This window comes from Slackia faecicanis, assembly GCF_003725295.1.
Lineage (GTDB): Bacteria > Actinomycetota > Coriobacteriia > Coriobacteriales > Eggerthellaceae > Slackia > Slackia faecicanis.
Map to the genome: position 1 here is coordinate 1 of NZ_QICB01000004.1, position 57671 is coordinate 57671.

Annotated in this window: 42 protein-coding genes (1 of these 42 running past the window's edge); 15 read left to right on the forward strand and 27 right to left on the reverse strand. The window is 61.9% G+C overall.

Going from position 1 to position 57671, the window contains the following annotated elements; translation table 11 throughout:
• Positions 1-348: 348 nt before the first annotated feature.
• Complete coding sequence (locus tag DMP07_RS06170; RefSeq protein WP_123198282.1) at positions 349-2061, reverse strand: FAD-binding protein; 1713 nt, start codon at positions 2059-2061, stop codon at positions 349-351.
• A 528-nt stretch (positions 2062-2589) separates the two neighbouring features.
• Between DMP07_RS06170 and DMP07_RS06175 the strand changes: the two genes are divergently transcribed.
• On the forward strand, positions 2590-4002 hold the full coding sequence (locus tag DMP07_RS06175) for a response regulator transcription factor (protein ID WP_244594897.1): 1413 nt from the start codon (positions 2590-2592) through the stop codon (positions 4000-4002).
• A 239-nt stretch (positions 4003-4241) separates the two neighbouring features.
• On the opposite strand, the gene DMP07_RS06180 is transcribed toward DMP07_RS06175, so the two are convergent.
• From DMP07_RS06180 to DMP07_RS06205, 6 genes are all read right to left on the reverse strand, one after another.
• Positions 4242-5291 (reverse strand): hypothetical protein, encoded by a 1050-nt coding sequence (locus tag DMP07_RS06180; protein WP_123198284.1) that lies wholly within the window; start codon positions 5289-5291, stop codon positions 4242-4244.
• Positions 5269-6273, reverse strand: coding sequence for a class C sortase (locus DMP07_RS06185; RefSeq protein ID WP_123198285.1), 1005 nt, complete (start codon positions 6271-6273; stop codon positions 5269-5271). Before DMP07_RS06185 ends, DMP07_RS06180 begins: the two co-directional genes overlap by 23 nt.
• A gap of 13 nt (positions 6274-6286) precedes the next feature.
• Complete coding sequence (locus tag DMP07_RS06190; RefSeq protein WP_211324529.1) at positions 6287-7822, reverse strand: SpaH/EbpB family LPXTG-anchored major pilin; 1536 nt, start codon at positions 7820-7822, stop codon at positions 6287-6289.
• Between the two features lie 143 nt (positions 7823-7965).
• On the reverse strand, positions 7966-15837 hold the full coding sequence (locus tag DMP07_RS06195) for a Cna B-type domain-containing protein (RefSeq protein WP_123198287.1): 7872 nt from the start codon (positions 15835-15837) through the stop codon (positions 7966-7968).
• Positions 15838-16039: 202 nt separating this feature from the next.
• Complete coding sequence (locus DMP07_RS06200; protein WP_211324530.1) at positions 16040-16783, reverse strand: tyrosine-protein phosphatase; 744 nt, start codon at positions 16781-16783, stop codon at positions 16040-16042.
• Between the two features lie 96 nt (positions 16784-16879).
• Positions 16880-18523, reverse strand: coding sequence for a response regulator transcription factor (locus tag DMP07_RS06205; RefSeq protein WP_148039649.1), 1644 nt, complete (start codon positions 18521-18523; stop codon positions 16880-16882).
• A 481-nt stretch (positions 18524-19004) separates the two neighbouring features.
• Between DMP07_RS06205 and DMP07_RS06210 the strand changes: the two genes are divergently transcribed.
• The 4 genes from DMP07_RS06210 to DMP07_RS06225 all read left to right on the forward strand — a co-directional run bounded on the left by DMP07_RS06210 (position 19005) and on the right by DMP07_RS06225 (position 23528).
• Entirely contained in the window at positions 19005-20798 is a 1794-nt protein-coding gene (locus DMP07_RS06210; protein ID WP_123198290.1) for a molybdopterin-dependent oxidoreductase, read from the forward strand.
• Between the two features lie 11 nt (positions 20799-20809).
• Entirely contained in the window at positions 20810-21868 is a 1059-nt protein-coding gene (locus DMP07_RS06215; protein ID WP_123198291.1) for a molybdopterin-dependent oxidoreductase, read from the forward strand.
• Positions 21869-22488: 620 nt separating this feature from the next.
• Positions 22489-22872, forward strand: a complete 384-nt coding sequence (locus DMP07_RS06220; RefSeq protein WP_161957046.1) for a helix-turn-helix domain-containing protein — start codon at positions 22489-22491, stop codon at positions 22870-22872.
• Entirely contained in the window at positions 22872-23528 is a 657-nt protein-coding gene (locus DMP07_RS06225) for an ATPase (protein ID WP_123198293.1), read from the forward strand. Before DMP07_RS06220 ends, DMP07_RS06225 begins: the two co-directional genes overlap by 1 nt.
• Positions 23529-23668: 140 nt before the next feature.
• On the opposite strand, the gene nrfD (DMP07_RS06230) is transcribed toward DMP07_RS06225, so the two are convergent.
• Genes nrfD (DMP07_RS06230) through DMP07_RS06245 form a run of 4 tightly spaced genes read right to left on the reverse strand, consistent with a single transcriptional unit; the run spans position 23669 to position 28041 of the window.
• Positions 23669-24655, reverse strand: a complete 987-nt coding sequence (gene nrfD / locus DMP07_RS06230; protein ID WP_123198294.1) for an NrfD/PsrC family molybdoenzyme membrane anchor subunit — start codon at positions 24653-24655, stop codon at positions 23669-23671.
• A gap of 4 nt (positions 24656-24659) precedes the next feature.
• On the reverse strand, positions 24660-25319 hold the full coding sequence (locus tag DMP07_RS06235; protein ID WP_123198295.1) for a 4Fe-4S dicluster domain-containing protein: 660 nt from the start codon (positions 25317-25319) through the stop codon (positions 24660-24662).
• A 38-nt stretch (positions 25320-25357) separates the two neighbouring features.
• Complete coding sequence (locus DMP07_RS06240; protein WP_123198296.1) at positions 25358-26392, reverse strand: molybdopterin-dependent oxidoreductase; 1035 nt, start codon at positions 26390-26392, stop codon at positions 25358-25360.
• A 2-nt stretch (positions 26393-26394) separates the two neighbouring features.
• Complete coding sequence (locus tag DMP07_RS06245; RefSeq protein ID WP_123198297.1) at positions 26395-28041, reverse strand: molybdopterin-dependent oxidoreductase; 1647 nt, start codon at positions 28039-28041, stop codon at positions 26395-26397.
• Positions 28042-28334: 293 nt separating this feature from the next.
• Here DMP07_RS06245 and DMP07_RS06250 point away from each other — a divergent pair, with 293 nt between their 5' ends.
• On the forward strand, positions 28335-29822 hold the full coding sequence (locus DMP07_RS06250) for a helix-turn-helix transcriptional regulator (RefSeq protein WP_211324531.1): 1488 nt from the start codon (positions 28335-28337) through the stop codon (positions 29820-29822).
• Positions 29823-29928: 106 nt separating this feature from the next.
• Here the strand turns inward: DMP07_RS06250 and htpG are convergent, their stop codons facing one another.
• The 10 genes from htpG to DMP07_RS06300 form a co-directional block, all read right to left on the reverse strand.
• Positions 29929-31875 (reverse strand): molecular chaperone HtpG, encoded by a 1947-nt coding sequence (htpG, locus tag DMP07_RS06255; protein ID WP_123198376.1) that lies wholly within the window; start codon positions 31873-31875, stop codon positions 29929-29931.
• 301 nt (positions 31876-32176) lie between these two features.
• Positions 32177-33100, reverse strand: a complete 924-nt coding sequence (locus tag DMP07_RS06260) for a YaaA family protein (protein WP_123198299.1) — start codon at positions 33098-33100, stop codon at positions 32177-32179.
• Positions 33101-33578: 478 nt separating this feature from the next.
• The gene (gene dcm / locus DMP07_RS06265) at positions 33579-34853 is read right to left on the reverse strand and encodes a DNA (cytosine-5-)-methyltransferase (RefSeq protein ID WP_123198377.1); all 1275 of its coding nucleotides are present in this window, start codon (positions 34851-34853) and stop codon (positions 33579-33581) included.
• 173 nt (positions 34854-35026) lie between these two features.
• Positions 35027-36739 (reverse strand): Na/Pi cotransporter family protein, encoded by a 1713-nt coding sequence (locus DMP07_RS06270; RefSeq protein ID WP_244594898.1) that lies wholly within the window; start codon positions 36737-36739, stop codon positions 35027-35029.
• A gap of 380 nt (positions 36740-37119) precedes the next feature.
• The gene (locus DMP07_RS06275) at positions 37120-37887 is read right to left on the reverse strand and encodes an SDR family NAD(P)-dependent oxidoreductase (RefSeq protein WP_123198300.1); all 768 of its coding nucleotides are present in this window, start codon (positions 37885-37887) and stop codon (positions 37120-37122) included.
• Between the two features lie 429 nt (positions 37888-38316).
• On the reverse strand, positions 38317-39201 hold the full coding sequence (gene nrfD / locus DMP07_RS06280) for an NrfD/PsrC family molybdoenzyme membrane anchor subunit (RefSeq protein ID WP_123198301.1): 885 nt from the start codon (positions 39199-39201) through the stop codon (positions 38317-38319).
• A 6-nt stretch (positions 39202-39207) separates the two neighbouring features.
• Entirely contained in the window at positions 39208-39747 is a 540-nt protein-coding gene (locus DMP07_RS06285) for a 4Fe-4S dicluster domain-containing protein (RefSeq protein WP_123198302.1), read from the reverse strand.
• Positions 39747-41951: a molybdopterin-containing oxidoreductase family protein gene (locus DMP07_RS06290; RefSeq protein WP_123198303.1), complete on the reverse strand. Its 2205-nt coding sequence runs from the start codon at positions 41949-41951 to the stop codon at positions 39747-39749. Before DMP07_RS06290 ends, DMP07_RS06285 begins: the two co-directional genes overlap by 1 nt.
• A gap of 30 nt (positions 41952-41981) precedes the next feature.
• On the reverse strand, positions 41982-42632 hold the full coding sequence (locus DMP07_RS06295) for a molecular chaperone TorD family protein (RefSeq protein WP_123198304.1): 651 nt from the start codon (positions 42630-42632) through the stop codon (positions 41982-41984).
• Positions 42633-42692: 60 nt separating this feature from the next.
• Positions 42693-43412 (reverse strand): 4Fe-4S binding protein, encoded by a 720-nt coding sequence (locus DMP07_RS06300; RefSeq protein ID WP_123198305.1) that lies wholly within the window; start codon positions 43410-43412, stop codon positions 42693-42695.
• 270 nt (positions 43413-43682) lie between these two features.
• Between DMP07_RS06300 and DMP07_RS06305 the strand changes: the two genes are divergently transcribed.
• Entirely contained in the window at positions 43683-45797 is a 2115-nt protein-coding gene (locus tag DMP07_RS06305; protein ID WP_123198306.1) for an aldehyde ferredoxin oxidoreductase, read from the forward strand.
• Positions 45798-46077: 280 nt separating this feature from the next.
• On the opposite strand, the gene mazG is transcribed toward DMP07_RS06305, so the two are convergent.
• The 3 genes from mazG to DMP07_RS06320 form a co-directional block, all read right to left on the reverse strand.
• Positions 46078-46908 (reverse strand): nucleoside triphosphate pyrophosphohydrolase, encoded by an 831-nt coding sequence (gene mazG / locus DMP07_RS06310; RefSeq protein ID WP_123198307.1) that lies wholly within the window; start codon positions 46906-46908, stop codon positions 46078-46080.
• Positions 46909-47205: 297 nt separating this feature from the next.
• Positions 47206-47835, reverse strand: a complete 630-nt coding sequence (locus DMP07_RS06315; RefSeq protein ID WP_161957048.1) for an iron-sulfur cluster assembly scaffold protein — start codon at positions 47833-47835, stop codon at positions 47206-47208.
• Positions 47836-47843: 8 nt separating this feature from the next.
• Entirely contained in the window at positions 47844-48866 is a 1023-nt protein-coding gene (locus tag DMP07_RS06320; RefSeq protein ID WP_123198309.1) for a hypothetical protein, read from the reverse strand.
• 282 nt (positions 48867-49148) lie between these two features.
• Here DMP07_RS06320 and DMP07_RS06325 point away from each other — a divergent pair, with 282 nt between their 5' ends.
• Together DMP07_RS06325 and DMP07_RS06330 are read left to right on the forward strand one after the other, a co-directional pair.
• The gene (locus DMP07_RS06325; protein WP_123198310.1) at positions 49149-49388 is read left to right on the forward strand and encodes a hypothetical protein; all 240 of its coding nucleotides are present in this window, start codon (positions 49149-49151) and stop codon (positions 49386-49388) included.
• Between the two features lie 332 nt (positions 49389-49720).
• Entirely contained in the window at positions 49721-50641 is a 921-nt protein-coding gene (locus DMP07_RS06330) for a helix-turn-helix transcriptional regulator (protein WP_148039651.1), read from the forward strand.
• Positions 50642-50704: 63 nt separating this feature from the next.
• Here DMP07_RS06330 and DMP07_RS06335 read toward each other — a convergent pair whose 3' ends face one another.
• On the reverse strand, positions 50705-50893 hold the full coding sequence (locus DMP07_RS06335) for a 4Fe-4S binding protein (protein WP_123198312.1): 189 nt from the start codon (positions 50891-50893) through the stop codon (positions 50705-50707).
• Between the two features lie 340 nt (positions 50894-51233).
• Between DMP07_RS06335 and DMP07_RS06340 the strand changes: the two genes are divergently transcribed.
• Positions 51234-51599 carry a winged helix-turn-helix transcriptional regulator gene (locus tag DMP07_RS06340; RefSeq protein ID WP_123198313.1) on the forward strand — a complete coding sequence of 122 codons (366 nt, stop codon included), beginning with the start codon at positions 51234-51236 and terminating at the stop codon, positions 51597-51599.
• 114 nt (positions 51600-51713) lie between these two features.
• Here the strand turns inward: DMP07_RS06340 and DMP07_RS06345 are convergent, their stop codons facing one another.
• Positions 51714-52253 (reverse strand): hypothetical protein, encoded by a 540-nt coding sequence (locus DMP07_RS06345; protein WP_148039652.1) that lies wholly within the window; start codon positions 52251-52253, stop codon positions 51714-51716.
• A 117-nt stretch (positions 52254-52370) separates the two neighbouring features.
• Between DMP07_RS06345 and DMP07_RS06350 the strand changes: the two genes are divergently transcribed.
• The 5 genes from DMP07_RS06350 (at position 52371) to hypD (ending at position 57052) form a co-directional block, all read left to right on the forward strand.
• The gene (locus DMP07_RS06350) at positions 52371-52625 is read left to right on the forward strand and encodes a dynein gamma chain protein (protein WP_123198315.1); all 255 of its coding nucleotides are present in this window, start codon (positions 52371-52373) and stop codon (positions 52623-52625) included.
• A 3-nt stretch (positions 52626-52628) separates the two neighbouring features.
• Entirely contained in the window at positions 52629-53141 is a 513-nt protein-coding gene (gene nikR / locus DMP07_RS06355; protein ID WP_123198316.1) for a nickel-responsive transcriptional regulator NikR, read from the forward strand.
• A gap of 51 nt (positions 53142-53192) precedes the next feature.
• Positions 53193-55643, forward strand: a complete 2451-nt coding sequence (hypF, locus tag DMP07_RS06360) for a carbamoyltransferase HypF (protein ID WP_123198317.1) — start codon at positions 53193-53195, stop codon at positions 55641-55643.
• A gap of 88 nt (positions 55644-55731) precedes the next feature.
• Positions 55732-55968: a HypC/HybG/HupF family hydrogenase formation chaperone gene (locus DMP07_RS06365; protein WP_123198318.1), complete on the forward strand. Its 237-nt coding sequence runs from the start codon at positions 55732-55734 to the stop codon at positions 55966-55968.
• Between the two features lie 4 nt (positions 55969-55972).
• Complete coding sequence (hypD, locus tag DMP07_RS06370; RefSeq protein WP_123198319.1) at positions 55973-57052, forward strand: hydrogenase formation protein HypD; 1080 nt, start codon at positions 55973-55975, stop codon at positions 57050-57052.
• Positions 57053-57387: 335 nt separating this feature from the next.
• Here hypD and DMP07_RS06375 read toward each other — a convergent pair whose 3' ends face one another.
• Positions 57388-57671: the end of an ATP-binding protein gene (locus DMP07_RS06375; protein ID WP_123198320.1), read on the reverse strand. It continues 886 nt past the right edge of the window; 284 of the gene's 1170 nt are visible here — the last part of the coding sequence; its start codon lies off the right edge, out of view; it ends in the stop codon at positions 57388-57390.

Sequence of the window (57671 nt, forward strand, 5' to 3'; positions counted from 1 at the left end):
TTTTTGACGGCCTGAACATCGTCAATATCCGACGGAAAGGTGGTTTTGTAAAGCAGATTGGGTACCACCCGCAAAGCGGGTGGTTGTCTCGGCGCGGCTACGCGCGCGCCAGGCTGAAGCCATTAAAGAAAAGGCGCCCCGAAGGGCGCCTTCATGCGCATATGCATTCCAACCGTGCGCAAAGCAAAACCCGCCGTCGCCCCAAAGGCGCCGGCGGGCCGAGAATACGTCCGTTCGAAATAGGAGGGGGAGGGAACGGACCTCGCAACATAACTCATATATATACGAATCCGATTCATCCAAAATCGGATAAGTCGCACAAACGCTTCGGCAGTGGTCGAAACTGGCCTAGATGTCGCCTGCAAGCTTACGGGCGACATGGCGGCCCTGAACCGACGAGCGACCCGAGGCCACGCCCACAATGTATTCGGGATAATTGCCCGAGAAGAAGCTGCCCGACACATCGCCTGCGGCATAAAAGCCGCCGATCGGCTCGTTTTTCGCATCGAGAACGCGGCACTCTTCGTCGATCTTCAGACCATCGAGCGTGGTGAGCAGCGTTCCGCCGAACCACAGGCCGTAAAACGGCGCGGTGCGAATCGCGGAAAGACGATAGGCCTCTTTGCCGAAGTCATCGTCTGCCTGCGCGTCGAACTGGGCGTTGTAGCGTTCGACCTGATCGAGGAAGGCGTCTTTCGCCTCGCCCTCGAAGCCGAGCTGCTCGGCAAGTTCTTCAAGGGTGTCGGCCTTCTTCAGGATGCCCGCATCCTTCGAAGCGGCGACGAACTCCTCGAGCGGCATGCCGGCGGCCATCATCTGCTTCGCGAAACCAGAGCATCCCATGGTGTCGAAACGCAGGATGTCTTCGGGGGCATTCGCGTCGAACACTTCGCACCACACACCGCCCGGCTGCTGGCCCGCCTGGAAGCACAGGAAGTCATATGGGGTGGATTCGTTACAGAAGCGCACGCCCTTGCGGTTCACCTTCATGAACGGCTGGCTGCCGATGTTTTCCTGGAAGATGGTCCCGGGAAACGCCGCGTCGTCGCCTTCGCCCAGGTATCCGCAATCGACTCCTGCGTCCACCGCGCCGCGGTCGAAAATCATCGGAGCAGCGTCGGCGTCTTTCACGCCGCCCGCCCAGATGCCGGCGCGCAGACCCAAGCCGTCGTCGGAAAGGTAATAGCTCGATGCAGTGCAGCATCCCACGGCCGCAAATTGCAAAGCATTCATCATGACGGGATTCGCGGGGTATCCGCCCGTCGCCAACAGCGTGTTCTTCGCGTTGATGCGCACGTAACCCTCATCGGTTTCGAACACGGCGCCCGTCACCGAGCCTTCTGCATGGTCGAGCTTGACCAGCGCATGCTTGAAACGCACGCTGTCAGGGGCCTTCTGCTGAACGTGCTCGAGGATGATGTCGTTGCGCATGGGAGGCTGGTACGGGGTCAGGTAGATATGCTGAAGCACCGGGGTCATGTAATCGGTGCCGCCCGTGGCGTGGTCGCCCGGCATATCGACGACGGCCTGCTTGCCTTGAGCCGCCATCATGGCGTCGACCCAATCGAACGTCTCGGCCGATTCGTCGATCCACATCTTAATAAGACCTTGGTTGCATTTGCCCGACGCATAGCGGGTGAGTTCGTTGAGAAGCTTCATGCCGTCCACTTCGCCACCCTGGGCAAGCGCGGGCTTGGAGTTCACGATGCCCCAATATTCGCGCGTTTCGGGAACCTTGTCGTTTTTCTCGGCCACGATGAACTTCATGCCCGCATCGGCCGCAGTGCCCGCCGCACAAAGGCCCGCCGTGCCTGCGCCGATGATCAAGAAATCCGTCTCTTCGGTTTTCACGATATCGGCATCGGCGATGTCGGGCTCTTGGCCAAGCCACGCAGGAATGTCGGCGGCGGCATCCGTCTTCGCAGTGCCGGCTTCAGGCGCGCCTTTCGGGGCGCATCCCGTCATTCCCGCGCCAAACGCGGCAGCACCCGCCAAAGCCGCTCCGGCAACGAAATTACGGCGCGTCATGCACGCACCGTTTCCCTGGTTCGTTTTGCTCATAGCACCCTCCTCTGGTTCGTGCAGTGGATGCCCGAAACATTACGACCGCCTTGGGTGCGTTGCGTCACCCCACAGACGCGAACTGCCTTAACCCTCTTACGAACTGGTCTTTTATAGAAATTCATCAAGAAAATAGCCTTCAGAGGGTGAGAAGCGGCGCAGTGTTTTCCCGCCTGTTCCGGTACGCTTTCCGAAAACAAAGGGCGGTTCGCCGCCCATGGCGAATCGCCCGCCGAAAGAGCAAGAGACGCGCAACGCATACGACGAACGCCATGCGACGATCGCCGCCGTCGCGCCGCCGACAAGCGCAACTTCGGCGCGAATGCGATACGGGCAGCGCGTGAAAGGACCTCGATGAAGCCTTGCAACACAAGCAGACCCGCACAAGACGCGGGCCTTTCCGACGCCGCACGCACGTGCCTCGCCTTGGCGCTCGTGCTCGTTTCGTCCCACGTACTGAACACGAGCATCTTTCCCGCCGTCGCCGAAGGCCTGCCTGCCGCACGCGAGGTTTCCACGTATGGCGGCGTGGCGTTTTCCGTCTTTCTTGCCGTTGCCGCCTACCGCAAACCATCCCTCTTGCGCGAGCGATTCTGGTCGATCGTCTGCCTTGGAGCAACCGCAGTCGCAGCGGCAAGCCTTTATGGGGGAATTTCCGGGCAATACACGCCCATGCTTGCAATGGGAAGCCCGTTCGGCGGCATCGGCGGAGCATGGGTGTCGGTGCTCGTCGGTGTTTCATTGGCGCAGCGAGGCCCCAAGCAGGCAGCACTTGCCGTTCCCGCAGCCTTCGTCATGCAATATGCCGCCAATGCGGCGATCGACGCCCTTTGCAAGCCCTCTATAGAAGCCTCAATCGCGCTTTACGCCGTCACGCTTGCCGCCGCATGCCTGCTTGCACGCTCCGATGCGCACGCGGTCATGAAAACCATGCGCGACGCAAACGCCCCCGAAGTGCTGAACGTCACAAGCCCCTCTTCGTATCTTCCCTTTTCGCATCTGATCTTCGTATCGATTATGCTCTTCAACGTGGTCTGCGGCTATTCGCTCGCAAGCAGCGCGGCCGCCCTCCCCCTTGGATCGGCCGCTCTGTCATGCTTGCCCGTTGCGGCGGTTCTTGTGGCAACAATGCTCCGACGCTCCCCTTCGCTCGATACTTCCTACCGCGCAGCGGTTCTCTGCATCATTGCAGGGCTGCTTGCCGCGCCGTTTGCACTACCGCTTTGCTACGACGCAATGGGGCGCCAGGCGCACGACATCCTACTTTCTGCGGGCTCCGACCTTTTCAGCATGCTTGCCTACTGCATTGTTGCCGCCGTGGGATATCGCAATAAGCTAGGAGCCGTCTTCGTTGCATCGACGGTACTTGCCGCCCAATGGCTCGGCATCGGAATCGGCGCACCGATCGCACAGGCGGCAGCGGCGGCCGCACAAATCGTCCCTTCGACCCCATTGTGGACAACGGCGGCTTTGGCCTTCGTGTTCATTGCCTACAACTATGTCACATTGCGCAATTTCGGCTTCGATCGCGCAATCGAATCGGTTTTGCCCGCACATGTCGATGAAAATGCAGGCGGCGAAAATTCCACGGAGAACGGCCTGGCCTCCGAAGTAGAACCTTCGCGAAACCAATCGGCAGACGCGGGCGGCGAAGCGAACAAACCCGAAGCGGCGAACCCGGCAACGACAGCCCAGCCCGCCATCGACCCGATCGACGAAGCATGCTTGTCAATCGCCTGCGCATGCAACCTGACGAACCGCGAGACGGACGTGTTGCGCCTCTTGGCGCGCGGGCGTACAAGCCCCTTCATCCAAGAAAAACTGGTGCTTTCGCGCAACACCGTGAAAACCCATGTGCGCCACATCTACACGAAGCTCGACGTGCATTCCCACCAAGAGCTGATCAGCAAGGTAGAGAAGCAAAAGGCCGGCCTCGAGTAGCCATTAGAGGAAGTAGGGTTCTATATGGCGGTCACTGGCTATTTCTTGCAGTACAAGCAACGCGAACCAATCGCCCAGGGAGCGCACTGACAGTCATAGCGCATCGCTTCGCCATATCCGCCGAAGGAAGCTGGGAAAACAAGCCGTCGAAAACAAACGACGGGCATACAAAAGGAAGGCACCCGAGGGTGCCTTCCTGCGCAAATGCGTTTGTTTGTGGGTTGAGCGCAACGGAGTCTTTAGGCTTCGCTTCGCGGCTCGCCGTCAGGCTGATCGTCTGCGGACGAAGCGACCTCGACGGGCTTTTCGGCCTGCGTGGCACGTTTTTTGCCCGTAGCGCAATCGCCTGCGGAAGCGACGGCGCGCTTCGCACCCGCTGCATGAGCGCCACGCGGCTCGGCGGCGGCCTTGCGCCTCCACACCACCACGCCCGCCGCCACGAAGGCGCAGGCCGCTGCGGCGCAGGCCAGGGTCATCATGCCGTCGGAGGTCTTGGCGAACCCGAGGGCCCCGGCCACCTTGTCGGCCAGCTGGCCCAAGGCTCCGCCCGAACTCGGTCCGTCGCCCTGGCCGCCGCTACCGCCCTGCCCGCCCGGGCCGACCGGCTGGTCGGGATTCTCGGGGTCGGGAGCGTCGGGACCGACCGGCGCATCGGGGTCAGGGTCAACCGGCGTATCGGGGTCGACAGGCTTATCGGGATCCACGGGCTTATCGGGGTCGGGGCCTGGCGTAGGCTTGTCCTCTTCGAACTTCGGCGTGGCTTCCACCGTGAAATCAAGAGTGCCGCCCACCTTCGTGGGAACGCTCACCAACACGGGGTCGCATGCGAAACCCTTGTTCGCGGGCGCAAGATCGTAGCGAACGATCAGATACAGCCCCGTTTCCAGCGAACCGAACGTCACATGGCCCGACGCGTCCGAACGCGCGGTGCGCAACGGATCGATTCCCTGTTTTTCCGCATAGGCGGCAACTTCGCGCCCCATGGCTCGCAAGCCGGCCGCGTCAAGCACCGCCCAGTCGCGGTCGACGCCCTTGAACGCATCTTCGGTGGCATACGCGACCGAAGCCGACGCGGGATCAACCGTGGCGGACGCCACCTTGGTCAGCGCATAGCCGTCGCCCGCAAGAGGCACCTTGCTTCCGCCGCGATCGACCGTGCACGTAAGCCCGATCGACCCGTACGAAGCCGCATGGGCCGGAGCGCTCCAAGCAAGCGCCGAGCACGCCAGCACGCAGGCAAGCAAAAGCGCCGCGACGGCTTTCATGCTATGAATCGCGCCTTCTCGCATGCGCCTCTCCTTCCCTTTCGTGCACGCCTCGCGCGTCGGGTCGCGCATACGAGCTGCGCGACAATTCCTCATACGTTCGCGAACGCGGAACGCCCGCCAACGCCGCCGCCTGCATGGCGGCCCGTGCGCGGTTCGCGCGCACCTTCAAAACGATCAGCACCACCCCGATCGCCGCAAGCGCAAGCATCAGCAGCGCGTACGGCAGCGGAATGTTGATGAAGCTTTCCGTCTTGCCCACCGCTTCGTCCATGGCCTCCACGTACGGGATGGCATGGGCGCGCACCAGCAGGCGGTGCGAGTTCACGCCGTAAGGCGTGCAGGTGACCAGCGTGCACAGGTCTTCGCCCGCGCGGATAACCAGGCTTTCGGTTTCGTGCGGCAGCACGGTTTCGATGCTGTCGACCTGGTAGGCGCACGTCTCGTTGAGCACGCGGATGTAGAACTCGTCGCCCGTGGCAAGCTTGTCAAGCTCGGTGAACAGCTTCGCCGAAGGCAGGCCGCGGTGGCCCGAGAGCACCGTATGGGTGGAAGGCCCGCCCACCGGAAGCGAGGTGTCAGGCAAGTGTCCCGCGCCCACCTGCAGCACAGGCTCTTCCACCGTGTGATAGACAGGCATGGTCACATCCAGCTTGGGAATGGTGAGATAGCCCATCACGCCGTCGCCGTTGAGGTTGAGCAGCTCGTCGTAAGCCGGCAGGCCATCGGCCGGAACGGCGGCGTTGATCGGGGCCGCGGAATCAGACGTTTCGTCCTGGGGCGCGGCCCCGGCCATCTGTGCCAGATGCTCGTTGTAGGCGCGCGCCTCGCCGAGCATTTGCGCATACTTCTCTTCGGTAAGGTTTTCCACCGCTGCGTCGTAGTTCTCGATGACGCGGCTTGAATTGCGCTCCACCAAAAAGTTGCTCACGGTGGGGTAAAGCAGAATGCACAGCCCTATGCCCACCAGAATGAGCGGCAGAAAATCGCCGAGTCGCTTACGCATGCGCTAAGCCGTCCTAGCGAACGCTGCGCTTGCGACGAACGGCCCACACCACGCCGCCGATGATGGCGAGAGCGCCGACAACAGTGAAAGCGATGGTGCCCATGCCGCCGGTCTCGGGGAGCAGGGCGCCCTTATTGTTGGAAACCTGAATGACATGGGTGCCGTCCAAGGCGCTGCCGCCCTGAACATCGGCCTTCCAGCTAAGCAGCGTGCCATCGGGATTGTAGTTCGCGGAAATAACCACGATAACGGGGTCCTTCAACACGTTATAGCCATCCGGGGCCTTCGTCTCGACGAGCTTGTACGTGCCCTCTTTCAGGCCGACGAACTGCAATTTGCCCTGAGCATCCGTTTTCACGTCCTCGGCCGCAGCGACAGGCTGCTCGCCCGACTTGGCAGGGCGGAACACACCTTCGCTCACCTTCACAAGGTCGATTTTCTTGCCAGCATCAGTCTGCAGCTCGAACACAGCACCCGCAAGCTTGGTACCGACTTCCCCTGCTGCAATCTTGTCAACATCGAAGCCGAAAGTATACGTATGGACGATAGACGGCTCAGAGGTACCCGTTCCGCCATTCGTGGGGTCAGTGGTGTACTCGACGGTAGCCTTGTTGGGATTGTCCTGATCCAAAACAGCGGCATTCTCGTTGATAAGGGACTCATAGGTCACCGTGATTTTTTTACCATTGAATTTCTGGTAGTTGGTCTTGTAGTCCAGGAGTTCGATAACGAGATTACCGTCCGCAGGATTATTGGTTACCTTATACTTACCAGCCTCGACGGCGGCCTGCTCACCCTCGATCTGAACCGCCACGGAGCCATCGACAAACGTCAGGCCCTTGGACAACGTATCTTTAAACTTGAACGTATAGGTCTTGTAGTCGGTGGAGTCAGGGAGAACAGACTCGAGGGTGAAGGTCACCTTGTCGCCGACCTGAGCAGACGCATGGTCTTTGCCCTCCGCCTTTTTATCGACCGTGGGGTACACGCTCTTAAGCGTAGCGGTCTCGCCCGTCGTGGTGACCACGTTCACCAGAAGAGCAGCGGGCTCCACCTTCGTATCAACAGGAACCACCAGGTAGTAACCAAAAGGCAGACCATTAAAAACGGCCTGATACTTGCCGCCGCTCAACTGCGCTGCGGCAGATGTCGCCGTTTCAGCAAGAGGCTTATTGGCCGCCCATGCAGATGCCTTCAAAGCGAATTCATTCCTCTTGGCCGCATTATCAAGAGCTGCCACATATTCATAAGCCTTCTGGGAAAGCGTCGTATCGTTCGTCAGCCCTATCGTGCCAGTAAAAAACTCATTCCAGGCGGGATCGAGTTCGTACGTGGCGGCCAAACCATCACCGCTTGCCTTGGCGCCGAACATCTTCCATGCCTTGGCCGTCTTGCCGTCGAACGCCGCATTGGCGCTTTCCACGGTCAGCGTGCCTGTTTCTCCCGCGGCGAACGCCTTTGCGGGGGTGGCGATGAACGCCATGGCGAATACCATCATCGCCGCGACGAAAATCGCCGTTACTTTTCTTGCCGTTGACTGCATATCCATTCCTTTCCTTGCGTCATACGTCCCTTTTCTATGCAGAACCGACTTGCGTCGATGTCCAGCCTTCTTCATCACCGCCGTCCAGAGCGCGCGCTCCAGATGCGACGGCATCAAGGGCGCGTCGCTCGAAACGACGCGCCGCCTTGTCAGATGCGCGGCAGGTTCAGCACCACCGGCTCACCCGACGCACCGCCCGGTACGACAACGCCTTGCGCCACCGCCCTGAAGCCGAACGCCTCGCATGCGGCCTGCGCCGCCCTGCGCCTGCGATACCAAAGCGCGCCGCCCGCCATCAGCACGAGCGCCAGCACGACCAGCGGCCACACGCCCATACCGCCCGCTTCGGGAAGCGGAAGCGTGTTGGTGACGGTAATCACATAGCCCGTGCCGTCATTGGCTACGGTGTAGCTGTAGTCGGTAGTTGCGTCATATCCGCCGATGAGCACCTCGGCAACCGAATAGGTGTAGTAGCGCACCGCTGGCGGATCGACCGCCGTATCTTCGAACGCTACAGGCAGGCCCGTCAGCACCTTGCGCCATGTTTCCGTCCACTCAGAAGCATCGGCTGCGGTCAACGTGACGTCCAACACGCCGTTCGTACCGAACGTCGCGTCTTCCACCACCTCACCGGCAGCATTCACATACGTGCGCTTAAGCTTGAATACCACCTCGCTGGGACGCGTTCCGCCCGCGTTCGCGTTATCCTTCCACACTTTCCGCAGCGTAATTTCCACTTGCGCCAAACACGGATCTTGGCCATCGCCAGGTTCAGGCGTAATGCCGCCCTCGACCGGGGTGTTGATCGCGTCGTCCATAAGCACCGCCTTCGCAGGCGACACATAGGCATCCATTGCCACAGGGGCAACGCCGCCGCCTTGCATAACCGCACCCTTCAGGTCATCGAAAGTCGAAATCTTCTCGTAATGCTGAACCTTGTAGCGGTTGTAGTCTTCACCGCTCGCCGTATCCTGCTGAGCAGTCGAGAACTGGCCCTTGCCCTGCGCCACAGCCTGCCCCAGTGCAGCATTCATGTCTCGATAGATGGAATACAGGTTGTAGCGGCCTTCGTTGTCCTGGCCCTCGATTGCTTTCTTTCCCTTGCCGCCCTGTTTCTCGTCGAAATACACCGACTGCAAGTTGGTCATACCCGAGAACGGACCCACCAATTGCTCGGTACCGCGCACAACATCGCAGTACACCAACTCGTTATGCTCGAACAGGCCCTCCTTGTTGTGTCCCACAAAGCCGCCAGCATACCCCGCGTTATCAGGGCGATGGTTCTCATTTCCCGGAAGGCCCCCTTCGACCGCAGCGCCATCGACGTCCTGAGTGGCACCGCCGCCGAAAACGTCGTAACCCGCGCGCGAACCCGTGACCATGGAGTTGGTTACCGTGGTGCGATTGCCCTTAATGAGCGTGATTTCGAGATTCGCCCTGGTATCTTCACCCTTGATCAGGCCGTCCTTATTACACGGCAACTTGATCGTCGAATCGCCAATCGTCACGATGGCGGCATCCGACTGCGCAGGATCATTGGGGTCCCCTTTTGCAAGCGCTACGCCGATGCGCAAACCAAGCAGGTTCACATACAACAGATCACCATCAGAGAGGATCTTCAGGCCCAGCAAGTCTCCCAGGCCAGGGATGACGAAGCCGCTCAGGTCGATAACCCCGAGATTCTCCAAGTCTGCAACATAGAGCGCTTTGACTAGCTGATCGACAATGACCAGCAACAACTCCACAACGACGGAGTCGAGCTGCGTTTCGACGATAAACGACTTATCGGTTTGACCGATAAATCCACCGGAAACCTGGTCGCTTCGCACGATGCCGAGATTCGTCACTTCGCATCCATCGATCTTGGACAGATCGCCCATCCCCACAAAGCCGCCCGCGATGTTTTGCGCGGCATTGTTGCCCTGCTCGACGATGGGCTGCTTCACCTCGCCGCCGCTCGTCACCGTGAAGCCCGAGGCTATGCCCTCGACACGACAACGATCGGCATGCGACCCCCACACGTCCAACGCTCCGGCCTGCAGTTTCAGCAAATCGAAAACGCCCTTAACGCCGGCGGTCGCCTCATCCACGTCGACCGTGGAATTCTTGCCCATATAGCCAGCAAAACCACCTGCGTAACTCGGTGCCGTCACTGCGGAAAGCCCGCGCACGGTGCAATCCTTGACCGAGCCGTTCAACAGACTGCCCGCGAAGCCGCCCGCGTTGCCGAAATAGCGCAACGACGCCATGGTGCCGACGGTATCGGCCTTATTGGCGCGCACCTGGGCGCCGTCGGCCACGCCCGTCACATCGGCGTGATACACGTAGCTACGGAACGCATCAAGCACGCTGGCGTTGCCAAGCCCGATCAGGCTCAGGATGGAAGTCTTGTTGGTGCCGGCATCGGTGCCGCCCACATCAGCCGCACTACCCACGTCGGCCAGGCCCACGAAGCCGCCTGCGTTCTTTCCGCCCGTGACGCCGCGCAGGCCCGCGACCGTCAGCCTGGACTCCCCCTTCTTGCTACCAAGCACCGCCGATTCGCAGCCGCCCACAAAGCCTCCGGCGGCCGTAGCGAACTCCGTCGCCCCAGCCTGCTGGCACGATCCGTCAACCACAAAGCCCCATGCCTCGTCGGCGGGCGTCACGGACGCTCCGCGAATAGTGGTCATGGTGGCTTCAAGCACGTTGGCGACTTCGCTCGGCTGCTTGATGACGGTATCGAGAATGCCCTGCAAAAGGCCATTGCTTGCATTAGTGTTCGCATCGGTCGCAGAACCAGGAGCTGCAGTGCCCGCATAGCCGCCCACCGTATTGGAGCCTTTCACCAAGCGCAGGTTACCCACGTTACAGCCCGTGGCGCCCTGGGTGTCGCCCCAAATCTGTGCGCCTTCGGCATAACCCACATAGCCGCCGGCGTGACCAAGATCGTGCTTGACGTCATCGGCCGCAACGCCCGTTCCAAGCGCCTGCACGGTCATGCCTTCGCGGTAACCGACCGTGGAAGACGAACCTTGAATGCTGGGTACGAACACCTCCGCGGCAGAGACAAGCTGGCCCACATTGAGGTTGAGGCCTAGAATGCTCACGCTGCCCAAGTTCGCCGCGCCGCCGCTTTCCATGAAGCCCGCATAGCCGCCTGCAGCGCGCATGCCGCGCACGAGCTTTGCGTCGTTGGCCGCACCGTCGCTAACCACGCCGCTGCGCATGATGCCCACGTAGCCGCCCGCCACGCCGCCATCGCATTCGTTTGCGGTGACGCTGTACGCATCGCGGCCCGCCACCACGTTGAAGCCATAAACGTAGTCGGCGATCTTGGCATCGAGCTCCCCTTGCGAGCTCACTTTGCCGCCCTGAGCCAAATCGGCGCCGAAGCCGCCGTTCACGCCCACGAAATCGACCCACTTATTCCACGTGTCCATATCGACGCCGGACAGCGGTCCCGTCACGCGCGTCTGACGCTGCGTGGGGTAGACGACCGACAGCGCGGAGGCGAGCGTATCGACCTTGATCAGGCCGAACAGCAGGCTCAAGCTGCCGGTGTCGGCCGTATCGGCAGGACGCATATAGCCCGTATAGCCGCCCGAAACTTCGGTTCCGAACACCGAGCGCATACGGTCGGCAAACGCCGTGCGCGTAGGACCGGTGTACGCCGCAGCCTTCCAATCCCGCGTGTCTTTGCCCCAAATTTGGCCGCCTTCGTTATACCCCGCATAGCCGCCGGCCATGCCGCGCATAGTCGCGCCGTCAGATGCTGCCTGCGCACGCACTACGCCGCCGCAAGGCACGCAGTCGGTAGAACTGTTGCGCACCGTGGGAACGAAGTCTTCCACCAAATTCGCCAAGCTGTCGATGTTGACGAGCTTCTTCAAAACGCTGCTCTCGCCGCCGCCCAGCACGCCTGCCGCGCTGCCGGGCTCCATGCCGCCAGCGTAACCGCCCGCAGCAATACGGCCCACCACATGAGAGAACGAATGAGCGCTCGAATCCTGAATATGCGCTCCGGTGATACGTCCCGCGAAACCGCCGGCATAGCCTTCCTCGCCATTGGCCGTAGTGGCACGAACCGCATAACCGCCAGGCATGCCGTATACGTCGGAATGCTCGACAGTGGAAACCATCACATTGAGCGCGGAAAGCACATCCTTCAAGTTGATGGCCGACCCAAGAATTCCCAGGCCTTCGCCCACCGATGCAGTAGAGCCGATGTCCAATCGTCCCGCATACCCGCCTGCATAACGCAAGCCGTCGATGGCCCAGCGCGCCGCAGGGTCGTAGTAGGCGTCGATAGCATAGGCCTCAAGATCGCTCGGATCGACAATCTTGGTATGCGCGACTTTGTTCACGTCGCAATTCGAAATTTGGGCACCCGAAGCATAGCCCGCAAAGCCGCCGGCGGCACCGGAATTCGCATCAAGCGCATCAATGCGGCTCGCGCGCACCGTGAAGCCCTCAGGCGAGTTCACACCCGCGTCCGACACCGTGGCCACATACGCATCGATCAAGCTGAGCAAGTTGGACAAGTCGACTTTCAGACCCTTGATGCCGCCCAAAATGCTCAAACCGCCGCCACCATCGGCCGCAGCCGCAAGCGCGCCCGAGGTAAGAAAGCCCGCGAAGCCGCCGGCATAGCTACCGCCCTCGACGCTCTTCAGGTTGTTGACCGCCCATTGATCGGCATCCGCATCGTCAGCTGGCATGCCCTCCACCACGCCGCTGCGAAACACGCCCGCGAAGCCGCCGGCCTCGTCGGCCGCGACGGTAGCGTCGCCTGCGTAGGTCACGTTGCAGTCACTGTATTTCGGAATAAGATACGGAACGGCGTCCAGCAGGCCGGCAATAGACCCCAGTTTGAGAATGGCCGCGTCGTCGGCGACGTCGGCCAAGCCGCCCGTTTCCGAATTTCCCACGAAACCGCCCGCGGCGCCGTTATCGACATCAGCAAAAACGCGATGCAAGCCCACAACATTACAGTTAGAAAGCTGGCCGCTGCGGTTATCCGCCACGAACCCGCCGGCAAGCGCCGCCGAAACACCGGCATCAGGAGCCACATCGGCAATCGCCTCGACTGCAAAACCGTTCGCGCGACCCGCAACCGAGCAATTATCCGCTGTCACATTGACGCCCTCGCCCACGGCAAGCAAGCCCTTGATGCTCACAGCACCCAAACCCAGCAGGTCAAGCCCGCTGCCGCCCGCCAAGCTGCCAGGGCCCATGCCGCCCGCGAAGCCGCCAGCGCGCGTGCCCGCCCGAACAGAGCCGATGTTGTCGATATGCACGTTGATGCACGAACCGCCCGTCGCATTGGCAACGGCTCCGCCCGCATATGCATCGCCGGCCACCACAGCTGCGCCGTCGGGAACGCCCGCCACCGTGACGTCGCTCAACTCGAACGCCAGGTAGCCGCCCAAGCCGACCGTATTGTTGATGATGCCACCCACAGAAGCCGTGCCGAGCAAGCCGGCAATGCCGCCGGCGCAAGACTGAACGGCCTCCACCGAACGCAAGCCCTTGAGCACGACCGCCCTTCCGCTTGCCGGATGCGTCACGGTTCCCTGGCTCCAGAATTTGATGTCATTGAGATGCAGCTGATCGGCCGCGGCAATTACCACGCCGTCACCGCGGCCGACGATGCCGCCGGCGCAATCGTTGGCAGAATGCACGGTGAAATCGCCGCTCATCTGCACGCCCAACAATTTCGACTCTTCGACGCCCACCAGCGAAAGCAGGTCCTGCGCCGCTTCGGGATTGCTCGTCAGCAGGCCGTTAAGCAAACCGTTGACGCCTGCCAGCAGGTCAGAATCCTTATTCTCTCCGCGGCCGAGGTCAGTCACCCAGCCAACAGTGGCCGCGCCGGCGAAGCCGCCGGCAATCGCCTTGACCTTGTGCACATTCTCGATGATCCATTCGTGGCCCGTAGCCGAAACACTCACGGCGCCTTCGATGAAATCATCGACGGCGTAGCTGTTCGCCATAGCGCCTGCGAAGCCGCCGGCGTAGCATTCCGCCGTCACCGTGACACCCGAACGCACGGTGCATCCCACCGCCACGCTTTGCGGCTGAGCGACACGCACCAGCTCGCCGAGCAACTTCGAAAGAGCACCTTTCATTACGTCGTTGCGCATAAGACCCGCGAAACCGCCGGCATACAGGTTGCTTTTCACGGCATACGCATTAGCGCTTTCAACGAAGCAATCCTGGGCGATGGTGCCCACCATAGCTCCGACGAAGCCGCCTGCGTAGTCCTTGTCGACGGCGGTGGTCATTTCGTTCGCAGCAAAATCCTTCACGCCGCAAGCAGAGATGATGGGGTTCATGTAGTCGATCGGGATCAGTTGCCCCGCCTTAATCACATTGCTATCAAGCAAAAGCGTAATGACATCGCCCAGGCCGACTCCCGGTATGACATTCAAGAGCCCAGCAAGCAACTTGACCAAACCGTTCGCCAAACCCGAAATCCCGTCATAGAGCGTTTCGCCCTGAACGTATCCCGCAAAACCGCCTGTGTAGGCATTGATGCTTTTCACGGATACATCGGAAACCTCGCAACCCGAAATTTCGACAGGACCGACAACGCGGCCCACAAAAGCACCCGTCGCAAGCGACGTGGGGTCTGCGGCTCGAATATGCAGCAAATTGGAAACAAGCTTCGGCAGGTCAGGCACGCCTAAAGCCTCCAGCACGGGGCCAAGCAGCAAACCAAGAAGACCTCCGACCAAGTCGCCAAGCAACCCCGCAAGCGCACTAACCAAAGATTGATCGACATACGCCTCGGTAAAACCGTTATCCACCTTCACGCCCTTGAGGGTGATGTTGCTGACCGTCGCGGTCCCAGGGCGCGCGAACATATCGTTATCGTCGTGATCAGCCGAAATGGTCCCGAAAAAGCCAACGCCCATTTGTTCGCCCACGCTAAGCCGCCCAGATTGAATAACGCTCACGTTGCCGATGACGGGATTGGCGACCTTCGTGACATCGGTAATGCCTTTGCCATCAGCGCTGATGCAGCCCCACAGGCTGCCAGCCGTGCCAGGCGCATCGCTTTTCGCACCGAGCATCGCGCCCGAGAACATGAGAGGCTGCCAAGCGACACCGCCCAAATCGATATCGCGAAAGATGATGTAGTTGGCATCGGCGGCATAGGTGGCAACGCCGCTATCGACATCCATATTCGGATCGATTTCGCCTGTTATCTGATTAACTCCGCAACGACCGGTGAGGGCTCCATGATTCTCTTGGATTTCACCGAAAACAAAGTCCTGTTTACCGTTCTGAGACGCAAGGAGGTCGGCGTCGCCGCCATAGAGCATGATCGGATCGCCGTTTTCATCCTTGTCGACCTCCCAATGAACGCCTTTGAGCTTCGCCTGGTAAGCGGCTGTATGCACCTTCGCACCAGACCCGATCGCACGCAGCTGCTGCTCGTTACCGATAAGGATGTACTGAGTTCCATTGATTTCTTTGACGACTTGCCCCTTGAAGTCGCGGCCGCCGAGGGCATCCACCGCCGCGCGGTCGGCAAGCAGCACGTTGCCCGCTTCACCGTCGCCCTGCTGCAGCACCTCGGCACCTTCGATCGCCGCGGCATCCTGCTGGGCGTCTGACGCCTCGCCCGAAACGGCGGCATCCTGGCCAGAAGCGGCTTCGTCATTCGTCGCAGCATCGCCCTGCACGGCTTCATCATGAGGCGCGGATTCTTCCTGAATGTCATCAAGCGGTGCAATATTCGCATCTGAATCGGCGGCCTGGTCGACAGGATTCGTCAGCAGAGAAACGCCAGGCTCGTCATCCGGATAAGAGCACAGCGCGGCATCGACGGCCGCAAAATCAACCGCGGACTGGAAATCGAAAACAGGACTCGCCTGAGCATCACTCCGCTCGGACGAACCCCCCCCCGTGAGGTTATTCTGCTCGGAAATCTTCGCCGAGGAATTCTCGTCGAGCGCAGGGCTATCGGCATATGCCCTGTAACTTGTCGGAGACCATCCCAACACCAGCGAGAAGGTCAACACTGCTGCCATGGTTTTTCGAAAAAACACGCGCTTCTCCTGGAAGTAAAAAATCGCCAATTATAGCGGATCCAAAACGGATACATAAACAATCCAAAGAATCCCTTTTATATATTGGCTCTTTTGTGTTTTTCGTCAACTCAAAAGCAAAGTTTATTCCATTAAACGGTATGGAATGTGTATTTGCTCCATAACTGATACAAATTGACTCACATTAAAGGCGTGCATCGATCCATTCGTTGAACGATCCGAAGCGCGCTTCTACCGAATCGACGAATACCTTCAGATACTCTTCTCGGGCTTCGAACATGGCAGCCAGCACCTCGACGGCGTCCGGCGGCATAAGGCCCGCATAATGCGCCAGGTCGCGCTTATTCATTTCGGCATTGCATTCATTGGTTAGCAGATAATCGGCCATAACGGCTTCGCCCGGCACGCCGCAGACGAGCTGCGCGCTGGCGCACACCACGCCCACACGGTCTTTTCCGTTGGCGCAATGCACCAATGCAGGTTTGCCGTCGGACAGAATGGCCGCCACGATATCGCGGACCGCGGCCTGATGATCGGCCATGACGCCATACAAGAACAGCATGCGGTCGCCCGGCTTCCCGTAGGCGGCCTTCACATGGCGTGACTTGGTTTCTTGCGTGCGCGCGGCATCGTCCTGCAGATCAACCGGGCAGGTTCGCACGTCGAACGCCTCACACACGATCGCAGGCTCGGGGTTCGCCACGCGCTCCGTTTCCTTGCGAAGGTCATATACCGTTTCGATGCCAAGGGCCTTCAGCGCCGCCACGTCATCGGCCGTCGCATCGCTCAGCGCACGCGAGCGAAACAGCGTAGGACGCCCTTCGCAGCCGTCAAGGCCGGCGCACGAGCGCAGACCGAATTTTTCACGCAGAACGGCGGGGGCGTCCACCACCATGGCATTCACCTGACTTTCGACGGATATTCGCAATGCATGTACAAACCGCCTAGCCAGGCGGGTATTCAAACCGGAATCGCGGCTTGCAAACAGCCGTCGGAAAACGCCGAAGCGACGGCGCGCGAAACGCTACGCCGTCTTTCCGCCATCGTCGCGCCCAAGCAGCAGCGCCATCATTTCCTGGCGGTCGTGCACGTCGAGCTTGGCATAAATATGCGCCACATGGGTTTTGACGGTATTGCCGGAAAGCACCAGGTCTTCCTGAATGCCGGCACGCGTGCGACCGCGAGCCATACAAGCGAACACTTCGCGCTCGCGCGGCGAAAGGCCGTAGCGATCGGCCACCTCTTCGCAGCGCTGCGAGATAAGCGCGTGCAAGCGCGCCGTGGCGTCGCCTTCGGCAGGCGCCTCATCGGCCGCTGCGGGCTCGGATGCAACGGGTGCGGGCTTTTCGGAAACAGCGGCGGGCTGCACCGACGAAACTGCACACTGGTCGGCTACGGAAGCGGCAGGGACCGCAGGAGTCGCGCAGGCAGCGGGAGCCGCAGACGAACGGCGCCAATTCACGCGCATGGCGAACACCACCACGGCGTAAGCGGCCAAGAGCACCAGCGTGGTGTCGATCACCGTCGCATGGCTCATCAGAACCACCCATGCAATGGAAACGCCCGCATACACCGCACACGCGAAACCGATCACGCGATACGACGGAACGTCGAGCACATCCAACGCAGCAATGACCACGCACCAGAACAGCAGGTGCGCGAACAGCTCGTCAAGCTGTACCACGATGCTCAAAAACGTAGCCGCAGGACTGCCCGGATCGACATACAGCGCCATGGCGAACATGCCGGCAAGCGTCACCAGGATGGCGGGCTGGAAGCGCATGGACATAGGGCGCTCCTGCACGCCGATCAATGCGAAGCGGGCGAACAGCACCAGGCACACTCCGCCCAGAATCAGGCTTGAAATCCACGCGATCGATTCAGAAAGGCTCGTATGGGTATCGCCCCACATGCCCAAGAAGCTCATGGCGCGCACCACGGCCAGCAGAATGCCGGCAACGGCCACGATGGCAAGCAAGTCGCGCTTTTCCGAAAGGCCCATGGCCATGATGCGCGGACGGCTGGGAATGCCGAATTCGGTACGGGTGCGCGACGTGCGCGCGGCAATGCCGGGATCCACCCAGGGATTACGCTCCGCCTGGCGCTTCGCGGCAACGCGGGCTATTTCGAACACAAGCGCCGACACGATCGGCAGCGCCACGGCAACGCCCACCTGCAAGCCCGAATCGAGCGACGCTCCGAACGCTTCGACAAGCACGAGCTTGGCGAACAGCGCGCCCACGATGCTCCATACCGCGCATGAGAAAAGCTGGGTGCGCGCAAGCAGCAGGTTGTAGCGCGCCACAAGCCAGAAATACCCCACGCCAGACACGCACAAGCCGAAGGCGGCCAAGGCGCCCGGATCGCACAGGTCCTGGCGATACGCCAGCGCGAAACACGCCGTGCCAGCCGAAGCGACCAGCGGAAGCGTAGACATGAAAAGCCTGTTCCAGCGCCTCATTCCGTGAGGAAACGCTGCGAACAGGATGCTGATTACGAGAATGCCCGCCAGAAAGAACGCACGCGGGTTGGTCCAGCCCTGCATGCCGTCGGCGGCAGGCATGAAACCGAGCGTGTGCCCCATGAGCGTGCACCACACAAGATTGAGACAGGAGCCGAAAGCGCACAGCGCAACGCACGCGTTCGGACGCGATTGAACAACGCCCATGCGCACCCCCTCGATTCCTCTTGCGACAAAAGACGTTCAGCCGATTCTATCCCAATTTCTGCATAAAAGGAAAACAAAGAGTCCACCGATCGCACATCGATTTCATCGAGAACGCGCTGATGCAAGATTTCGACGAAGCGTCCGAGGCGCAGAAACCAACGCCCCGGCAAAGCGCAGGACAAAGACGCCCGTCCACGGCGGCAGCGACGCCAAAAGGGAAGCCGAACAACGCTCACCCATATGGGCGATGGCTTTTGACCTGGACTTTTCGAAATCGTATTCCGCGGCGATACAAAGGCGCCCCGCAGCCGGATAGTATAGCCCCCAGATAACGCGCGCAGCGGTTTTACGACGAGACCCTCCTACCCTCTCGGAATTCCGTCCTGCGCGCGTTTTCGTCTCGCCCAAAGTAAGAAGGGAGGTCGGGGCGAGCGATTCCATAGGCGCGTCCGCGCCATCACATGACAAATAAGGGGGAACTATGTCCATCAAAAGCAAGATCGCGGCAACCACGGTCTGCCTTGCTTGCATGCTTTGCTGCGTCGCCGGCTGCGCGCCGCAGGCACAGGAAGAGCAGGCTCCGGCAAGCACGCCCGCCGCATCCGAGAAATCCGAAGAATCCGCCGTCACGCCCGAGCAGCAGAAGGTCATCGACGGCGAAGAAGGCATCACCAACGCCGACATCAACGAAGACGCCTATCCCGGCAAAGAATACCTGGACGGCCTGTGGGACCGCTGGGAGGCCATCGGCGAAGAGCATGCTCCTGAAATCCGCACCCTGCCCGACGGCAAGATGGTGCAGCGCACTCCTACCGAGTACGAAGTGAACCCGGACGCCTGGCAGATCCAGGCAGGCTCCAACTCCTATAACACCTACTGGCTCGGCGCCGACAACCGCGGCTGCGAATCCTGCCACGCCGACCTGGACGCCCTGCTGAAGAACCTGCCCTACGAGCATCCCGTGGCATGGAACGACACCCTGGACAACGAGACCACGCTCCAGCAGTGCCTGTTCTGCCACTCCTACGCTCCCGGCTACATTGCCAAGCAGTACGAGTTCGGCACCCTGATGCACGGCATCCACTACACCGGCCCCGGCAAGGGCAAGTTCGACGGCGAGTACGAGGGCAACTGCATGTCTTGCCACAACGCCACCGAGAACGGCCAGGACATGGAGCTGTGGGACCTCACCAAGTACGATCGCCTGTGGGGCATCAACAAGGTTGAAGACGTCCAGGGCGAGTTCAGCGTCGAGCAGGAAACCGTCCACAGCCAGGACGAAGTGTTCTCCTACGACTGGATGCACGCTTACTACGACAACATGCGCCACGGCGCAGGCGTCAACGGCCTGAACCTCGAAATGCCTCAGAGCCTGTTCGACAACTGGGAGATCACCATCGAGGGCAACGTGCCCAACCCCTACACCGCCAAGCTTCCCGACCTGATCGCCGAAGCTGAAGAGGCCGGCGTCATCGTGACCAAGGCTTCCAAGATGGTCTGCGACTGGAACCCGGTCGGCGGCGGCGGCGTTACCAACACCGAAGTCACCGGCATCCCGGTGAGCTGGCTGGTCGAGAAGGCCGGCGGCTACCTGAACGACACCACGGGCGTCCGCGTCCTGCGTGCCGACGGCAGCTCCAAGCGCGCCTTCCCGAAGAACAAGCTCGATGAGAACGAGGCCCTGCTCGTCTACAAGATCGGCGGCGAGTACCTCGACGCCACGCGCGGCTACCCCTGCACCAACTGGGTCGAGGGCGTCGACGCTCAGATCAACTCCAAGCAGGTCGCCAGCTACAAGGTGACCAACGAAGACATCGACTACACCGACAAGTGGGCCGGCAACCCCAACGCCTGGCATAACGAAAACGGCGACGCGATGAACAAGCCCAATGCCACCATCCTCGGCATTCCCGACGGCCTGATCATCAAGAACAACGAGCCCTTCACCTTCAACGGCTACGTCGACGCCTACGACAAGAAGGTCGTCAGCATGGAGTTCTCCATGGACCAGGGCGAAACCTGGACCAAGTTCGACCTGCCTGAGACCGACGTGAACAAGATGGTCTGGTGGAACTTCACCTGGACGCCCGAGAAGGAAGGCGCCTACTGCCTGACCGTCCGCGCGACCACCGAAGAAGGCGAAGTGAGCTTCGAGACCCAGACCGTCATGGTCAACGTCAAGGACGTCATGCCCACTCCCGAGCAGACCACCGTCCTTGAAACCGCAAGCCTGGTTCCTGCCAAGCCCGCAGCAACCACCGAAGAAGAGAAATAGGAGGGCACACCATGAAGTTTTCTACTCCTAAGAAGATTTTCGCCGGAGCGGCCGGTGTCGCCCTGGTCGCCTCGGGCGCCACGATGGCATTCGCCGACAAGGCCCCGCAGGCCGACGGCCTTTCCCACGACGTCGACGGCAACACCATCGACTCGCACCGTCTGACCATCGACAAAGACTTCACGCACGTCGCCGACGTGCAGGGCACCTTCGCCTTCAACCAGGAAGGCGTGACGCCCAACGACGAGCTGTTCAACGTGTTCGGCACCGCGCTCACCTCGATGTGCTCCAAGCCTTCCATCGAGATGCTCGACAACGGCGAAGGCGTTGCCAACTACTACATCAACGTGGGCGGCAACATCAAGAAGAACTTCACCGTGAACGTGTCCGAGATGAAGGATTCCGAGCAGACCGCGCTCATGGGCTGCTCCTGCGCCACGGGCAAGCCGTTCGGCCAGGCCGCCGTCGTGGGCGTGCCGCTGGAGTCGATCGTCGGCATGGCCGACCTCGAAGAGGGCGTCAACACCGTGACGGCCTACGGCGCCGACGGCTTCGGCCAGGCCCTGCCGCTGCAGTACGCCATCGACAAGAAGGCCATGCTGGTCTACGAGGTGAACGGCGAAGGCCTGAAGTCCACCGACGGTTCTGCCGTGCAGATGTGGCTCCCCGAGACGGTCGCCCGCTACTTCACGCGCAACATCGTGAACATCGAGCTGACCCGTCAGGCCGAAGAGCCTTCCGTGCAGCAGGTCGACCCGCAGTTCCGCAATAAGATCGACATCCACAACACCTCCGAGGGATGCGTCTTCGAGGCCGGCTACGACATCACCTTCGAGGGTGTCGCCGACGACTGCGGCTCTCCGATCACTGCGATCGAGTTCTCGTTCGACGACGGTGCAACCTGGACCAGCTGCGCCACCGACGGCGCAACCGCCGACAAGTGGGTCAACTGGCAGTTCACCACGTCGTTCGCGGAGCCGGGCGACTACAGCGTCTCCGTCCGCGCGAAAACCGCCGACGGCGTCGTGTCTCCGCTCGAGTCCACGCTGACGTTCGAGGTCATCGAGTAGCGCATCCCCTCGCGTGCTCGCCGATCGGGCGAAACGAACGACATATATAAGAAAAGGGAGCTTCGGCTCCCTTTTCTTATGCCCGCATGTTTCCTAAGCGAGGGCGATAGCTGCGAATCGACGTGGCACTGGACGGACACGGAGCCGACAGCCTGCGGAAAAGCGAGGCCCGAACGCACGACGGCCCGGCGCTCGGAGCCGATTCACGGGTTCGACCCGCCCGCCAGCGCCGCGGCGGGGCCTTCTTGGAAAAAGAAGGCCTGTCAGGCCATTTTTTCGAGGCTCTGCCGCGCGAAGACGCATCCGCGGCGCGTTTCGCGCCCGTATACGCCAAAATAAGCAACGCTTTTCTCTTATATATGGAATAACTTAGCGCCGATATGGGGCCATCGCCGACATTCCGTGCCAAACCTCGCATTTTTTGGCCTCAGGCGCCTCTTTTTTCCAAAATACGCCACCGCGGCCGCCGCTGCCGCGATCGCTCCCAACAGAAACGCAAACGACAAGAATAATCGCCCCTCGAACAATTGCTGCGCGGAACTCCGCGCATAATATTCATTGCGAATACGCAACTATTTATTATGATGGCTCTTATCTGCAACTCGTGGAAAGGAGCCTTTATGCTCTCCGTCTCCCAAAGCGCAGAGATTCTTGGCATATCGGCTGCGCGCGTGAGGAAACTCGTCAGCGAAGGAGCACTCGATGGCGTGAAAATAGGCCGAACATGGGCTCTGACGGACGAGTCGGTCTACAACAGGCTTTCCCGAAAACCCTCTGCAGGAAGACCGGCCCGCGCAAGCAAGCTCCCGCCAGCAGACAACGCCCCCACCGCGCCAGAACTCCATAGCCTTTACCTCGAATGCAAGCGCGCCTTTCAGTTCGAACCGTCGCTTCAAGCCATCGAAGACGCAAAGAGCCAGGAGGAGGCGGGGTTTTATATGGCCGTGGCCGACTATTTTCTGCAATACAGACAGCGTGAACTGATTGCGCAGGGGGTGTATTAGTGAATGCGCTGACAAGCATTCGGGGCTCGCGCGAAAGCGCGAGCTCGGACCGACCGCAATACGTTGTTTTCGCAGGAGTAAACGGCGCAGGAAAATCGACCCTCTACAGATCGAAGCTTTGGCGTCGCAGCAATTCAGACAACGGTCTCGCGCGAATCAATCCCGATGAAATTCTCAAAGAGTCGGGAGCCGACCCGTCATCTTTCAAGGCGCAGGTCGAAGCAGGAAAAAAAGCGCTCGCCCTGGTAGAAAAGCATCTCGAAAAACGACAATCCTTCAACCAAGAAACTACGCTGACGGGCAGAACGGCATTGGCAAGGCTGAAAAGGGCGCACGAATCAGGCTACGAAATACGACTTTATTACGTCGGCGTCGACAGCCCTGAAACCGCCGTAGCCCGCGTGCACCACAGGGCGAATATGGGCGGACACTTCATCGACGACGAAGACGTGCGCCGACGATTCGACGGTTCGCTCTCGAATTTCGCGCAATGCCTCGACTTCTGCGACGAAGTACGCGTATACGACAACACCGAGGAGCTCACGCGCATTGCCGCCTGGAGAAACGGCACCCTTTGCTGGTGGTCGGGCCGCAAAGCGGCCACCTCGTGGCTGGCACGCGCGATGAAGTCCGAAAACTGGCGGCAAGCGGAGTGACCCACGCCGACTTAGCGAATCGTCGAATCGACCGGTAAACGCCGACGCCAAGAAGAAGCCCCTCAAGCAGCCCTCTCGCAACTTCGGCCGCAAACGCAACGAGGCCGCCCGAAGGCGGCCTCGTCGGAGGAGGAACCGGTTTAACCGATCATTTTCATGATGGTGTCGGCCACCACATCCGCATGGATGCCGGCAGCCAGCACCAGGAAACGCAGAGCGCAGCCGCCCGCAAGCGCTCCCAACGCGCCGACCAAAGTCGGCGTGTCGACGGCTTTCGCGTCGGAGCCCGCGGACTCCTCTTTCGCGAGCAGGCCCTTGATCGCCATGGCCAGAGGCAGGGCAAGGCCCACGACCGCCACCAGGCCCCAGAACCACACGGCCAGCTGGCCCGACACGAACATGCCGGCCGATGCCGCAGCGGCCGCCCCGACAGGCGTGCTCGCGTCGGCGAGCAGCATGCTGCCCAAAAACGCCGCCAGCACCACGACCTCGAGCACCACCAGAACCACGACGCACTTCTCCATGAAGCGCTTCGTGCCGTGATCGACCGCCTCTTTCTTGGCAAGCGCGATCGCGACCACTTCGACAAGCGCCACGCCCGTGTCGAACGCCGACACGGTGAACAGCGCGGGCAGAAGCAGGGTGTCCCAGAACGGAACGCTTCCCGCCGTCATGAGCAGCATGCCCGTGTAGAACGCCACGAACGCGCCCAAAACGATGCCCGCCACGGCGAACGCCGTGCGAACGCCGCGCTCATGCTGCGCATACCAGGAGCACTTGCCCGTCAGCCATACGGCAACCTTCGGCGTGGCGAACAGCGCCGAAACGCCGAATGCCGCGATGGCGCCGAACGCGCCCCACGCGCCGTAGGTCATCCACGACGTGAAGTGGCTGAAACTCTGCCACATAAGCAGGCCGCGCAAAGGCGTGACCAGCTCCATCAGCAGCAGCAACAAGCCCACGATAAGGCTGATGGCCGCCGCCCACATGGAAACGCACACGATGCGCGCGTTGCGTTCCCGGTCCTTCAAATACAGGATGGCCGCCATGATGAACGCGCCTGCGCCCATACCGCCCAAGAACAGATAAAGCGCGGGCTGCCATCCCCAAACAGATTGCAACTCCATGGCCCTACTCCGTTCCAAGCACCAGGCACGACGGGTCGTTCAGCTCGGCGATAGGCACCGCCGACCCGTTCGTCGCCTCGAGCAGCTCATCCAAAGGCCCGAACTTCAGCGCGCCGAACTTGCACGCGCGCACGCAATACGGGTCCTCTTCGCCCAGTTCGACGCCCGCCTTCTGGCAGCAGTCGCATTTGTCCATCGACACCGAGTTGTACTGCGGCACCTCGTACGGGCACGCCTGATAGCAGTACTTGCATCCGATGCACAGGTTCGGGTCCACCTTGACCACGCCATGCTCGTCTTTCGAGATGGCACCGGCGGGACACACCTTCATGCAGCTCGGGTCGGCGCAATGCATGCACGACGTCGAAATGAAGAACGTCCTGCCGCGGCTGCGCTTGAACGAAGACACACGCCTTCTGTCGGGAGTATCGTCGGAAAAACCGTTCTCCTTTCTGCACGCCTCGACGCACCGTCCGCATCCGGAACAGCGCGAGAGCGCCGTGAGGAAGCCGTACCTGACCCCTTCGGCGTTCGAGCCTGAGCTCGCCTCGCTGGCGGCCGCCTCTTTCCCGGAGACGGCCGCTGCGCCGAGAGCAAGCGCGCAGGCGCCTGCGGCCGATGCGGTCAGCATCGCGCGGCGCGTCATATTCACGCTTTCTCCCATTCGAATTCCTCGCTTTCACCGCCCGAAGGCGGAAGTACTTATTCTTCGACTTCGAACACCGTGCTCGAGCCCAGAGGCGAAACCGTTCCGTCCTCGGTCACGGCGCGCACGTCGAGCTTGTAGATGCCGGCCTGTTCGGGGGTGTAATCGAAGTGCCAATACACCCAGTCTTCCGCGTCGGAGGAAGACGTGTCGAACGACGTCCAGGTTTCGCCGCCGTCGAGGGAGAACTCGACCGCCGTCACCTTGGTGCCGCAGTCGTCGGCGTAGCCTTCGAATGCGATCAGGTCGCCCACCTTGAAGCTATCGCTCACGGTGTTGAGGATGCTCACCTTGGCGCGGTAGTCGGCATCGGGGCCTTCGACCTCGGGAACCTCCTCGGAAACGGACAGTTCGATTTCAGCCACGGCGCGCGTGAAGTACTTCGCCACGGTGTCGGGAATCCACACCTGCAGGCGCTCGCCGTCGGAAAACGGCTTGTCGCCGACCTGGTAGACCAACAGGGCCTCCTTCTCCATGACGTAGGACAGCGGCATGGGAAGGCCGTAGCCGTCTTTGTCCTTGAAGGTGATCGTGTTGGCGCCGGCGCCAACACCCGCCATTTCCACCAGGTCGGACACCTTGACGCCCGTGACGCTGGCCATGGCCACGGCCGGGCTCATGCCACACGTGCAGCGCATGTCCTTGCGCTCGGCCTCCATGCGCTCGATTTCGTCGAGACCGATGGAGTACACCTTGTCGACGACGCCGCCCACGTTGACGTAGTAATCCTCGTGCGTCACCTCGTCGAACGCGTAGCCAGGCTTCGCGCAGATCGTGGTAGTGGCGGTGCCGAACAGGTTGAACACCTCGTCGGCAGGGGTCAGCGTGTCCTGCGTGAACGTGAAGCCGCCCTGAACGTTGGCCACTTTGTCATAGTCGACCGCCGCGCGCTGCCACACATCGATGGGGCCTTCTTCTTTATCGCTGCTGCCCGCAAGAGCCGTATTAGGCATCATGGAGCCGATGCCGCCGAGCACCATGGTGGCGCCCATCGTGCATCCCAGCACTTTCACTCCGAAAGAACGTTTCATCGCTATTCCTCCACGTTCGTCTTCGCGGTGACCATGACCTTGTGGATATAGCCCTCGTCGGTCACCAGGCCGGTATCGGTGGTGCCGCGGGTCATGAGCACGTAGCTGCCGTCGGTTTCGGGCGTCCAGGTGAAGGTCCACCACACCCACTGGCGGGCGTCGGTCTGGCCCAGGTCGAATGCGGTCCAGGTCTTGCCGCCGTCCATAGAGAACTCGATCTTGGTCACGGCCTCGTCGAATGCATCCGCATAGCCTTCGAAGGTGAAGGGCTTGCCGGTCTCGATGATCTTGCCGTCAGGCACGCCGAGCGTGGTGACGTTGGGCTTGTTCATGTAGGGGCCCTCGTCGTAGCTGTCGAAGCCGTTCTCGGAGATGGCCGCCCAGTCCTTGTCCTCGTCGGTCAGGTGATAGCCCACGCACTGCTTCACGTTGCCCTGGGCGTCGTTCGCCTCGATCCAGTTAAGGCAAGGGGCGCCGGCGCTTACGCTCAAAGGCTCGCCACCGATCTTGTAGACCAGGTACACGTCGTCGAACTTCTCAGGAGCCGCGCCGCGCGTGCTGTGGTTCTGTGCGCCGTCGGTGTGGAACTCGCGACGGTCGACGGTCACGCCGGTGACGCCTTCCTTCAGGCCGCCGCCGCGCTCGATCAGCCAATTCAGCGGGATGCCGGTGATTTCGACGTTGGAGATGCCGCCGCCGCCAGGCATGTTGTCCAGGCAGTGGATCTTGGAGATCTTGGTGACCGACGCGCCCTCGGCCTCGGCCTCGGCGATCAGGTCCTTAAGCTTGGCGGTATAGGGCTGGTTCACCAGGCCGGTGATGTTGATCTCCCAGTTGTCCACCATTTCCTGAGGCAGGGGAAGATCTTCGCCGTTCTTGCCCATGATAGCCAGCAGGTGGTCGTAATCGGAATGGATCCAGTCATAGGTGAACATCTCGTCCATGGTGTTGGTCGTGGTCTGGTCGAAGGTGAATTCGCCCTGAACGTCCTTCTCCTTGACGATGCCGTCCATGTGATCGTACTTGACCTGGTCCCAAAGCTCGACGCCTTCGCCGTTTTCGGTCATGTTGTGGCAGCTCTGGCATTCGCCGCCGCGCTGCTCGAAGTTGGCGTTGTTGCGCTCGCCGTAATGCACGGCATGCATAAGCGTGCCCATCTCATAGCCGTCGTCGTCGCTGTGGCACAGCATGCACTGGTCGACGGTGATCCAGTTGTTCAACGCAGGGTTGAAGATCGTAAGATGCGAGTACTCCATGCCGGCCAGCGTGTCCTTCAGGTCCTCATGGCACGCATTGCAGCCGCGGTTATCGGCATCAAGCCAATAGGTGTTGTAGGAGTTGCCGTTCGTGTACGGGCGATTCCAGTGATAGCCGCGATACTCGGTGGGCGTGCGCTGCACCTTGGTGCCGTCTGCGAGCGTGCGGATCTCCGGAGCGTATTCTTCGTTGATCTTATCCTGGCGCTCGTTGATTTCGGCCAGAATGCCCTCCGCCTCTTCGTAGGTGTCGGAGTATTGGGTTTCAGTCGACGCCGCTTCAGGCTCGGCAGCATCCTGCTGCGCGCAGCCGGCGGCCATCATGGACCCGGCGGCAAGCGTCACGGCCGCAAGCGCGAGCTTCCCCTTGACTCCCCTTCCTGGTTTCCGCATTATTCCCCCTTTCCTTGTGCGCGTCATGCGCATGATTCGACGCCTTCCTTGACCGGCGTCGGGGAGAACACTACCCGCCGGATAACTTCGCTTCTATCGACGTAAAGGGGCGAACTTTATATAACCCCAGGTGGGAGGCATAACCCGGTTTGGTTGATGCCTTGTCATAAGCATCTGATCGGTTAGAATAGAATTATCCATGAATAAAACGCCGTCGGCGCGAAGGGAGAACTATGGCACACCGCCCAAGCGCCTCGGCGCTTTGTTCGGCATATGCGGCAATCGGTCTCGTATTGGTTTTCGTATGGTCGGCGCTCTCCGACCATGTGTTCGGCCTGCGCAGCGCGCTGCCTGAATTCCTCGTAGTAAATCCCCGCGTCTTCTTTCTTGCAGGCATCCTCGCACTCAGCGCGGCGTTCGCCGTGAAACCGAAATTGCCCCGCGCCGCCGACGCCACGCTGTCGGTGCTTCTGCCGTTCATCGGCGCGACCGGCACCGCCTGCATCGCGCTGGCATCCAATCAAAACCTTTTCCCGCCCGCCATGCTCTGCATCACGGGGCTCTTGGCGCTCGGCGTAGGATACTGCTGGTTCGTCGTGAGCTACGGACTCCTGCTTGCGCGAACCGGATCCATCGCCCGCATCGTATACTGCCTTGCCGCGGCGCTCTCCATGGAGCCCGTAGTCAGGCTCGCCATCGAATCGACCTTCGAGCACACGGCGATTTCAGGAATCGCCGTGTGCCTGCCGTTCGTATCCATGGCCTTGCTCCAGATCGTCCGCACGATGGTCGAGCAAGAAGAAGCGACGAGCGGCGTCGAAAAAGACGCCTTTGCGAAAGAACACGACGAGACGGCCGACGAAGCGGTTCCCGACAGAAAAACGGCCCTCGAAAGCAAGGCGGGGAAAATCTTCATTCTGCTCGGCGCCACCGCAGCGCTTCTTGCCACGGTGCGCACGCTGAGCCCATGCGGAACCTGGGATGCGAAATTCGACCCCGCCCCCATGACCACATCGCCGGCCCTTGTTCTCGCGTACGCGGCCGGAGTTCTTCTGTTCGCATGGTATGCGCTGGTACGCGCCGAAACTCGACCCGCCCTGCTGCGCTTCCAGCCGGCATTCCTGCTTATCGTGCTGACATTGTTCGCCTCGCTTGTGATGCTTTTTTCGCAAGGGCCGCAGTCTGCGATTCTCTACACGTTCATGATTCTGGACGACTCGTTCGCCCATATGCTGTTCTGGGCGTCGATCGCCTGCACCATCGCAAGCACCGCCATGCCCGCCCGCAGGGTCGCAGGCCTCGCGCTGGCCGTCTATAGCGCATTGTCCATCATCTGGCTTTTCCTGCTGGGCGACAACGACACCTTGGAAGCGCCGGTGATGGCGATCGCCATCACCGCCATCTACCTGCTGACGATGATCGTGTCTCACACCAATTCGAGCAGCGCGGATCAAGAAGAAGCCCAAACGCCGCACAACGAGGCGCAGGAAGAATCCACCGCGCTTGCCGACCGCATCGCAGCGAGCATCGAGGAACGTTGCGTCGAAATAGCAAGCGAATACAAGCTTTCGCCGCGCGAAACCGAAGTGCTTGTGCTGCTGGCCCAGGGACGCACCCGCGTCTACATTCAGGACGAACTGGTGCTGGCGGAAAACACCGTGAAGACGCATATCGCGCATATCTACAAGAAGCTCGATGTGGGCAATCGCCAGGAAATGCTCGACCTGGTGTTCGGCAAGAACGAAGGCCCCGCGCCCGCCGAACTTACGGAAACCCGATAAACGCAAAGGTCGCTAAACGCAGGAGAGGCCCGCATATTGCGGACCTCTCCGATGCAGGCGGCATGTACGCCGCCGAGTCGTTGCCGACCGGCAGAACGACGCACTCCTACTTCATCAGCTTCGCGATTTCGTTGGCGAAGGCGACGGGGTCTTCCAGGGGCATACCCTCGACCAGGAGAGCCTGGTTGTACAGCAGGCCGGCATAGCTTGCCACCTTGTCGGCATCGCCCGCTTCCTGCGCGGCCTTCAGCGTAGCGAAAATCGGATGCTGTGCGTTCACCTCGAGCACACGCTGGCTCTTGATATCCTCTCCGCCATCAGGCATCTGAGACAGGATCTTCTCCATCTCGAGCGACACGGGGCCCTCGGCGGTGATGCACGCGGGCGCGTCTTCGGCCGTGGCCAGGCGCGTAGAAACGCTCACCTTGGATACATGCTCGCCAAGCGCGTCCTTCATGGCGCCGAACAGGCCTTCGTTTTCTTTCGCGGCCTCTTCGGCGGCCTTCTTCTCATCTTCGGTCTCAAGACCCAGGTCGCCCGACGCGACATTCTTCAGCGGCTTCTCGACGAACTCCTCGCCTTCGGCGGCGGGCTTGCCGTAGCCCATCATGGCCTGGAAGCAGAACTCGTCCACGTCCTGCGTGCACAAAAGCACATCGTAGCCCTTGTTCATGACGGCCTTCACCACAGGCATCTTGGCCAAGCGATCGACCGATTCGCCGGCGGCGTAGAAGATGGAATCCTGGCCCTCGGGCATGGCGGCCACGTATTCGTCCAGCGTGACCATCTTCTGCTCCTTGGCAGAATAGAACAGCAGCAAGTCGGCCAGCTCGCCCTTGTTCATGCCGTAGCTGCTGTAAATGCCGTACTTCAGGCCGCGGCCGAACTCCTCGAAGAACGCCTCGTAGGCCTCGCGGTCGTTGTCGCGCATATTCGCCAGTTCGCCCTTGATCTTCTTCTCGAGCTTCTTGGCGATCGCACGCAGCTGGCTGTTATGCTGCAGCGTTTCGCGAGAAATGTTGAGCTGCAAGTCCTGGCTGTCCACAACGCCGCGTACGAAGTTGAAATAGTCGGGCAACAGCTCTTCGCACTTCTCCATGATCATGACGTTGGAGCTGTAGAGCGCCAGGCCCTTCTTGAAGTCCTTGCTGTACAGGTCGTACGGTGCACGCGTGGGAATGAACATAAGAGCGTCGTAGGTCAGCGCGCCTTCGGCGTGAACCTTGATCGTACGCGCAGGGTCGGCCCAGTCGTGGAAATCGGACTTGTAGAACTCGTTGTATTCCTCTTCGGTCACGTCGGACTTGCTGCGCTTCCAGATGGGAATCATGGAATTGACGGTCTCGGTTTCGGTGTAGTGCTCGAATTCGGGCTGATAATCGTCGCCGGCGTCTTCCGGCTTGGGCAGCTCGCGCGTCTTTTCGCATTCCATCTGAATGGGATAGCGCACGTAGTTGCTGTACTTCTTGATGAGGTTCTTCAGGCCCCACTCGGAAAGGAACGTATCGTAGTTCTCCTCATCGGCATTGTCCTTGAGGACCACCACCACGTCGGTGCCGTGAGCAGCGCGCTCGGCGGGTTCGATCGTGTAACCTTCCACGCCGTCGCTCACCCAGCACCAAGCCTCGTCGGAGCCGTAGGCGCGCGAGGTCACGCGGACCTCTTTGCCCACCATGAAGGCGGAATAGAAGCCCACGCCGAACTGGCCGATGATATCCACGTCATCGCCCTGGGCCTCGGCGTTGTCGGTCTTGAACTCCAGGCTGCCGGAATGCGCGATGGTGCCGAGGTTCTTCTCGAGCTCGTCTTTGGTCATGCCGATGCCGGAATCGCTCACCGTGACGGTACGGGCATCGTGGTCGAAGCCCACGTGAATCGCCAGTTCGTCCTTGCCCACCTTCACGTCGGAATCGGTAAGGCTCTTGAAATAGAGCTTGTCCACCGCGTCGGAGGCGTTGGAAATCAGCTCGCGCAGGAAGATTTCTTTGTTGGTGTAAATCGAATTGATCATGAGGTCGAGCAGCTTTTTGCTCTCTGTCTTGAACTTCTTCATGAATGAAGCCTTCCTTCTTTCGTGCATCGCGCGGGCGGACCGCGCCGTTATGACCGTAGGGAAATGGGCGATGACGTCGGCATGCGAGTCGCGCTTGATGCGCATCGCATGCGGACGGTTCGCCGCGAATCGCTTTTTAGCACTCAAGAGAGGTGAGTGCTAATCTGGATTGTAGTACCGACCATTGCGCTGTCAACCGAAGCCCAAGAAGGCTCCATGCAATGTTGACGTTTCGTTGCGAAAACGAAAAAGCGCGGCCTGGCCCCGACCGCGCCTCGCTCCACGCAAACGAACCGCACCGCTATTTCACGAACACGAAGGTATCGTTTGTCGACACCTCCTGGTCAAACGTATACCCTGCCGCATCGAAGCGCTTGATGTCTTCCACGCGCCCGATCGCGTTTTCGGCGCACCAGCGCACGAAGGTGCCGCGCGCCGCCTTCGCCTCAGTCGAGCGCTGCACAAGCTTGCCGGCGCGCAGCGTGCCGAACAGGCAGGTCAGCACACGCACGGGCGAGCCCGCCTTGGCCGCCGCCTTCGCATGCGACAGCACGGCTTTCGCATATTCGACCGACGCGAGGTTCACGATGACGGGCTCTTCGGGCGCGGGCACACCAGTGGAACCCGCCGCATCAGGCTGGACGCCACCGGAATCGGCCGCAAGGCCATCCGCCTGGCAGCCTTCGTTCTTGTCGCAATCGGACGCGGGCGCACCGCCCCCGTTCGTCGGCCCGAGCCCACATCCCTGCTGCGCAAGATCATCCGCCAGCGCCTCGTACAAGCGCGAACCCCAATAGCCGTACAGGTCGCGCGCGCCGCCCACGGCAAGTTTCGCCTGCATTTCAAGTCGGTACGGCACCACCGCATCGAACGGACGCAGCACGCCGTAAAAGCCCGACAGAATGCGCAGGTGCCGCTGCAGATAATCGAGCTGCCCCTGCGTCATGACCTGCGGCGCCATGTTCTGATACTGGATGCCTTCGTACGAAAATGCCGCGGGCGTGCATGCGGCGGCACAGGCGGGATCCATGCTTTGCACGCGCTCATAATTCAGTTCCGCCAACGCGTCGCTGCACTTCCACAGCGCCTTCGCCTCGTCGTAAGAAAGCGTGCGCATCGCCTCGAGCAGTTCGCATGTCTGCGGAAGAAAACGCGGCATGTCGCGCCACGCGAACGAATCGGCCGCGTCGACCATCTTCTTGGCGGGGGAGATTATGAACAGCATGGTAGCCTCCTTTATTGCCATTGCGAACCCCTGGGACGATTGTCCGCGCAGCCCTATCCTAAACAAGCAAAACGCCCGATCGACCTCGAAAAAACCCAGGAGCCGCGCCGCAGGCAGGCAAACCGCACCCGCAAAATCCGGCGAAAGGTCGAGCTTCGCGCCTCACGCCTTCGCCTTTTAACTCCTCAAGGCGAAGCCTCTAGCGCCCGAAACGGCACGCCGAGGCAAGGCGCGCGGCGCGCCATAACGGCAAAGCCGCTCGCACGCAGGCGTGGCGGCCGCGGGCCTTCCGCACCGCGAGCTTCGTCAGCGGCGAGGCGAATCGCATGCTGCGGCATGACGACAAGGCAAAAACCGTCAGCGACATCATCGCCCGACCCGGGAACAACGCCGAACAGACCCGAACGCATGCGGCGACACGGCAGTGTCACGGCGAGATGCGCGAGCACTTCATCTTTCGCGGTCAAAACCGCGGCCCCTATTCGCCCGCGGCTTCCTCGGCGCGGCGGGCGATCGCTTTGCCGATGCGGTGCACCACGTCCACCACGAGCGCGTTGCCCATGCAAAACGCGCGATGGCCGTCGGTCATGCCCGTGGCGGTCCACCCTTTCGGGAAGGTCTGCAGCTGGTCGAGCTCGTCGGGTACCAGACGGCGATATCGGCCGCTTTCGGTTTTCACCACGTGCTTGAAGCGCGACGCGCCCGCGCCGCCTTCGCCCGTCAGAATGGTGCGCGACGGCTTGTCGAGAGCATCGGGAAACGCCATGCCGCCTTCGCTGTACATATAGGTAAAGCCCGACGCATGCGTGCGCTCCTCTTTCTTGGCGCCTTTGAAATACCCCCAACGCTCGAGCTTGTCGTCGTCGATGAAAAACGCCTCGGGCACCTGTTCTTCGGGAATCAGCACGTCGCCGAGCGTGGCGAAGGGACCGCCGTACACGGGCGTCACCTCCGCAGTGAACACCTCGCCGTTCTGCATGGCGCCCGCGCCGTGAAACGGCGACGCCTTCAGGCCTTTGCCGAAGTTTTCGCTCACCTCGTACGGCTCGCCCTGCACCGCGAATACATTCGCCTTCGCGACCAGGCAGTTAATGGGAAACGCCTCGGCCATCACGCCGGTTTCGCGCACACGCTCCTCGATATTCCATGCAGGCGCGTCCTTTTCGGCATACACGTACACGCGGCGACGGCGCTGCGGCGCGCCGTAATCGGCCGCGTTCACCACGCGCCATTCCACCGAATAGCCGCGCTCGTTCAGGCACGCCAGCATGATGGCGAAATCACGGCCGCGCTGCGACGCGGGCGACTTCAGCAGGCGGTCTACGTTTTCAAGCAGCACGTATTTCGGCGAGCACAGATACAGGAAGCGATAGATCTGCCACCAGAGCACGCCCTTCTTACCCTCGATGCCGCCCGACTGATTCTTCGGCCGCGCCACCGAATAGTCCTGGCACGGAAAGCCGCCCACTAGCATGTCGTGCGCGGGAATGGAGCGCTCGCCCGCCTCCACCTGGTCGAGCACGCGTTCGATATCTTCATTGACGATGGACCCCTCGCCGAAACGCTCGGCGTAGCAGCGCGCCGCGAACTGGCGCGTTTCGGTTCCAGGAGGCTCCCACTGGTTCGCCCAGACGGTCTGGAAATCGCCCGCCGCGGGACGATGCCAACCGCGTTCTTCGTCGTCGTATCCATCGAGCGCCAAGCGGAATCCGCCCACGCCCGCGAACAATTCGGCAACGCGAATCTTCGTCATGCAAGCCTCCATAGCATTCGTTCGTATCGGATCCATGATCGCAAATAGAGCCCGCTCCGTCAAGATCGCACGGGCGGACGGCACCGCCCGCTTACGCCTCGAACGCAAGAAGCCCCGGCGCTCGAGGCGGCCGGGGCTTCACAAGCAAACTGTCGGGGATCGCGTCAATGGCCCTACGCCTGCGACGCGCTTTCCTGAGTGAGTTCGGGGTCGATCATGAAGTAATCGAGCACGTCCTTGTCGGCCTTCACCAGGTCGGCAATATTCATGCAGCTCGTGCCGACGCGGCCGATATCGTAAAGCAACCTGTTGAATACGGCGGTCATGGCGGGCGAGCATTCTTTCGCAGCGATGCGCTTCATATGCGCCTTACGCGCAGTGGTTTCGGCCTCGACCAAGCTTGCGCTTGCAGCGAACACACGCTTCGCATCGGAGGAATCACCCGACGCCAACGCCTTCATGGCGCCCGCGAACATCTCCTCGGCGATGGCCATCGCCTTTTGAGCCTCGTCGATCGCGGCCTCGGAATACTTCACGCCCTTGCAGGACTTCACGATATGCCCGCACAGCGCCGCTACGCGTTCGACGTCGTTCAGACCGCGCATCAGCTTCATAGTATGCGCCGCCTGGTCTTCGTTGAGCGCGCCCGCCGCGAAGATTTCGGCAAGGTAGTCGGTCACTTTCTGGCACAGCTCGCCGGCCGCTTCGGCCTTGCGCGCCGCCTCGTCGATGCGCTTGGAATCACGATCGCGCAGAGCCGCGGAAATATCATGGAGCGACACGCGGATCGTTTCGCCGCAGCGCTCGATTTCCTGGGCAACCATCTGCAGCGCGACCACAGGCTGAGACATGAGGCGATCGTCGAGATACATAGGCTCGGCAGGATCGGACACGACCTTCGATCCCGCACGCTTCTCGGGAATGATACGCATGACGATTTTCACCATGAGCCAGATGAACGGCAGCCACAGCAGCGTCATGGCGACGTTGAACGACGTGTGCGCGTTTGCGATCTGGCGCGAAATGACCTCGACTTCGGGGCCCGCAGGCGAAATAGCCTGGATGAACGCGGCGAATGCGGGAATGAACCAGATGAAAATCAGACAGCCTGAAATATTGAACAAGCTGTGCGACACGGCCACGCGCTTGGCATTGCGACTCTGGCCGATACTGGCCAGAAGCGCGGTGATCGTGGTGCCGATGTTGTCGCCCAGCAGCACGGGGATGGCGCCCGTCAGGCCGATGACGCTCGTCACGCCATCGGGGCCGGCCGTGGCGGCCAGGTTCTGCAGCACCGCGATAGTGGCGGAGCTGCTCTGAACGATGACCGTCATGATCGTGCCTACGGCCACGCCCAAGATAGGAACGTCGACCACCTGGGAAATCATATCGATGAACACGGGGCTCGTGGCCAGCGGCTTCATCGAGTCGCCCATGGTCTCGATGCCCAGGAACAGCAGGCCGAAGCCCAGGATGCTCAGACCGACGCTCTTCACGCGCTCGGTCTTGGCGATGAACGACACCAAGAAGCCGATAAACACGAACGCCAGAATATAGTCGGTAATCTTGAAAGCGATGATCTGGGCCGTGATCGTGGTGCCGATGTTGGCGCCCAAAATGATCGAAATCGCCTGAGGCAGGCCCATAAGGCGGGCGCTCACGAAGCCGATCGCCATAACCGTCGTGGCGCTCGAACTTTGCAGCACGGCCGTAGTGAGCGCGCCGGCCAAAACGCCGAGAATCGGATTCTTGGTCAAAAGGGAAAGAATGTTCTTCATCTTTTCGCCGGCAACCTTCTGAAGGTTGTCGCTCATCATATTCATGCCGAAGATGAAGATGGCAAGACCGCCGAGAAGGCCCAGGGCGGTAGGAAGCACGGTGTCCACGAAAGCGTTCTCCTCAGTTCGTACGGGGGCATCTGCATGAAACCATCGAGGGAGCAGTATAGCGGCCGAAACGATTCGCGTAGACTTTGCAAATGTAAAATAAATGCAAAGTCGCACGGAGGAAAACAGGCAAGTTATGCGCTCTTATCTGCGCAAATGCAATATTGATACCTATTTTGCATAAAAGGAAGCGCTACGCCGCCTCGATATGCACCCAAAAGCAGACACGGCGTCTAAAACGCGATATCCCGACAAGATCGCTCCGCCGCAAAAGCGCGGCGCATTCGAAGAAGCACAGACCGCGCATCTTCTCGAAAACATAGAAAGGCGGCCCGAAAGCCGCCTCCCAAAACGTATACAGGGCGATACCTGCGCAAATGCTACGGCCTCAGGCCGCTGCCGCCCTGCAGGGTCAGCGTTTCGCCGGAGATATAGCTGGCGTCCTCGGAGCACAGGAACACGGCCGTGCGTCCGATATCGCTTTCGGCGTCGCCGAAGCGGCCCGCGGGAATGCCCTGGATGGTCTTCTCGTACGCCTCGGGATACTCTTCCTTCCAAGCAGCCAGCTGGCTGGTCATGACCAGCGGGCAGATCACGTTGCAGTTGATGCCGTCGGGGCCCCACTCGGTGGCGGCGACGCGCGTCATGCCTCGAATGCCTTCCTTGGCCGCCGCGTAGGAACTCTGGCCGTAACGGCCGAACAGGCCCGCGCCCGACGCGAAGTTCACCACGGAACCCTTGGCCTCCTTGAGGTAAGGGTGGCAATGCTTCATATAGAAGAACGCGGCGTACAGGCCGGAGAACACGGCCTTGTCGAAATCTTCCTTGGTGTGCTCGATCAACGTGAGGCCCGATGCCGAATTCTGGGCGTTGTTGATCAGGAAGTCGATACGGCCGAACTCGTCTGCGACCTGCTTGACCGCAGCCTCGACCTGGGCTTCGTCGCCGCCGTCGGCCTGCAGGCACAGCACCCTGATGCCGTACAGGCGCTCGAGCTCTTCCTTGGCGTCTTCGAGCTTCTTGACATTGCGACCGGTAATGGCCAGATTGCAGCCCTCTTTGGCGAACGCAGTAGAAAGGCCCCAACCGATGCCGCCGCCCTTGCCGCCGCCCGTGATGATGGCTACCTTGCCGTCGAATTTGCCCATGAAAGCCTCCTGACTTCGGGTGTTTCTTTTTTGCGACTAACGTAATGGCGAACTGCCGGCGCGAAGCGGGCAATTCGCCGAAGGGCGCGTTTTCGCCCGCATACAGCACCCATTCGCACGAAAAGAAACAAGACAGAAACACGCAAACGAGCCGCGACTCGCCTTACGCATCGACCGAGGCATTAAGAAGACCGTCGTAAAAAACGGAAAGCGGCGAGACGGATCGCCCGTCCGCCGGCTACGCGTTCGCAATGACGATCCGCGGCCTCTTCGAAAGCGCGCGTCTTTCACGAACCGCCGCAAACAGAAGCAGACATCCGGTCAGCCCCCCCCCGAAAGCGCGCAAAAAGGGCCGACGACGAATCGTCGGCCCTTTCGGCACAAACGCGACAGAGGCGCAACGCGGCCTTCGGCCGCAAGAGAAGCGTCCTACATGACGAACACGACAGGCAATGCCGCCATGACCACCAGGTAGCGCAGCAAGAAGCCGCCGACCAGCACGCACGCATCCACGCCGACGCTGACCATGCGGGCCTTGGAAGACTCCTCGAACTCCTTCGGAGCGAAGAAGAGCAGCCAGGTCTCGACGGCGGTCGGAGCCACCAGGCCCACGATCACCAGGCCCAGCCAGAACAGCGGAGCCCAAGAGCCGCACACCAGACCCATCACCGAATCGAATCCAGCAGTGGAGTTGTAGCTGGTGATGAAGCACAGCGCAGCAACCAGCACGATTTCGACCAGGGGCAGGCAGTAGTGCGCCTTCTTCAGCAGGCCCACGACCTCGAACTCGCCGGCGAAGCGCAGAGCGCCCACCAGCAGCACCGACGCCGCGCCCGCCGACATGGCAGACACCAGGAACAGAATGGGCAGCAAGGCGTTGTTCCACAGGGGGAACGTCTTGCATACGCCCAGCAAGGCGCCCGTGTACATGGCCACGCACACCGCGAACACGACGCCCGCGACCTCCAGCCATGCGGGAACGCGCTTCTTCAAGAAATCGAGCAGCAGCACGACAAGCGCGATCACCATGAAGGCCGCCAGGAACACGACACCCCAGGTCATGACAGAGAACGGGTTGTGCAGCAACAAGGCGAAGCGCAGCGGGTGGTGCAGGCCGGCCTCGGCGTCGATCATCAGCAGCACCAGGCCGATCATCACCACGACGGGCGCGATGATATGGCCCGCCTTACGCATGTTAACGGCCTCGGGATGGCGCCAGCGCAAGAACGCCGACGTCACGAACGCGCCGCCGCCCAGACCGGCAAGGAACAGGTACCAGGCGATGGGAGCGCCCCAGATAGGTTCGAATGACATCCTTCATCACCTCACGTAAAAGACTTTTGCTTCGGTCAGGTCGCCGTCGATCGGCTGGGCGTTCAGCTCGGCGATCTGCTTGGAAACCTCGGACTCGGGATCGTCCAGGTCGCCGAAAATGCGCACGCCGGTGGGGCACGCCGTCACGCACGTGCACATCTCGGTACCGTCGAGGGCGGATACGGTGCAGAAGCGGCACTTGTCCACCGCGCCCGTCTCCTCGTTCACGACGCGAGCGCCGTACGGGCAGGCGGCCATGCAGTACTTGCAGCCGATGCAGCGGCCGTGGTCGACGCACACGATGCCGTCTTCGGTGGTGTAGGTCGCGCCGGTGGGGCACACGGCCTGGCACGGAGCGTCCACGCAGTGCATGCACTGCGTGGGAACGTGCTCGATCGTCACATTGGGATACGTTCCACGCTCGAATTCGTGGAACTTGATGAACGATTCGTTCGGAAGCAGGTCGTTCTGCCTCTGGCACGCCGTGCGACAGGCGAAGCAGCCTACGCACTTCTTGGTATTGATAAGCATTCCATAGCGGGCCATTACGCACCTACCTTCTTAACCGTGACCAAAATCTCGTGCGACATGGTGGAGCCGTAGCCGTTCTCGAGCTGATAGGCCTGGAAGTCGGTCGAGCGAAGGCCGATGCCGTAAGCCGTATGCTGATCCTTCGACGAGCAGCCATATGCCGGCGGCAGGAAGACGGCCGTGGGGTTGAGACGCTGGGTCACCTTGACGCGGCAGCGGCCGGTGTGCTGGTCGTTGGAGATTTCCACTTCGTCGCCGTCGGAAATACCGAGCTGCTCGGCGCGATCGGCGTTCATCCAAATGCGCGTGAGGTCGTAATCCTGCGTGATGGCCATGAGCGGCTCGCAGTTCGCCGTCATGGTGTGGCTGTGCATAGCCTGCTTGCCCGTGATCAGACGGAACTGATTGCCGCCCGCAGGCGTGACTGCAGGCGCGACCCACGTCGGCGCGGGGGTATAGCCCGCAGCGACGCACGCCTCGCTGACAAACTGGATTTTCTCGGAAGGCGTCTTCCACTTCGGCGCCTTGCCGTATTCGAACGCCTTTTCGGGGAAGGAAATCGTACCGACCTTGCGCAGCGCGTCCAGGCTCAGGCCAACCGACTTCAACTGCGCATCGGCAAGCTCTTCCACCGTGAACGGGAAGTATTCGCCAACGCCGCACGCCTCGGCAAGACCCGTGAAGATCTCGTCGCACGGTTTGGTATTGGGATGCACGATGTCAAGAACCTTATCGCGCAACGAAACGGAAGGCACCTTGCCGCCGTTGAACGCGGGCAGTTCCAAACGCTCGAGGAAGCTGCACTCGGGCAGCACGTAATCGGCGCACAAAGCGGTTTCCGACATCTGAATATCCACGACGACGCACAGATCCAGGGCGTCCAAGCACTCCTGAAGGTACACAGGGTTGGAATAACCCGCGACCATATTGGAGTTATAGAAGAACATGCCCTTGATCGCGCCCTCTTTCGCACGCTGGGCAGCGAACACATTCACGCCCATGCTCGAAGAAGCAAGCGGATATTCCTCGGAACCCACCTTCTTGCCCTCAGGCTTCGGAACGGCGGGGAATTTCTCTTCGTCAAGCTTGCCTGCGGAAACGCTGGGAAGGAACAGCGCGCCGCCCTTTTGGTTCCAGCAGCCGAGCAGCGTATTGAACACCGCGATGGCGCGGGCCGTTTCGCCGGAGTTGGCATACTGGTTGCCGAAAGCGCCGCGCCATCCCGCGTCGATGCATGCAGCAGGCGCAGCCTGCGAAAACTCGACGGCCAGGCGCTCGATATCGGCGGCGGGAATGCCGCAGATCGCCTCGGCCCATGCCGGGGTGCAGTCTTTCACGCCGGCGGCGAACTCGTCGAAGCCCACTACGTTTTCGGCCACGTAGGCGGCGTCGTAGATGCCGTCGCGAATGAGCACGTGGCTCATGGCCAGCAAGAACGCCAGGTCGGTGCCAGGGTTGACCGGCAGCCACTCGTCGGCGAACACCGTGGAGTTGTTGCAGCGCGGGTCCACCATGACCACCTTCGCGCCGTTGTCGTGCGCTTTCTGCAGCGCCAGCAAATGGGCGGGACGGACGGCGTCGGCCACGGAGCGGCCGATATACATGATCATCTTGGAGTTCTCGACATCGGCGGAGAAATCGCCCGCGCCGATGACCTGCGAGAAGCCCGATGCCTTGGAGATATTGCAAGCGGCACCGTGGGTGTAGAAGTTCGGCGAGCCCAGCGCGTCCATGAAGCGCTTGGTGTAATACGCTCCGCTCGGACGCGGGTCCTGCACCATAGCGAGCGCCTGAGGGCCGTCCGAATCCAGGATGGCCTTCACCTTGTCGCCGATTTCCTGATAGGCCTGCTCCCAGCTAATGACCTCGAATTCGCCCTTGTCGTTCTTCTTCAAAGGATCGGTCAGGCGATCCTCGGAATAAACGATGGCGGGATAGCCGTAGCCGCGCGCGCAGATCTTGCCCTGGGCATGCGCATCGTATTCGTTGGGAATAAGCTTGGACAGGCGGCCGCGCTTGACGTAGGCCTTGTATCCGCACTTGCTCGAACAGGCGTTGCACATGCTATAGGCAAACCAAGAACCCTCGTCGGACGCGGGTTCGTCAGCGCACGCCTGCTTCCACGCGCCGAAGCTCATATATCCGCCCGCTGCGGCAAGAGCGGCCACTCCTGCGCTGCCGGCCAGAAAGCTTCGCCTTGTAATAGCGTTTTCTGACATTCTCGGTTCCTCTCTTATAAAGAACGTTTTCTATGCCGACACGTCGCCGGACGCACACGAATCCGCCGCGACGGATGCCGCCTTCGCTGCTTCGCCGCCCGCGACGCCTATCAAGGCATCGACGAGCGCGACGAAAAACGGCGCTGCGGGATCATCGAGGCACGCGAGGCGCCGACGGTAATCGGCCAGCCAACCGAAACGCTCCGACAGAAACGAACGGGCCTCGGATTCGTACCCCGACCGCTGCAAAACGGCCAGCATGTCCAGCTCCAAGGCAAGATGATCGGGCCACGCCCGATAGGCGGGCGGAAGGGAAAAGCCCATGCGTTCGATGAGCTCTTCCATATAGCGAGCCGGCTCGGCGCCATAGCCTGCACCGCGCGCGGCGTCGGGCGCGGCGTCGGGGCGATACAGCGATTCGACCGGCAGCGCCGACCCGGGAAGCCCTCCCGTGAAATGACAACGGCAAAAACCGTCGTAATCGGCGAATGACGGCGGGGTCTTCAGAGCGTCGATCCAGCAGGCGCCCGAACGGCCGTCCGATGCGCAAGCCTCGACCGAGGCGCCGAGTCCTTCGACGAAACCCTCCCACACCTCGGGAGCGGTCAGCTCGGCGTAGCCCGCCTCGTCCATTCCGGCGAAGCACTGCGCCGCAACCGAAAACACGGCCGGATTGCCCATGGCGTCATCCCCCTCTTTCGTTCGTACTCTTCGAAACGTCGTGATGTTTCCGGTAAGGCGCTACGCTTCGACGAGCGTTGCGGTGCGCACGATGCCCTTGTCGATGGCCTCCTGCGCGATGTCCTTCCAGTCGACGAACTTGATCGCGCCGTTCGGGCACTGCACGGCGCAGCGGCCGCACGCGATGCACTTCGTGGAAACGCCCGTCTCGGTGTCGACCACCGGCATGTTCCAGGGGCAGGCCTCGTGGCACATGCCGCAGCCGATGCACGCCTCGGGATCGACCACACGAGCGCCGGTCTCGGGATCGGGAGCGATGGCGTGCACGGGGCAGTTCTTCACGCACCATGCATCCTTGCACTGCTTGCAATGCTCGACGGTGAACTGGCAGTTGCCGAAAATGCCGTCCTGGCTTTCGCCGCCCGGACCGAAGTTATAGTTCTGCCACACGCGCACGCGGGCGGTGTTCTGGCACGCGCGACCGTCGTTGCGAAGCGAGCACATGAGCTCGCAACGCTGGCAGCCCGAGCAACGGGCGCGATCGGTCACGATAAGTTTCTGAGGCATGGGATCGAGCACGATGCGGCCCGATGCGATGCTGTCTTCGACGACTCCCCATTTCGCAAGCGCGCCGCCCGCGATGAGGCCGGCCAAGCCGACGCCCACGCCGCCGATGACAACCTGACGACGAGTGAAGCCCCCCTGCGCTGCCTTGCCTTCGGTCGGCGCCTTCTCGGCGGAATCGACCAGCTGCTCTGAAGCGCCCTTCTTCTCCTCCATCGAATGTTCCTTTCCTAGGTCCTTCTGAATCAAGGACACATACCCCCTCAAAACGCACTTCGCACAGCAGCCATAATGCCGCCCCATCACCGAAAGCCGTACCCTCCTTAGGGGCAAAATCGCAGATGAGCAACAATCCCCTCAAAGAGGGGACACGAAAAACAAGGGATTGCGCATAATGACAGCCGACCGGAAACGGTCGTATACGCACATGCCTCCGCACACGTCGCTTCACGTCACTGTTTTCAGACAAGACTTGGAGACCAGACAATGGCAAAAGAAGACAACATCTCGTTCGGCTGGGCCGGCAAGATCGCGCGCGTCAATCTGACCACCGGCGCCATCACGGTCGAATCAACCGATCCGTACAAGCAATATATCGGCGGCATGGGCATCGCCAACAAGATCATGTATGACGAGGTGCCCGCCGGCACCGACCCGCTTGCTCCCGAGAGCAAGGTCATTTTCGCCGTGGGCCCGCTGACCGCATCGGGCGTGCCGCTGGCCGGCCGCACCACGCTTGCGCACCTGTCCACCTTCACCAAAGACCATCTGGTGGTCGATTCCCACATGGGCGGCATGTTCGGCGCCAAGCTCAAGCTCGCCGGCTGGGATGCCTTGATCGTCGAAGGCGCATCCGATAAGCCCGTGTTCATCAAGATCATCGACGACGACATCACCATCGAGTCGGCCGACGGCGTGTGGGGCCTGGGCACCCGCGCCGCCACCGAGGCGCTCAACACGCTCGTTTCCGACAAAGCGTGCGTCGCCACCATCGGCCCCGCGGGCGAGAACCTGCTGCCGTACTCCAACATCATCAACGCCCGCAACCACTCCGCAGGCGCAGGCGTCGGCGCGATCCTCGGCTCGAAGAAGTGCAAGGCCGTCGTGGTGGAAGGCAACGGCTCCGTGTACGTCAAGGACCCGCAGGCCGTGGCCGAGCTGTCCGACTACATGCTTGCCGACATCATCGGCTCCAACAACAACCACGTCGTTCCTTCCACCCAGCAGGAATGGGCGGAATTCTACGACGAAGGCAGCCGTTGGACCGCTCGTGACGGCCTGACCTGGGCCATGGCCGAGGGCGGCCCGATCAACACCGGCGAGCCGAAGCCCGGCGAGCTCAACACCGTGGGCTATCGCTGCATGAAATCCACCAAGGACCTCGGTCCCGCGGCCGAGAAGTACACCGTGAAGATGAACGGCTGCCACAGCTGCCCGATCCACTGCTACTCCGACCTGCGCGTCGAGGCGGCCGGCTCCACCGCCGGCTTCGAGACCGTCGGCAACACCTGCGCGGCCAACTTCCCCGTGTCCATCTACATGAAGAAGATCTTGGGCCTGGAAATCGCCGATGACGAAAGCGTGCTGTGGGATATGACCACCCAGGCCACCATGGACAACCTGGGCCTGTGGTGCAACTACGCGCAGCTCTACCGCGACATCGCCCACTGCTACCGCGCCGGCGTCTTCGAGAAGAACCTGCCCGCCGAGGAGTACGCCTCCATCAACTGGGCCGGCTTCGAGAACGAGTCCAAGGACCCCACCGTCATGGTCGAGATCCTGACCAAGCTCGCGAAAAACGATTCCGAGCTGGCCTACATCGGCTACGGCCCCTTGGTGTGGTGCGAGCGCTGGAACGACCAGAGCTGGTTCGACACCGCCACCTCCACGCTGATCAACTACCGCGGCTGGCCCGTACACCACGCCATCGAGTGCTTCGGCCAGGTCGGCGCCGTGTACAACATGATGTTCAATCGCGACGACATGATCCACTCCGCCGTCAACTTCCAGGGCTGCGGCCTTCCGTGGGAGATCAAGCAGCAGATCGCCAAGGAGGTCTGGGGCAGCGAGACGGCCATCGACCAGAACAAGAACTACACGCCCATGAACGAGTACAAGGCGAAGTTCTGCTGGTGGAGCATCGTCACCGACGTCCTGCATGACTGCCTGACCCTATGCAACTGGGTGTGGCCGATGACCATGTCGCCCAGCAAGTCCCGCGACTACCGCGGCGACCTGGACCTCGAGGCCAAGTTCTACACCGCCGTCACCGGCGAGGAGATGACCCGCGACGAGCTGTACAAGCGCGCCGCCTCCGTCATGACCCTCCAGCGCGCCAACACCGTGCGCGGCATGGGCACCAACGACATGCGCAACGAGCATGACACCATCACCGAGTGGGTATTCACGAAGGACCCCGAGATCCAGCCCTTCACTGCCGGCACCGACAAGATGGAGCGCGAGGACTTCCAGACCGCTCTGGGCATGGTCTACAAGGAATTCGGCTGGGACGAGCAGAAGGGCTGCCCGAGCGCCGCATGCCTCGACGACTACGGCATGGCGGACGTCAAAGACGAGCTGCAGTCCCTCGGCCTGCTGTAAAACCGCCCCTTCTCTTCCTCGCGGCCGCCGGCGCGACGCACGGCGGCCGCGGCCCGAATGCCGAAGGCGGCAGCATGCGCGGCGAACGGCAGAGTTCTTCCAAGCCGAAGCCTGCGCGCGGGACCCCCTCCTCGAAACCGCTCGAATCCCCTCGAGCGGGCGTGCCGGCTGCGGGAAGCCCTCGAACGCCGCAGGCTGCGTCTGAATCGGGCATAACGAAAAAGGGAGGTTTCCGGATTCACTCCGGAAACCTCCCTTTCGTATATGGCGATGCGGGCCGCTATTCGCGGGCCTTCGCCTGCTGCCAGAGCCCCTCCATCTCGTCCATGGAAAGCTCGGACACGTCGCAACCCTTGGCCCACGCCGCGCCCTCGATGAACGACCAGCGGCGGCGGAACTTCGCGCACGAGCGACGCAGCGCGCCCTCGGCATCCACATGGTGCCAGCGCGCCACGTTGACCAGTGCGAACAGGATGTCGCCGAATTCGTCTTCGGCTTCGTCGGCGTTAGCCGCGGCCTTGAACTCCTCTATTTCCTCGGCCACCTTGCGCCACACGCCGTCGGCATCGTCCCATTCGAAGCCTGCGGCGGCGGCCTTGCGCGAGATCTTCTGCGCCTGCATCAGCGCCGGGAAGCTCGTCGGCACCCCTTCGAGCAGACCCGCGCGCTCGGACGCCTGCGCGTCGGCGCTTTGCTTCTCCTGCATTTTCACGGAATCCCAAATGTCGAGCACCTCGGCGCTGTCGCTCGCCGTGCGATCGCCGAACACGTGCGGGTGGCGCCTGATCATTTTGGCGTCCACATCGCGACACACGTCGTCGATCGTGAACTCGCCCGCATCGGCGGCGATCTGGCTTTGCAGCACCACCTGCAGCAGCACGTCGCCCAGCTCTTCGCGCAAGTGGGCCGTATCGCCCGACTCGATGGCGTCAACCGCTTCGAACGCCTCTTCGATCATGTTGTGGGCAATGCTCTCGTGCGTCTGCTCGCGATCCCACGGGCAGCCGTCGGGCGCGCGCAAGGCCGCAATGGTCTCCACGAACGAATCGAACGCCTTGTGCGAAGAAGCCGGCCCGCCCTGTCCGTTTCCTTTCGAATCATGCTCGGCCATGCGCTATCCTTTCTGCTCGCTTCGCAGACGCGGCCGCAAGCGGCGCGCTGCGCGTTTCAATGTCGGTTCATGCCTATCGAAACACGCCGGCACACGAAACGCAACGACGCGCGCCGCCGGAGGCGCGACACGCATCGCCCGACGCCGCCCGCGCGCCGCAGCAGGCCCCGCCGGGCGATGCGCAAGAAGAAAGGGTCGCAAGCCTTCGGCTCCGACCCTTTTGAAAAACCCGTCCGATGCGCGCGCCGCACCCGCGGTCTTCCGCAGACACGAACGCAAAGCGCGAGACCCGAAGCGCTACTTCTTCGCAAAACGCAGCGAGATGCGCTGGTCACGCAGCGAGCAGTGCTGGCAGATCGAACACGCCACGCTGCATTCGTCGCACGGCACGCGCTCGTCGATCCAGGCGATATCGCGCCCGGCGCGGATGTAGAAATCGCCGATGGCGGCCCTAATCGCGCACGCGGCAAGATAAGGCCTGGTCACACGATCGGCAGGCATGGTACCCATCTCTTTTTTCAGGTCGTTCGCCGTAATGGCCAGCGCCTCGTCGATCGTCTTGCCCTCGACCGTTTCGGCGGCAAGGCTCGCCGCGGCGATCGTAGCCACGTCTCCGCGGCAGCGAAAACCCGCGTGCACGAACGTCTCGGTTTCCGGGTCGATCGTCGCGAACAGCTGCACGGCACGCTCGCCGTGTTTGGAAACGCCCGCCATGGAGGCAGCGTTGCAATCCTCGGGAATGCCCGCGCGCTCGAAGCGGCCCGCCAGCTCCACGATGCGCGGCGAATACACGCTCATATCGTCTTCAGGCTCCACCTGATAGATGTCCTGCGTCCTGATGATGCGCACCGTCTTGCCGCTAGCCTGGTGTTTCGCAGGCTCGGAATCGGAGAAGTCGATGTTTTCGTGGCCTTCGTAATCGTACATGGAGCCTCCTACATATTGGCGCGGCGCTCGACCGATTCCCATTCGGCCAAGGCCTTCGCCTGCGCGTCGCTCAAATAGTCGGTGGAATAGAAATACACGTCGCCGTTGGAGGCGCTGCACGTTTTGACATCGGGATACAGGCCCGACTCCTGCACGGCCTCGAACGCGGCCGCGATACGTTCCGCGGTCATATAGACCGGGCGGTTCGTCAGCGATTTCGCCTTCATGGGACGCGGGTAGACCTTCGATTCGTGGCGCGCGTTCTCGACCAGCGTGGCCACGTCGTCGTTTTCGGCGGCAAGAAACGCCCAGCGCGCGAACGATTCGCTCATCTCGTCGGTCGAATACAAATAAACGCTCGACCCTTCGAGAACCGCGATGTCGTCGAGCTCCCAGGCCTCTTCCGAAGCCTCGGCCGCAAGGCCGTGATTCCCTGCGGCTTCGTCGGACCCGCCCGCAGCGGCTTCGGGCGTCGCGGACGCGACGGGCTGAACGGCGGGTTCCCCAGAAACGTCCGCATCGGGATCAGCCGGCGCCGGCGCGTCCGCGCCCTGGCGAGCCTCGGCGCCGGAAGCCTCGACGGCTGCAGCGTCCGCAAACGAAGCTTCTTTCGCCGCAGCCTCTGCCGCCTCGCGACGCTCCTGGGCCTTGGCTTGCGCATCGATGATCGTATCGAACACCAGCGCCGTGAACGCGCCCGCTTCCATATGCTCGGGAACGAGGTCCACCGATTCCCAGTAATCGGGCGTGGTCAGTTCGCCGCCGCGGGAGCGCAGGCGAATGTCGTCGAACACGGTCTGCAGCGCCTCGTGCTCGAAATACGCCTCGCGCTGGACCTCGTCCATCGCGGCGATGCGCTGCTCTTCGGCCTCGCGCGCCTCGTCCGGGTCGACCAGATCCGACACGTCGCGCCCGGCGAGCATGGCGGCGAGGAATTCCTCTTCCGGCGTGCGCTGCACGGCCTGCTCCGCGCCGAAAACGCCCCCCATGCCGGCGCCTTCGCCCTGGCGGCCTTCGAATGTCTCGTTCATATATGCCCCTCTTCCCCATAATTCGGGCATGCGCGACGGCGGCCGCGCCTGCAAACAACCGATGCATCCATGCTGCCACGACCTCGAACGATGCTTGTACCCTCTTTCAGGATATATGGCCCCCTTCGCGCGAAAACCCCGAGAAACCCGGCGCGGACCCGGATCGCGGCCGGCACGCGCGCCACGGCGCGAACCTCGCCGGGCGTGCAGCGTTATAATGACAGTTCTTAGTTCTGGAGGGGGAACTTTCATATGACGCGACATGCCGAAACAAGCAAAACCATGTCGGACATCGCCCAAGCCTGGAGGCTTCTTGCCCCCACGGTGCTCGGCCTGATGTGCGCGCGCCTCGGCCTGATCGTGGCCACCTACGGAAGCTATGCAAGCACCGATGCCGGCGTGTTCACCGACGGCAGCAGCCTGGCGGCCATGGCGCCGATCGTCATACTCATGCTATATCTAGGCGTCACGCGCAAACGCCTTCCCAAAAAACCGTCTTCGCCATCACCGTCGCAGCCATAACGATCCAGTCGACGGCCACCATCCTGCTGGGCATACTCATACTCCTGCCCGGAACGTGGCGCTTCTTCGAGCTCGTTCTGTCGACGATAATCACGCTTGCAAGCTGGATAGCGATCTTTTATTGGCTTCGCAGGGCGCGCGGCACGTCCTCATCGGCCGCAGCCGCGATCGCATTCGGGTCGCTCCTGCTCAGCGAGCCCGTAATCTACGTCGCATCGTTGCTGCCTCGGGGCATTGCGTGCATCGCCGTCGGCTTGACGGCCGGCCTGCAATTCCTCTTCCAGAAAAAGGCGCGCCTCAAACCGCTCCCCGAAAAGGCGCATGCAGACAAAATGCCGATCGGCTACTTCGGCTTCGCCAAACGAACGCAAGACGGCGTGCACGTGTTGGGCGTTCTTGCGTTCGGCATGTTCATCCTGTCGGTCGCCGTAGGAGCGCTGCGCGGCTTCCCCGACGGCCAGGCCGTACCGTTCCAGCCCGTCACCCGCATCGGATACATGCTCATCGTCATGACGTTTTTCGCCATACTGATCTGGCAATCGTTCCGCGGGTCGCGCAGCATCATGTCCACCACGATCTGGCTCATGCTTGAAATGTTCGGCATCTTCGCCGTGACGGCCTACGCGGCCTTTCCCGGCGCGTCCGACATCGGCGCCATGTTCACCACCGTGTTCAACGCGGGCATGACCGGGTTCATGTGGTATCTGGTAATCGCGTTCTCGAGCTTCGGCAAGCGCGATCCCTATTATTACGCAGCCGCAGGATGGACCGTCTACATTCTTCCGCGCGCCCTTGCGCGCTCGGGCATCGTGGCGATCGCCCCCTACGCTTCGGGCGAGGCCCTGCAAACGGCCATCGTGGCAGGGCTGATCCTGGCAAGCGCGCAGGTGGTATTCATCCAACTGGTCTGGGTGGACCACCGCGAAAAAGACGGCGCCGACAGCAGCACGTCGAAAAGCATACAGACGCTTCTCGGCCTCGACGACGTCGATGACGTTCCCGACGACCCCGAGAGCATCCGCCGCGCCCTTATGCAGAACAACACGCGGCAGCTGCAGGAGCAGTTCATGCTTTCCGACCGCGAAACCGAAGTGCTTACTCTGTACGCGATGGGCCTGACGCAGCGCAAAATCGCCGACGAGCTATGCATCTCGCCCGGCACCGCGCATACGCACATCAAGCGCATCTACGCAAAGACCGATCTCCACTCGCGCCAGGAAATCCTCGACTACATCGCCCAATACACTGGCTAAACGCACGAAAGCCGCCCGAAAAGGCGGCTTTCGACTCCAATGCGATATACGCGAAAAAGCGAGTTAGTCCTCGACGATTTCGGTGATGCAGCCCATGGGGCACTCTTCGACGCAGTCGCCGCAGGCGATGCAAGCGTCTTCGTTCTCGAGCACCACGACGCCGCCGGCAATCTCAAGAACGCCCTGGGGGCATGCGTCGACGCAGATGCCGCAGCCGATGCATTCATCGGTTTCAAGTACGGGATGAGGCATAACATACTCCTTTTTCCATTGGACACATCGGCGCTCGCAACCAGGCGAGCCCCTATCACCTGCACGCAAGATACCATTGCACCGCCGGTTTGCAAGAAAAATTCGTGAATTGAAGCCGAACGGCATCCAAATACCGAATATGAAACCCTATGCATTATGTATGGTTTATGAAACGGACACCGCCCGCCGACGACGGGCGCTTGCACTCCGGAAGTATAGAAAAAGTTGCTTGGGGCAATTGCGGGATCAAGGTTTCTATGGGATACTGAACGGTACCGAAAATGGCGACATTTCGCTTACACACACTTCAAATACCGCATGAGCGAAAGGACCCTATCTCATGGCAACGAAGCTTTCTCGTACCGCCTGTCCCGTCGAGGCGACGCTTTCCTTGATATCGGACAAATGGAAGATCCTCATTCTGCGCGATCTTCTGACGGGCACGAAACGCTTCGGCGAGCTGAAGAAGTCCATCGGAAGCATTTCGCAGAAGGTGCTCACTTCCAACCTGCGCGCCATGGAAGACGACGGCCTGATCGTCCGCCAAGTGTTCGCCGAGGTTCCGCCTCGCGTCGAATACACGCTCACCGATCGCGGCGAAAGCCTGCGCCCGATCGTCGACGCCATGCGCGTCTGGGGCGAAGAGCACCAAGCCGAGCTTGCGGCCGAAGAAGCCGCCAAGCAAGCGGCCGAAGCCGCCGAATAGCGATCGTCGCGCACAACGAGACGCCGCCCCGCACAAAAGACAACTCGCGCAACACAGCCGTAGCGCACCCTGAAGCCGTAGGACGGACCTGCGGCTTCTTTCATTCGCACACCCTCATTTCAGCCACGAATCGCTTTTGCGCATGGCCTTCAGGACCGCCCAATCGCGCTGCTTCATGCGCGGGTCGGCCAAATCGCGCGCGAACGACGAGAACGCCGCATAGGCGCGCCCGAACACGAATCCGTGGGCGTTCAGCGCGACAGGTTCGCGATACGCATCCTGCACAAGGCGCGCGGCCGCGCCATCCGCCAGCACCAGCATCAAAGGATCGAGCGCCTCCACGGCGGCAAACAGATTCTTGTGCACCTGACGCGCGACGGCGTGATCGGCGCCCTCGCCTGCGACCTCATGCGCACTGGTGCCCGACGCCACGCCCGCGCCGGCAGCCGCCCGAACATCCAAGAACACCGGCTCGTCCAGCCCGATGCCCGCGCACGCCGCCGCAAGAGCCGTGCGCGCCGCGGCGGGCAGCTCGTCGGCGTACGCCACGCATACGGCCGCATCCACAGGCCCCTCCATGGCTGATGCATACGGCGCCAGCGCGCGGCGCTTCGCCTCGACATACATGTTGTTATTATTGCCTGGAGTTTTCACACCGTTTCCTTGTTCCCGCCGAACCCTTGCTTCACTTGGAACAATAATAAGACATGTGAACAACGGAGCGCCGCGTTGGCGAAGCGGCTCCGTACAACCGACCCAAGGAGGCGCGCCATGTGCACCAACGGAATCAACACCGCCCAGTTCGAGCAGATGATCGACCAGATCGACGACCACGTGAAGCTCGAGCGCCGTTGGGCCCACAACCTGGGACATCAGGCCGAAGACGCGGGCTACGCCACCGTGGGCGCGAAGCTGCATGAGGCCATGGCCCAGCTCGACGCCGTGCGCGCCCTGCTCGACGACGCCAAAGAGGCCCTCGAAGACGACGCGCGCGATGCCAGCGGCGTCACCGTGGAACTGGTGTAATCCATGGGCCGAGACCTCATGCGGTTCTCGGTGGCCATGCCCGAGGACCTTCTGATACGCTTCGACGCCCTGGTCGCCAAGCGCGGATTGGCCAAAAATCGCAGCGAGGTCGTGCGCGACCTGGTGCGCGAGGCCCTGGCCGAAGAAGACTGCACGCTGCCCGGCGAAGAGGTCATGGGCACGCTCACCATCGTGTTCGACCACCATTCGGGCGACGTGCGCGACAAGCTGGACACCATCCAGCATGAATACTACGAACAGATCGTCACGTGCCTGCACGTGCATCTGGATGCGCACACCTGCATGGAAGTGATCATCTTGCGCGGCGAAAGCGCGCTGGTGCAATCCATTTCCAACATCATCCTGGGCACCAAGGGCGTGACGCACGGGCACCTGACCATGACCACCACGGGCCACGGCCCCTATCACGACGGAGCCGAAGGCGACGTGGCCAGGGCCTGGGCCCACGACCATCCGCACACCCCCGCGGGATCGGCCCTCTATCCGTCCCGCTAGGACGCGACGGGCCGAGCCGCATGCGGCGTGGAACAAGAAGACAGGAGAATCATGAAAGAAGCTCTCGACATAGAAGTGCACGGCATCGTGCAAGGGGTGGGCTTTCGCCCCTTCGTCTATAAAGCCGCGCGCAGGCATCTGATCTGCGGCTGGGTACTCAACGCCACGGCGGGCGTGTTCATCCACGCCGAAGGCGAATCGAAAGACCTCGACGATTTCGTGCTCGAGATTTCCGACCATGCGCCCGCGGCCGCGCGCGTCACCGAAATCCATATGAAAGAAGTGCCCCTGGCCGACTTCCAGGATTTCACGATCCGCTATTCCGACGAAGCCGAGGCCCAGGCCACCACGCTGGTATCGCCCGACCTGGCCACCTGCCCGGAATGCGCGGCCGAGCTGTTCGACCCGGACAATCGCCGCTATCGCTATCCCTTCATCAACTGCACTAACTGCGGCCCGCGCTTCACGATCATCGATAAGCTGCCCTACGACCGCGAATACACGTCCATGAACGGCTTCGCCATGTGCGAGCAGTGCGCCGCCGAATACGCCGACCCTGAAGACCGCCGCTTCCACGCGCAGCCCGACGCCTGCTTCGAATGCGGCCCGCACCTGACGTGGCGCACGGTGGACCGCTCGCTCGACGCCGAAGCCGACCTGGCGCGCCATCGCGAAGCCGAAGCGGCGGGAGCGCCCGCCGACGCCGACGGCACGCCCCGCGTGGGAGCCGACCTGGCGTCGTCCGATGCGATCATCGACGCGGCCGTCGCCCTGTTGAAAAACGGCGGCATCGTGGCCGTGAAGGGCCTGGGCGGCTTCCATCTGGCATGCGATGCGCGCAACGCCGACGCGCTGGCCGAGCTGCGCCGCCGCAAGCGCCGCGGCACCAAGCCGCTTGCCGCCATGTATCCGACGCTGGACGCCCTGCGCCGCGACTGCCTGGTGGACGACGCGGAAGAACGCCAGCTCACGGGCCCGCAGCGCCCCATCGTGCTGCTGCGCAAGAAGCCGGGCGCGCATTTCGCGGAAGGCCTGGCCGACGGGCTGGGCGAAGTGGGCGCCATGCTGCCCTACACGCCGCTGCAGCACCTCATGCTGGCCGCATTCGGCGGCCCGCTGGTCATGACCTCGGGCAACCTGCATGACGAACCCGTCCAGACCCAAGACGACGAAGCCTTCGTGGCGCTGCACGGCATCGCCGACGCGTTCGTGGGCAACGACCGCCCGATCCGCACCCGCTTCGACGATTCCGTCGTGCGCGTGATTTCCGTGGGCGGCGCCGACGAAGCGGTGCAGACCGTCCGTCGCGCGCGCGGCTTCGCGCCCCTGCCCGTGGCCACCGGCGAAACCGACGGCACCACCCTGCCCGACGGCACGCCGCGCACCATCGTGGCCGCAGGCCCCGAGCAGAAAAACACCTTCTGCCTGCTGCGCGGCGCAGATGCCTTCGTCAGCCAGCACATCGGCGATATGGAAAACGCCGAGACCTACGACGCGTGGCTCGACACTCTGGCGCGCTTCGAAGGCCTTTTCGAGGCGAAGCCCGTCGCCGTGGCCTGCGACATGCATCCCGAATACCTGTCCAGCAAGTGGGCGGCCGAGCGCCACGACGAAGGCATGCCCCTGTGCAAGGTGCAGCACCACCACGCGCACATCGCCGCCGTGATGGGCGAGAACAACCTGAACGAAGCCGTGATCGGCGTGGCCTTCGACGGCACGGGCTACGGCGTGGACGGCGCCATCTGGGGCGGCGAAGTCATGCTGTGCAACCGCACCGATTTCGAGCGCTTCGCCAACTTCTCCTACGTGCCCATGCCGGGCGGCGCGGCGGCCATCAAGAACCCGCTGCGCATGGCCTACGGCGTGCTGTGGCAGTACGACCTGCTGGAGCACCCCGCCGCCCAGCGCGCCCTGGCAAGCCTGGGCGATACGGCCGACACCTGCGAGCGCATGGTGGAACGCGGCCTGAACTGCCCCATGACCTCGAGCGCGGGCCGTCTGCTCGATGCCGCCAGCGCGCTGCTGGGCATCTGCACGCAGCCTACTTACGAGGGCGAGGCGGCCATCATGCTCGAAGCGGCCATCGCCGGCGTGACCACCGACGCGAGCTACGAAATCGGCCTGGTGAAAAACACCGCGCTGGAAACCAGCACCGCGCACGACACAAGCGTCGTGCTGCTGGACGCCGAGACCATGTTCGAGGCCATGCTGGACGATATGGAAGCCGGCGTGGAAACCTCGTTCATCGCCGCGAAGATCCACAACGCCTTCGCCACGGCTATCGCGCAGGCATGCCTGGTGGCCAACGCCGCCTACGGCATTTCCACCGTGGCTCTGGGCGGCGGCGTGTTCATGAACCGCTACCTGACCGAGCGCGCCGTGGCCCTGCTGCAGACGGCCGGGTTCACCGTGGCGCTCTCCCAGGAGCTTCCGCCCAACGACGGCGCCGTCTCGTTCGGCCAGGCCGTGGTGGCGCAAGCCCGTTTCGCGACGCAAGATTAACCGCACAGCGCCGGGCCCGCGGGCTCGGCGCCTTCTTCGACACACGCGCATCGCAGGCGCGCCGCGCCGCATGCGAGAAAGGACGAACATGTGCTTGGCAATTCCCGCTAGGATCGCAGAAATCGGCGAAGACAACCTTGCCACCGTCGATATTCTGGGCGTCACGCGCAAGGTTTCGGTGGACCTGACCCCGCAGGCCGCCGTGGGCGATTACGTGCTCGTGCACGCAGGCTTCGCCATCGAGGTGGTCGACGAGCAGTTCGCCCAGGAAACGCTCGATCTGATCAGGGATTTCCCCGAACTGGCAGACGCCGAAGCGGTGTAGGGCCATGGTTGATCAGAACAGCTTCAAAGACCCCGTGCTGGCGCGCGGCCTGATCAAGAGCATCCAAACGCTCGCGCCTGAGCACGCCACGCTTATGGAAGTGTGCGGCACGCACACCGTGGCCATCGCGCGCAACGGCATCCGCGACCTCATGCCCGAAGGCTGCAAACTGGCCAGCGGCCCGGGCTGCCCCGTGTGCGTCACCGCCAACCGCGATATCGACGCCGTAATCGCCCTGGCCCGCGTGGAAAACGTGATCCTGACCACGTTCGGCGACATGACGCGCGTGCCCGGCAGCTCGTCTTCGCTGCTCAAAGAGCAGGCCGCGGGCCGCGATGTGCGCATCGTGTATTCGCCGCTCGACGCGCTGAGCATCGCGCAGGCCAACCCCGACCGCCCCGTGGTGTTCGTAGGCGTGGGCTTCGAAACCACCACCCCGCTGGTGGCCGTGGCCATCAAGCGCGCCGCGGCGCTGGGCCTGAAGAACTTCAGCGTGTACGCCGCCCACAAGAACATGCCGGGCGCCCTGGACGTGCTGATGGGCGATTCCGAGCTGAAGGTGGACGCCTTGATCCTGCCCGGCCACGTGAGCACCATCATCGGCATCGAGCCGTACCGATTCCTGGCCGAAAAGTACGGCATTCCCGGCGTGATCACCGGCTTCGAGCCGCTCGACGTGCTGCAAGGCATCGCCATGCTGATGCGCCAGCTGCATGAAGGCCGCGCCGAAATCGAGAACGCCTACGCCCGCGGCGTCATGGCCGAAGGCAACCCCGTGGCCCTGGCCGCGATCGACGACGTGTTTGAAACCTGCACCGCCACCTGGCGCGGTTTGGGCCCGATCGAAGGCAGCGGCTACCGCATTCGCGAACAGTACGCGCAGTTCGACGCGCTGCGCCGCTTCGAACCGGAAATCGAAGAGACCCGCGAACCGCGCGGCTGCCGCTGCGGCGACGTGCTGCGCGGCATCATGGCGCCCAACGAATGCCCGCTGTTCCGCACCGTGTGCAGCCCCGAAAACCCGGTGGGTCCGTGCATGGTGAGCTCGGAAGGATCGTGCGCGGCGTACTACCGGTACTACTGATCCTCCCAACTTGACGCGAGCGCCTGACAGGCTACCGCAGAACTGAAGGGGCGGGGTGATGGCCTTCGTGCTCAAACAGTCCTGAGCTCGCACAGACAGCACAGAAGTGCTGTCTGGCTCGTGCGGAACTGCGCGCGAAGGCCATCACCCCGCCTGCAAGATTAACCATTCTGCAGGAACGCGCGGGCGCTCGCTGTCGCTTCGCGCGTAGCGGGCAATCGGCGCGCCGCGCGCACTCGTCCTCGCAGGGAAGGAAGTGCTTTCATACCCCTCAATCAAACGCTGCGCCTCGGCGACCGAAAGCCGCGCCGACGAAGCCGGCAGCAACGCCGGACCTAGTACATCATGCCAAAAGCCCACAAGGGAATCACGTTGCCGTAGCCGTATTCGATATCGTCCTTCACCACGAAAGCGTTCTCGATACCGGCAACCTGGCTTTGCCCCTTATTCTTGCCGCCGACCTCGAACGTGATCCCCTCGATACAGAAATCGGAAGCAGGCGAAGCAACCACATCGTGCCCCACGCGTGCCTGGTTCAGTAAGAACGTCTCGCGCACGGTTCCGGGATCGGTCTCGCTACCGCCCAGGCAATGCAGGATATTCGGATTGTCCAGGTAGA

Excerpts from the sequence above, each read along its gene's own strand:
- DMP07_RS06245 (WP_123198297.1), bottom strand. The coding sequence starts at position 28,041 with ATGCGGAAACCAGGAAGGGGAGTCAAGGGGAAGCTCGCGCTTGCGGCC.
- DMP07_RS06215 (WP_123198291.1), top strand. The coding sequence starts at position 20,810 with ATGAAGTTTTCTACTCCTAAGAAGATTTTCGCCGGAGCGGCCGGTGTC.
- nrfD (WP_123198294.1), bottom strand. The coding sequence starts at position 24,655 with ATGGAGTTGCAATCTGTTTGGGGATGGCAGCCCGCGCTTTATCTGTTC.
- DMP07_RS06305 (WP_123198306.1), top strand. The coding sequence starts at position 43,683 with ATGGCAAAAGAAGACAACATCTCGTTCGGCTGGGCCGGCAAGATCGCG.
- DMP07_RS06235 (WP_123198295.1), bottom strand. The coding sequence starts at position 25,319 with ATGGGAGAAAGCGTGAATATGACGCGCCGCGCGATGCTGACCGCATCG.
- DMP07_RS06205 (WP_148039649.1), bottom strand. The coding sequence starts at position 18,523 with ATGGGCGTTGTTCAATCGCGTCCGAACGCGTGCGTTGCGCTGTGCGCT.
- DMP07_RS06315 (WP_161957048.1), bottom strand. The coding sequence starts at position 47,835 with ATGTACGATTACGAAGGCCACGAAAACATCGACTTCTCCGATTCCGAG.
- hypF (WP_123198317.1), top strand. The coding sequence starts at position 53,193 with ATGAAAGAAGCTCTCGACATAGAAGTGCACGGCATCGTGCAAGGGGTG.
- DMP07_RS06325 (WP_123198310.1), top strand. The coding sequence starts at position 49,149 with ATGTCGGACATCGCCCAAGCCTGGAGGCTTCTTGCCCCCACGGTGCTC.
- DMP07_RS06220 (WP_161957046.1), top strand. The coding sequence starts at position 22,489 with ATGCTCTCCGTCTCCCAAAGCGCAGAGATTCTTGGCATATCGGCTGCG.
- DMP07_RS06330 (WP_148039651.1), top strand. The coding sequence starts at position 49,721 with ATGCCGATCGGCTACTTCGGCTTCGCCAAACGAACGCAAGACGGCGTG.
- DMP07_RS06335 (WP_123198312.1), bottom strand. The coding sequence starts at position 50,893 with ATGCCTCATCCCGTACTTGAAACCGATGAATGCATCGGCTGCGGCATC.
- DMP07_RS06240 (WP_123198296.1), bottom strand. The coding sequence starts at position 26,392 with ATGAAACGTTCTTTCGGAGTGAAAGTGCTGGGATGCACGATGGGCGCC.
- nikR (WP_123198316.1), top strand. The coding sequence starts at position 52,629 with ATGGGCCGAGACCTCATGCGGTTCTCGGTGGCCATGCCCGAGGACCTT.
- DMP07_RS06260 (WP_123198299.1), bottom strand. The coding sequence starts at position 33,100 with ATGCTGTTCATAATCTCCCCCGCCAAGAAGATGGTCGACGCGGCCGAT.
- htpG (WP_123198376.1), bottom strand. The coding sequence starts at position 31,875 with ATGAAGAAGTTCAAGACAGAGAGCAAAAAGCTGCTCGACCTCATGATC.
- DMP07_RS06300 (WP_123198305.1), bottom strand. The coding sequence starts at position 43,412 with ATGGAGGAGAAGAAGGGCGCTTCAGAGCAGCTGGTCGATTCCGCCGAG.
- DMP07_RS06190 (WP_211324529.1), bottom strand. The coding sequence starts at position 7,822 with ATGGATATGCAGTCAACGGCAAGAAAAGTAACGGCGATTTTCGTCGCG.
- DMP07_RS06195 (WP_123198287.1), bottom strand. The coding sequence starts at position 15,837 with ATGGCAGCAGTGTTGACCTTCTCGCTGGTGTTGGGATGGTCTCCGACA.
- hypD (WP_123198319.1), top strand. The coding sequence starts at position 55,973 with ATGGTTGATCAGAACAGCTTCAAAGACCCCGTGCTGGCGCGCGGCCTG.
- DMP07_RS06210 (WP_123198290.1), top strand. The coding sequence starts at position 19,005 with ATGTCCATCAAAAGCAAGATCGCGGCAACCACGGTCTGCCTTGCTTGC.
- DMP07_RS06365 (WP_123198318.1), top strand. The coding sequence starts at position 55,732 with ATGTGCTTGGCAATTCCCGCTAGGATCGCAGAAATCGGCGAAGACAAC.
- DMP07_RS06320 (WP_123198309.1), bottom strand. The coding sequence starts at position 48,866 with ATGAACGAGACATTCGAAGGCCGCCAGGGCGAAGGCGCCGGCATGGGG.
- DMP07_RS06180 (WP_123198284.1), bottom strand. The coding sequence starts at position 5,291 with ATGCGAGAAGGCGCGATTCATAGCATGAAAGCCGTCGCGGCGCTTTTG.
- DMP07_RS06295 (WP_123198304.1), bottom strand. The coding sequence starts at position 42,632 with ATGGGCAATCCGGCCGTGTTTTCGGTTGCGGCGCAGTGCTTCGCCGGA.
- dcm (WP_123198377.1), bottom strand. The coding sequence starts at position 34,853 with ATGACGAAGATTCGCGTTGCCGAATTGTTCGCGGGCGTGGGCGGATTC.
- DMP07_RS06340 (WP_123198313.1), top strand. The coding sequence starts at position 51,234 with ATGGCAACGAAGCTTTCTCGTACCGCCTGTCCCGTCGAGGCGACGCTT.
- DMP07_RS06350 (WP_123198315.1), top strand. The coding sequence starts at position 52,371 with ATGTGCACCAACGGAATCAACACCGCCCAGTTCGAGCAGATGATCGAC.
- DMP07_RS06275 (WP_123198300.1), bottom strand. The coding sequence starts at position 37,887 with ATGGGCAAATTCGACGGCAAGGTAGCCATCATCACGGGCGGCGGCAAG.
- DMP07_RS06185 (WP_123198285.1), bottom strand. The coding sequence starts at position 6,273 with ATGCGTAAGCGACTCGGCGATTTTCTGCCGCTCATTCTGGTGGGCATA.
- DMP07_RS06170 (WP_123198282.1), bottom strand. The coding sequence starts at position 2,061 with ATGAGCAAAACGAACCAGGGAAACGGTGCGTGCATGACGCGCCGTAAT.
- nrfD (WP_123198301.1), bottom strand. The coding sequence starts at position 39,201 with ATGTCATTCGAACCTATCTGGGGCGCTCCCATCGCCTGGTACCTGTTC.
- DMP07_RS06290 (WP_123198303.1), bottom strand. The coding sequence starts at position 41,951 with ATGTCAGAAAACGCTATTACAAGGCGAAGCTTTCTGGCCGGCAGCGCA.
- mazG (WP_123198307.1), bottom strand. The coding sequence starts at position 46,908 with ATGGCCGAGCATGATTCGAAAGGAAACGGACAGGGCGGGCCGGCTTCT.
- DMP07_RS06285 (WP_123198302.1), bottom strand. The coding sequence starts at position 39,747 with ATGGCCCGCTATGGAATGCTTATCAATACCAAGAAGTGCGTAGGCTGC.